Annotated in this window: 51 protein-coding genes and 2 pseudogenes (2 of these 53 cut by a window edge); 45 read left to right on the top strand and 8 right to left on the bottom strand. The window is 68.6% G+C overall.

The genetic code is table 11. From position 1 onward, the window contains the following. Together efeO and efeB are read left to right on the top strand one after the other, a co-directional pair. On the top strand, window positions 1-91 hold the 3' end of the coding sequence (gene efeO / locus QSK25_RS31715; RefSeq protein ID WP_285643676.1) for an iron uptake system protein EfeO. 1,028 nt of this gene lie to the left of the window's left edge; 91 of the gene's 1,119 nt are visible here — the last part of the coding sequence; the start codon falls outside the window, past its left edge; it ends in the stop codon at window positions 89-91. Further along, a complete protein-coding gene (gene efeB / locus QSK25_RS31710) occupies window positions 88-1,335 on the top strand; it encodes an iron uptake transporter deferrochelatase/peroxidase subunit (protein WP_285643675.1) in 1,248 nt (415 codons plus the stop codon). The genes efeO and efeB overlap by 4 nt, the downstream gene beginning before the upstream one ends. Here efeB and QSK25_RS31705 read toward each other — a convergent pair. The 3 genes from QSK25_RS31705 to QSK25_RS31695 are packed head-to-tail and all read right to left on the bottom strand — an operon-like array spanning window position 1,332 to window position 3,205. Continuing rightward, window positions 1,332-1,703, bottom strand: a complete 372-nt coding sequence (locus QSK25_RS31705) for a tetratricopeptide repeat protein (protein ID WP_191305703.1) — start codon at window positions 1,701-1,703, stop codon at window positions 1,332-1,334. The two genes, efeB and QSK25_RS31705, sit on opposite strands and share 4 nt — an antisense overlap. A gap of 10 nt (window positions 1,704-1,713) precedes the next feature. Then, entirely contained in the window at window positions 1,714-2,037 is a 324-nt protein-coding gene (locus QSK25_RS31700; RefSeq protein WP_285643673.1) for a hypothetical protein, read from the bottom strand. Between the two features lie 25 nt (window positions 2,038-2,062). Beyond that, the gene (locus QSK25_RS31695) at window positions 2,063-3,205 is read right to left on the bottom strand and encodes a MalY/PatB family protein (protein WP_285643672.1); all 1,143 of its coding nucleotides are present in this window, start codon (window positions 3,203-3,205) and stop codon (window positions 2,063-2,065) included. Between the two features lie 50 nt (window positions 3,206-3,255). Here QSK25_RS31695 and QSK25_RS31690 point away from each other — a divergent pair, with 50 nt between their 5' ends. The 3 genes from QSK25_RS31690 to QSK25_RS31680 all read left to right on the top strand — a co-directional run bounded on the left by QSK25_RS31690 (window position 3,256) and on the right by QSK25_RS31680 (window position 6,076). Then, on the top strand, window positions 3,256-3,705 hold the full coding sequence (locus QSK25_RS31690; RefSeq protein WP_285643671.1) for an Lrp/AsnC family transcriptional regulator: 450 nt from the start codon (window positions 3,256-3,258) through the stop codon (window positions 3,703-3,705). A 62-nt stretch (window positions 3,706-3,767) separates the two neighbouring features. Then, a complete protein-coding gene (locus QSK25_RS31685; protein ID WP_285643670.1) occupies window positions 3,768-5,285 on the top strand; it encodes an AfsR/SARP family transcriptional regulator in 1,518 nt (505 codons plus the stop codon). Window positions 5,286-5,335: 50 nt separating this feature from the next. After that, a complete protein-coding gene (locus QSK25_RS31680) occupies window positions 5,336-6,076 on the top strand; it encodes an SDR family NAD(P)-dependent oxidoreductase (protein ID WP_285643668.1) in 741 nt (246 codons plus the stop codon). Here QSK25_RS31680 and QSK25_RS31675 read toward each other — a convergent pair. Then, window positions 6,061-6,729, bottom strand: coding sequence for an alpha/beta fold hydrolase (locus QSK25_RS31675; protein ID WP_285643666.1), 669 nt, complete (start codon window positions 6,727-6,729; stop codon window positions 6,061-6,063). The two genes, QSK25_RS31680 and QSK25_RS31675, sit on opposite strands and share 16 nt — an antisense overlap. Before the next feature lie 49 nt (window positions 6,730-6,778). Here QSK25_RS31675 and QSK25_RS31670 point away from each other — a divergent pair, with 49 nt between their 5' ends. From QSK25_RS31670 to QSK25_RS31620, 11 genes are all read left to right on the top strand, one after another. Continuing rightward, window positions 6,779-8,002 (top strand): cytochrome P450, encoded by a 1,224-nt coding sequence (locus tag QSK25_RS31670; RefSeq protein WP_285643665.1) that lies wholly within the window; start codon window positions 6,779-6,781, stop codon window positions 8,000-8,002. Beyond that, entirely contained in the window at window positions 7,999-8,862 is an 864-nt protein-coding gene (locus tag QSK25_RS31665) for a hypothetical protein (RefSeq protein ID WP_285643663.1), read from the top strand. The genes QSK25_RS31670 and QSK25_RS31665 overlap by 4 nt, the downstream gene beginning before the upstream one ends. Before the next feature lie 40 nt (window positions 8,863-8,902). Next, window positions 8,903-9,574 carry a hypothetical protein gene (locus tag QSK25_RS31660; RefSeq protein WP_285643661.1) on the top strand — a complete coding sequence of 224 codons (672 nt, stop codon included), beginning with the start codon at window positions 8,903-8,905 and terminating at the stop codon, window positions 9,572-9,574. Further along, window positions 9,571-9,876 (top strand): hypothetical protein, encoded by a 306-nt coding sequence (locus QSK25_RS31655; protein WP_285643659.1) that lies wholly within the window; start codon window positions 9,571-9,573, stop codon window positions 9,874-9,876. Before QSK25_RS31660 ends, QSK25_RS31655 begins: the two co-directional genes overlap by 4 nt. A gap of 170 nt (window positions 9,877-10,046) precedes the next feature. Then, entirely contained in the window at window positions 10,047-11,333 is a 1,287-nt protein-coding gene (eno, locus tag QSK25_RS31650; RefSeq protein ID WP_285643658.1) for a phosphopyruvate hydratase, read from the top strand. Between the two features lie 13 nt (window positions 11,334-11,346). Then, window positions 11,347-11,841, top strand: coding sequence for an FtsB family cell division protein (locus tag QSK25_RS31645; protein WP_285643657.1), 495 nt, complete (start codon window positions 11,347-11,349; stop codon window positions 11,839-11,841). Then, a complete protein-coding gene (locus QSK25_RS31640; RefSeq protein WP_285643656.1) occupies window positions 11,817-12,320 on the top strand; it encodes a DUF501 domain-containing protein in 504 nt (167 codons plus the stop codon). The genes QSK25_RS31645 and QSK25_RS31640 overlap by 25 nt, the downstream gene beginning before the upstream one ends. A gap of 206 nt (window positions 12,321-12,526) precedes the next feature. Continuing rightward, the gene (locus tag QSK25_RS31635) at window positions 12,527-13,768 is read left to right on the top strand and encodes a lytic transglycosylase domain-containing protein (RefSeq protein WP_285643655.1); all 1,242 of its coding nucleotides are present in this window, start codon (window positions 12,527-12,529) and stop codon (window positions 13,766-13,768) included. A 102-nt stretch (window positions 13,769-13,870) separates the two neighbouring features. Beyond that, the gene (locus QSK25_RS31630) at window positions 13,871-14,701 is read left to right on the top strand and encodes a helix-turn-helix domain-containing protein (protein WP_285643652.1); all 831 of its coding nucleotides are present in this window, start codon (window positions 13,871-13,873) and stop codon (window positions 14,699-14,701) included. Window positions 14,702-14,714: 13 nt separating this feature from the next. Further along, complete coding sequence (locus QSK25_RS31625) at window positions 14,715-14,894, top strand: DUF397 domain-containing protein (RefSeq protein ID WP_285643651.1); 180 nt, start codon at window positions 14,715-14,717, stop codon at window positions 14,892-14,894. A gap of 40 nt (window positions 14,895-14,934) precedes the next feature. Further along, on the top strand, window positions 14,935-15,498 hold the full coding sequence (locus QSK25_RS31620) for a GNAT family N-acetyltransferase (RefSeq protein ID WP_352236597.1): 564 nt from the start codon (window positions 14,935-14,937) through the stop codon (window positions 15,496-15,498). Here QSK25_RS31620 and QSK25_RS31615 read toward each other — a convergent pair. Then, on the bottom strand, window positions 15,495-16,793 hold the full coding sequence (locus tag QSK25_RS31615) for a 3-deoxy-7-phosphoheptulonate synthase class II (protein WP_285643650.1): 1,299 nt from the start codon (window positions 16,791-16,793) through the stop codon (window positions 15,495-15,497). The two genes, QSK25_RS31620 and QSK25_RS31615, sit on opposite strands and share 4 nt — an antisense overlap. A 454-nt stretch (window positions 16,794-17,247) precedes the next feature. Between QSK25_RS31615 and QSK25_RS31610 the strand changes: the two genes are divergently transcribed. From QSK25_RS31610 to QSK25_RS31505, 21 genes and pseudogenes are all read left to right on the top strand, one after another. Next, window positions 17,248-18,540 (top strand): phenylacetate--CoA ligase family protein, encoded by a 1,293-nt coding sequence (locus QSK25_RS31610; RefSeq protein ID WP_285643649.1) that lies wholly within the window; start codon window positions 17,248-17,250, stop codon window positions 18,538-18,540. A 96-nt stretch (window positions 18,541-18,636) separates the two neighbouring features. Beyond that, window positions 18,637-18,951, top strand: a complete 315-nt coding sequence (locus QSK25_RS31605) for a chorismate mutase family protein (protein ID WP_285643647.1) — start codon at window positions 18,637-18,639, stop codon at window positions 18,949-18,951. Between the two features lie 22 nt (window positions 18,952-18,973). Further along, a complete protein-coding gene (gene pabB / locus QSK25_RS31600) occupies window positions 18,974-21,031 on the top strand; it encodes an aminodeoxychorismate synthase component I (RefSeq protein ID WP_285643645.1) in 2,058 nt (685 codons plus the stop codon). Beyond that, window positions 21,028-21,843 carry a prephenate dehydrogenase/arogenate dehydrogenase family protein gene (locus tag QSK25_RS31595; protein WP_285643643.1) on the top strand — a complete coding sequence of 272 codons (816 nt, stop codon included), beginning with the start codon at window positions 21,028-21,030 and terminating at the stop codon, window positions 21,841-21,843. The genes pabB and QSK25_RS31595 overlap by 4 nt, the downstream gene beginning before the upstream one ends. Next, the gene (locus QSK25_RS31590) at window positions 21,840-23,090 is read left to right on the top strand and encodes an aminotransferase class I/II-fold pyridoxal phosphate-dependent enzyme (RefSeq protein ID WP_285643641.1); all 1,251 of its coding nucleotides are present in this window, start codon (window positions 21,840-21,842) and stop codon (window positions 23,088-23,090) included. The genes QSK25_RS31595 and QSK25_RS31590 overlap by 4 nt, the downstream gene beginning before the upstream one ends. Next, a complete protein-coding gene (locus QSK25_RS31585) occupies window positions 23,087-24,553 on the top strand; it encodes an NAD(P)/FAD-dependent oxidoreductase (protein WP_285643640.1) in 1,467 nt (488 codons plus the stop codon). Before QSK25_RS31590 ends, QSK25_RS31585 begins: the two co-directional genes overlap by 4 nt. Continuing rightward, window positions 24,553-25,407, top strand: coding sequence for a N5-glutamine methyltransferase family protein (locus tag QSK25_RS31580; RefSeq protein ID WP_285643638.1), 855 nt, complete (start codon window positions 24,553-24,555; stop codon window positions 25,405-25,407). Before QSK25_RS31585 ends, QSK25_RS31580 begins: the two co-directional genes overlap by 1 nt. After that, window positions 25,408-28,512, top strand: coding sequence for an amidohydrolase family protein (locus tag QSK25_RS31575; protein ID WP_285643636.1), 3,105 nt, complete (start codon window positions 25,408-25,410; stop codon window positions 28,510-28,512). Next, window positions 28,512-29,699 (top strand): MFS transporter, encoded by a 1,188-nt coding sequence (locus QSK25_RS31570; RefSeq protein WP_285643635.1) that lies wholly within the window; start codon window positions 28,512-28,514, stop codon window positions 29,697-29,699. The genes QSK25_RS31575 and QSK25_RS31570 overlap by 1 nt, the downstream gene beginning before the upstream one ends. Window positions 29,700-29,708: 9 nt before the next feature. Further along, a complete protein-coding gene (locus QSK25_RS31565) occupies window positions 29,709-30,278 on the top strand; it encodes a GNAT family N-acetyltransferase (protein WP_285643634.1) in 570 nt (189 codons plus the stop codon). 281 nt (window positions 30,279-30,559) lie between these two features. Continuing rightward, the gene (locus QSK25_RS31560) at window positions 30,560-33,988 is read left to right on the top strand and encodes a LamG-like jellyroll fold domain-containing protein (RefSeq protein WP_285643633.1); all 3,429 of its coding nucleotides are present in this window, start codon (window positions 30,560-30,562) and stop codon (window positions 33,986-33,988) included. A 57-nt stretch (window positions 33,989-34,045) separates the two neighbouring features. Further along, window positions 34,046-40,747, top strand: coding sequence for a polymorphic toxin-type HINT domain-containing protein (locus tag QSK25_RS31555; protein ID WP_285643632.1), 6,702 nt, complete (start codon window positions 34,046-34,048; stop codon window positions 40,745-40,747). Window positions 40,748-41,594: 847 nt separating this feature from the next. After that, window positions 41,595-42,125: pseudogene (locus QSK25_RS45490) on the top strand (Hint domain-containing protein); the annotation flags it as partial. Window positions 42,126-42,205: 80 nt separating this feature from the next. Next, a pseudogene (locus QSK25_RS31540) lies at window positions 42,206-42,729 on the top strand (GNAT family N-acetyltransferase). Further along, window positions 42,716-43,270, top strand: coding sequence for a GNAT family N-acetyltransferase (locus QSK25_RS31535; RefSeq protein WP_285643627.1), 555 nt, complete (start codon window positions 42,716-42,718; stop codon window positions 43,268-43,270). Before QSK25_RS31540 ends, QSK25_RS31535 begins: the two are co-directional and overlap by 14 nt. 8 nt (window positions 43,271-43,278) lie before the next feature. After that, complete coding sequence (locus tag QSK25_RS31530) at window positions 43,279-44,220, top strand: Ppx/GppA phosphatase family protein (protein ID WP_285643714.1); 942 nt, start codon at window positions 43,279-43,281, stop codon at window positions 44,218-44,220. 178 nt (window positions 44,221-44,398) lie between these two features. Beyond that, window positions 44,399-46,021, top strand: coding sequence for a peptide ABC transporter substrate-binding protein (locus QSK25_RS31525; protein ID WP_285643625.1), 1,623 nt, complete (start codon window positions 44,399-44,401; stop codon window positions 46,019-46,021). 125 nt (window positions 46,022-46,146) lie between these two features. After that, the gene (locus tag QSK25_RS31520; protein ID WP_285643623.1) at window positions 46,147-47,076 is read left to right on the top strand and encodes an ABC transporter permease; all 930 of its coding nucleotides are present in this window, start codon (window positions 46,147-46,149) and stop codon (window positions 47,074-47,076) included. Further along, on the top strand, window positions 47,069-48,043 hold the full coding sequence (locus tag QSK25_RS31515; protein ID WP_285643621.1) for an ABC transporter permease: 975 nt from the start codon (window positions 47,069-47,071) through the stop codon (window positions 48,041-48,043). Before QSK25_RS31520 ends, QSK25_RS31515 begins: the two co-directional genes overlap by 8 nt. 9 nt (window positions 48,044-48,052) lie before the next feature. Then, the gene (locus QSK25_RS31510; protein WP_285643619.1) at window positions 48,053-49,039 is read left to right on the top strand and encodes an ABC transporter ATP-binding protein; all 987 of its coding nucleotides are present in this window, start codon (window positions 48,053-48,055) and stop codon (window positions 49,037-49,039) included. Beyond that, on the top strand, window positions 49,032-50,027 hold the full coding sequence (locus tag QSK25_RS31505) for an ABC transporter ATP-binding protein (protein WP_285643617.1): 996 nt from the start codon (window positions 49,032-49,034) through the stop codon (window positions 50,025-50,027). Before QSK25_RS31510 ends, QSK25_RS31505 begins: the two co-directional genes overlap by 8 nt. 8 nt (window positions 50,028-50,035) lie before the next feature. On the opposite strand, the gene QSK25_RS31500 is transcribed toward QSK25_RS31505, so the two are convergent. The 3 genes from QSK25_RS31500 to QSK25_RS31490 are packed head-to-tail and all read right to left on the bottom strand — an operon-like array spanning window position 50,036 to window position 52,494. After that, the gene (locus tag QSK25_RS31500; protein ID WP_285643713.1) at window positions 50,036-50,590 is read right to left on the bottom strand and encodes a chloramphenicol phosphotransferase CPT family protein; all 555 of its coding nucleotides are present in this window, start codon (window positions 50,588-50,590) and stop codon (window positions 50,036-50,038) included. Window positions 50,591-50,599: 9 nt separating this feature from the next. Further along, window positions 50,600-51,037, bottom strand: coding sequence for a GNAT family N-acetyltransferase (locus QSK25_RS31495; protein ID WP_285643615.1), 438 nt, complete (start codon window positions 51,035-51,037; stop codon window positions 50,600-50,602). Beyond that, entirely contained in the window at window positions 51,034-52,494 is a 1,461-nt protein-coding gene (locus QSK25_RS31490) for a S10 family peptidase (protein WP_285643614.1), read from the bottom strand. The genes QSK25_RS31495 and QSK25_RS31490 overlap by 4 nt, the downstream gene beginning before the upstream one ends. Window positions 52,495-52,557: 63 nt before the next feature. Here QSK25_RS31490 and QSK25_RS31485 point away from each other — a divergent pair, with 63 nt between their 5' ends. The 8 genes from QSK25_RS31485 to QSK25_RS31450 all read left to right on the top strand — a co-directional run. Further along, window positions 52,558-53,337: a hypothetical protein gene (locus QSK25_RS31485; protein WP_285643613.1), complete on the top strand. Its 780-nt coding sequence runs from the start codon at window positions 52,558-52,560 to the stop codon at window positions 53,335-53,337. Then, window positions 53,334-53,849, top strand: a complete 516-nt coding sequence (locus QSK25_RS31480; protein WP_285643612.1) for an SMI1/KNR4 family protein — start codon at window positions 53,334-53,336, stop codon at window positions 53,847-53,849. Before QSK25_RS31485 ends, QSK25_RS31480 begins: the two co-directional genes overlap by 4 nt. Before the next feature lie 5 nt (window positions 53,850-53,854). After that, a complete protein-coding gene (locus QSK25_RS31475; RefSeq protein ID WP_285643611.1) occupies window positions 53,855-54,454 on the top strand; it encodes a DUF4129 domain-containing protein in 600 nt (199 codons plus the stop codon). Further along, a complete protein-coding gene (locus tag QSK25_RS31470) occupies window positions 54,451-54,801 on the top strand; it encodes a hypothetical protein (protein ID WP_285643610.1) in 351 nt (116 codons plus the stop codon). The genes QSK25_RS31475 and QSK25_RS31470 overlap by 4 nt, the downstream gene beginning before the upstream one ends. Continuing rightward, complete coding sequence (locus QSK25_RS31465) at window positions 54,798-55,739, top strand: AAA family ATPase (RefSeq protein ID WP_285643609.1); 942 nt, start codon at window positions 54,798-54,800, stop codon at window positions 55,737-55,739. The genes QSK25_RS31470 and QSK25_RS31465 overlap by 4 nt, the downstream gene beginning before the upstream one ends. After that, a complete protein-coding gene (locus QSK25_RS31460) occupies window positions 55,736-56,965 on the top strand; it encodes a DUF58 domain-containing protein (RefSeq protein ID WP_285643608.1) in 1,230 nt (409 codons plus the stop codon). Before QSK25_RS31465 ends, QSK25_RS31460 begins: the two co-directional genes overlap by 4 nt. Continuing rightward, window positions 56,959-57,420 (top strand): hypothetical protein, encoded by a 462-nt coding sequence (locus QSK25_RS31455; protein ID WP_285643607.1) that lies wholly within the window; start codon window positions 56,959-56,961, stop codon window positions 57,418-57,420. Before QSK25_RS31460 ends, QSK25_RS31455 begins: the two co-directional genes overlap by 7 nt. A 142-nt stretch (window positions 57,421-57,562) precedes the next feature. Further along, window positions 57,563-57,671, top strand: partial view of an NAD(P)/FAD-dependent oxidoreductase gene (locus tag QSK25_RS31450; protein WP_285643606.1) — the 5' portion only. Its footprint extends 1,217 nt past the window's final position; the window shows 109 of its 1,326 coding nt (coding positions 1-109); its start codon is at window positions 57,563-57,565; its stop codon lies beyond the right edge, outside the window.

The raw sequence follows: 57,671 nt of genomic DNA, 5'->3' as shown, positions 1-57,671 counted from the left end.
GACGCAGGACGAGGTCAAGGCGCTGGCCGAGGCCGTCGACGCGCTGGGCGAGCCGGTCAGCAAGGTCGCGGAAGTGGTGTCCGCCAAGTGACCGCGGGGGTTCCCCGGCGCAGGCTGCTCGGGTTCGCGGGTGCCGGGGTGGCGCTCGCGGGCGCGGGCGCCGCCGCCGGAGTGCTCGCGTCGCGCGAGACAGCGGCCGTCGAGAACGTCGCGGCGGCCAAGGTGCCGTTCCGCGGTGAGATCCAGGCCGGCATCACCACGCCGGCGCAGGACCACATGCACTTCGTCGCGCTCGACGTGAAGACGAAGAGCCGTGCCGAACTGGTCGCCCTGCTCAAGGAGTGGACCGTCGCCGCGGAACGCATGACGGCCGGTCAGGAGGCCGCGGAGAACGGTGCGGTCGGCGGCAACGCCGAGGCGCCGCCCAAGGACACCGGTGAGGCGCTCGACCTGCCCGCGTCCGCGCTGACGATCACCATCGGCTTCGGGCCGTCGCTGTTCGACGATCGGTTCGGGCTCGCGTCGAAGCGGCCGGAACGCCTGATCGACCTGCCCCGGTTCCCCAAGGACGACCTGGACCCGGCCCGCAGCAACGGCGACCTCTGCATCCAGGCCTGCGCGAACGACCCGCAGGTCGCGGTGCACGCGATCCGCAACCTGGTGCGGATCGGGTTCGGCAAGGTCGCGGTGCGCTGGTCGCAGCTCGGCTTCGGCCGCACCTCCTCGACCACGCGCGACCAGGCCACGCCGCGCAACATGTTCGGGTTCAAGGACGGCACCCGCAACATCAAGGCCGAGGACACCGACCACCTGCGCGACCACGTCTGGGTGGCGGAGGAGGACGGGCCGGAGTGGCTCGTCGGCGGCACGTACCTGGTGACGCGCCGAATCCGGATGCACATCGAGATCTGGGACCGCACGTCGCTGGTCGAGCAGGAGCAGATCGTCGGCCGCACCAAGGGCGAGGGCGCGCCGCTCGGGCAGAGCAAGGAGTTCGACGAACCCGACCTGCACGTCAAGGGCGCGGGCGGCGTCCCGTTGATCAACGACATCGCGCACATCCGGCTCGCCTCGCCGGAGTCGTTGAACGGCGCCAGGATCCTGCGCCGCGGCTACAACTTCACCGACGGCTCGGACGGCCTCGGGCACCTCGACGCGGGCCTGTTCTTCGTGGCGTTCAACCGGGACAGCCGCACCCAGTTCGTCCCGATGCAGCAGGCGCTGTCCACAAAGGACGACATGATGGAGTACGTGGAGCACACCGGTTCCGGGCACTTCGCCGTCCCGCCCGGCGTCCGGGAGGGCGGGTTCTGGGGAGACACGCTGTTCCGCTAGTTCCCCAGGGCCAGCCGGGCTTTGACCTCTCCGAGCGCTTCCTGGTACTCCGGTGACGGGTGCATCGCGACCGCCATCCGGAGCTGGGCGAGCGCCTCGGGGAGGCGCCCCTGCCGTTGCAGCGTCTTGCCGAGCGCGAACCGCGCGTAGTGGTCGCTCGGATCGAGGTCGAGCACCTTGCGGAACGCCTCTTCAGCTCTGTTGAGCTGCGCCGATCCGAGGTAGGCCCGGCCGGCCAGCAGCTGCACGGACGGCGCCTCACCGGCCTCGTCCAGCACCTGCCTCAGTTCGCGCAGCGCGTCGAGAGGCCTGCGCTGCGCCATCAACGCCTCGGCCTTCCGAAACGCTTCGAAGGTGCCGTCCGTCATTCGATCAACGTTACCCACCGCCTGCCCGTTCTTCGACTGCCGTCCGGGCGACAGGACCTGAACGGGCGACCGCCCCGAGCCGGCACGCTCCGAAACCGAGCACGAGCGCGGCGGCCTGCCGGAGTCCAATTCGGACGTGGAACACCCTGGCCGCCACCACCGCCGTCAGCATCGGTGTGCACGAGATGACCAACGCCGTGGTTGCCGCCGGAACGCCCATCCGCAGCCCTGGGTACACCCGGAGAACCTGGACCGCCTGCACCAGCGGCCCGGCCACGAACGTGGGTGCGAGCTGCCGTCCGCGCGGCCAGTTCGCGCTGGTCAGCAGGGCCACCGCCAGCCGAACCAGGCCTGCGGCGTCAGAGCGAGGCCCTGTCCCAGGCTTTCGTCATCCGCAGCACGGCCTCGGTGATGATCTCCGGCGAGGTCGCGAGGTTCATCCGGACGAACCCGGCACCGCCCGTGCCGAACGTGTGCCCCGGCACCAGCGCGACCCTGCCCTCCTTGAGGAACACCTTGCCGGGGTTGTCGCCGAGCCCCAGACCGCGGCAGTCGAGCCAGGCCAGGTAGGTGCCCTGCGCCGGCGTGCAGCGGACGGCCGGCAGGTGTTCCGCGAGCAGCGCGGCGAGCAGGCGGCGGTTCTCGTCGAGCCCGGCCAGCAGCGCGTCCAGCCACTCGCCGCCCTCCCGCAACGCCGCCGTGTGGCCGATGATCCCGACGTGGCTGGGCCCGTCGGCGACCTCCTCCGGCAGCCGGGCGAGGTCGTCGGCGGACTCCGGGCCCGCGATCGCGAGCGCTGCCTTGAGCCCGGCGAGGTTCCAGGCCTTCGACGACGACATCAGCGACAGCCCGTCCCCGGCGACGCTCAGGTACGGCACGAACGTCGTGCCCGCGGCCACGATCGGCGCGTGGATCTCGTCGGCGACGACCCGCACGCCGTGCGCCCGCGCGAGTTCCGCCGCGGCCGTCAGTTCGGCGGCCGTGTGGACGGTGCCCGTCGGGTTGTGCGGCGAGCACAGCAGGTAGACCGCACCCCGCCCGGCCCGTTCGAACGCCGTGCGCAGCGTCGCGAGGTCGATCCGGTGATCAGTGCCGAGCGGCGCCTCGACGACGGCACGTCCGGTCGAGCGGACGAACAGGTAGAACGGCTCGTACACGGGGGAGTTGACGACGACGGGCGCGTCCCGGTGGGAGACGAGCCGGAGCATCTCGACGACGCCCGTCATCACGTCGGGAACGATCTTCATCCGCTCGACCTCGGGCTGCCAGCCCCAGCGTTGCCGAGCCAACGCCGCGAGCGCCTCGGCGTAGCCGGTACCGTTCGGGTAGCCGGTGTCCCCGCGCCGCACGGCGTCGACGATCGCCCTCTCGACGGGTTCGGCGAGCAGGACGTCCATCTCCGCCACCCACACGGGCAGCACGTCCTCGTCGTAGTACCGCCACTTCATGCTCGTGCGGCTCCGCAGTTCGTCCAGGCTCAGCTGTCGCAGCGGGTTGCTCATGAGGGCAAAAGTAGGGGAACTGCGCGGCAAGGTGTTTGCGTTCTTTGCTCATGGACGCCGTGGACCGCAAGATTCTTGCTGAACTGCAGCGCGACGGGCGGATCACCGTCACCGACCTCGCCCAGCGCGTGCAGCTCAGCGTCTCCCGCTGCCAGCGCCGCCTGCGCGAACTGGAACGCGAGGGCGTGATCCACGGCTACCGCGCGGTGGTGGACGCGGCCGCGCTCGGCTTCGGCTTCGAGGCGCTGGTGTTCGCGAAGGTCCGCCTCGACACGATGGACGAGTTCGACCGCGCGCTGGTCGGCGTGCCGAACGTCGTGGAGGCGCAACGGTTGTTCGGCAGCCCCGACTACCTGCTGCGGGTCGTCACCGCGGATCTCACGTCGTACCAGCGGTTGTACGAGGAGACGCTGGCGAAGCTGCCGGGTGTGCGCGGGCTGACGTCGACGATCGTGATGAAGCAGGTGATCGAGCCACGTCCGCTGCCCACCAGTCCTTGAGACGGGGAAGCACGGAATGTGCACGGGCGTTGACCGGTTGTATGAGCCTGCGCTTCTCACTGATGGGTCCGGTACGAGCCTGGCGCGACGACGAGGAGATCGACCTGGGCCCGCGGCAACAGCGGGCGGTCCTGGCGGCGTTGCTGCTGAACAACGGCACGCGGTTGAGCAACGACCAGCTGATCGGCATGGTCTGGGACGACCCGAAGCCGAGCGCGGTGATGGCGCTGCGGACGTACATGTACAAGATCCGCAAGCTGCTGCCGGAGCTGGACCTGAAGTCCAAGGACGGCGGTTACACCCTCAAAGCCGAGCTCTTCGACGACTGCCGCGGCGAACCCTTCGAGGGCCTGAGCAGCACGTACTTCGAGGCCCAGCGGGTCAGGATCGGCAACGAGCGCCTCCAGTGCCGGGAGGCGTTGCTCGAACGCGAGATGGACGTCCTCGACCTGCAGAAGCACGTCGCCGCGTTCCCGTTGCGGGAACGGCCGCGCGCGCTGCTCATGCAGGCCCTCTACCGCGACGGCAGGCAGGCTGACGCGCTGGAGCAGTTCCACCAGGTGCGGGCGTTGCTGAACGAGGAGCTCGGGCTCGAACCGGGACCCGAGCTGCGCGCCGTCCACGCGCGGATCCTGCGGGGCGATCTCAACCTGGCCCGCCGGCCGGAACAGCTGCCGCCCGGCCTGCCCGACTTCACCGGCCGCGCCGCCGAGATCGCCCAGGCGCTGCGGGCGTTGCCCAGCACTGTCGGCATCACCGGCATGCACGGCAGCGGCAAGACGACGCTCGCGGTCCACGTCGCCCACCTCGCCAAGGCGGACTACCCCGACGGGCAGCTCTTCGTGCGCGGTGACGACGTCGCGGGCGAGTTGCTGCGCGCGGTCGGCGTCGAGAACCCGCAGGGCGACGAAGCCGCGCTGTGGCGCGAGAAGGCGCGCGGCAAGCGGTTCCTGGTGGTGGTCGACGACGTGCGTGATCCCGCGCGGATCGCGGAGCTGCGCACGCCCGGTTCCGCGTGGATCCTCACCAGCGTGCGGCGGTGGAACGAGCTGGCGGGCGTCTTCTGGCTCAGGATCGCCGGGCTGACCGACGCCGAGGCGAACCAGCTGTTCCGCCGCGTGCTGGACCCGGCGAGGGCCGACGCCGAGGCCGACGTGACGGCCGCGGTCCTGCAACGCCTCTCGAACCTGCCGAACCCGATCCGTGTGCTGGCAGGCAAACTCGCCGCCCGTCCGAAGTGGACGGTCGCGATGCTGCTCGCCCAGATGGAACGCGAGACGCGGCTCGGCGCGGCCATCTCGTCGGACTGCCAGGCCGTGCTCGCGCCGCTGGTCAAGGCGGACCGGCAGCTCACCGACGAGGAACGCCACCTGCTGCAGTGCTTCGCGCGGCGGGAGGAGGACGTCATCGACGTGGGCGAGGCCGCGGAGATGTCCGGTGGCGATCCGGGCGCGATCGAGTTCCTGCTGGAGGCGCTCGCCGACGTCCACCTGATCGAACCGCTGGTGCTCGGCCGGTATCGCCTGCCGTTCTTCGTGCGCATGTACTTCGGATGGCGCGTACCGGCGTTGACCAGCTGATTCATCCGGAATTTATGGCCAGGCGATCTGGCCGGGCCAGGTTCGAGGACATGTCGACCAAGGAACTCGCAGGCAAGAAGGCACTCGTCACCGGCGCCACCTCGGGCATCGGCCGCGCGATCGCGGTCAAGCTCGCCGAGGCCGGTGCCACCGTCTACCTCAGCGGCCGCCGCGCCGAACTCGGCAAGGAGACCGTCGCGCTCATCGAGCAGGCGGGCGGCACCGGCCACTTCATCGTCTCGGACGTCGCCAGCGTCGACGACGTCCGCAAGCTCGCCGAGGAGGTCGGCGAGGTCGACGTCCTCGTCAACAACGCGGGCATCTTCCCGCTCTCGCCGACCGCCGAGCAGTCGCTCGACACCTACCAGCAGGTGTTCGACGTGAACGTGCGCGGCACCTACTTCCTCACCGCCGCGCTCGCCCCGGCGATGGTCGCGCGCGGCAAGGGCTCGATCGTCAACGTCTCGTCCATCGCGGCCGTCGTCGGCACCCCGGTCGGGTCCGTCTACAACGCCTCCAAGGCCGCGATGGACGCGCTGACCCGCTCGTGGGCCACCGAGTTCGGCGCCGCCGGCGTCCGGGTGAACTCCGTGGCGCCCGGCCCGGTCGCCACCGACAAGGCCCTGGCGGAGGCCGGTGAGGTGTTCGACGCGATCGCGAAGGACCTGCCGTTGCAGCGCGTCGGCCAGCCCGAGGAGATCGCGGAGGCCGTGCTGTTCCTGGCCACCGACCGGGCCAGCTTCATCACCGGCTCGGTGATCACCGCGGACGGCGGCTACGTGGCGAGCTGAGCGAGCAGGGCGGTGACGGACGAGGGCGACTCGACGTGCACGTTGTGGCCCGCGCCGGGGAACACCACCGGTTCGGGCACCAGCTCCCGCAGGTGCTCCTGGGGGCTCATCGGGTCGTTCTCGCCCGCCGCCAGCACGACGTGGGCCTGCGAGGCCATGACCAGCCCGGCCATGTCCGGCCGGCCCACGCCGAACGCCCTCATGTCCAACGCCGGCGCCCATCCACCGTCCACTTCGGACACACCGTGGCGCAGCGGGACGCCGGCCATCTTCGACGCCCGTTCGGTCGCCTCCTCGCGTGTCGGGAAGACCTTGCCGGGCTTGGCCGCGAGCGCCGCGGCCTTGTCCAGCTCGTCGTCGCTCCACCGAACCTTGATCCCGACGCCGACGGCCGTGGTCACCTCGACCCCGAACCAGCCGCTGGCGAGCGCGAGCCCGACGACCCCGCCGAGCGAGTGCCCGACGACCGTGACGGGCTCCTGCGGGACCTCCTCGGCGACGGCCGCGGCCAGGGCTCCGAACGTGTACCGCGCCAGCTTGCCGCTGCGCCCGTGACCGGGGAGATCAGGCACGATCCAGCTGCCGGGCCACGCGCTCACGACGTCCTGCCACACCTCGCCGGTGGCGCCCAGCCCGTGCAGCAGCACCAGCACCGGCCCGTTTCCCCCACGTTCGACATGAAGCACGTCAGAATCCCGTTCTATGCGGACCGATGCCGAGTTGATCCTCGACCCAGACACGTATACCTCGGGCGTGCCGCACGACGCACTAACCCGGCTGCGTGAGAGGGACGTGGTCCGCGTCGGCGACTTCTGGGCCGTCTTCCGCCACGCCGACGTCCGGACCGTCCTGCGCACCCCGTCCGTCTTCTCGTCGCACCGCGGCGCCACCCAGATCCGCGACCCGCAGCCGGCGGACCTGGCCTACGTCCAGCGCATGATGCTCAACCAGGACCCGCCTGACCACACCCGCCTGCGCCGGATGCTCACCCGGGCGTTCACCCCGCGGGCCGTGGCCCTGCTGGAGTCCCGAATCCGCGCGAACGCTTCGGAGATCGTTTCCTCGCTGTCCGGCGACTTCGCCGCGGACGTGGCCGACCTGCCGCTGCTGACCCTGGCCGACGTCTTCGGCGTCCCCCGCCAGGACCGCGCGCTGCTCTACGACTGGAGCAACCGCGTGATCGGCTTCCAGGACCCCGAGTACGCCCTGTCGTCCAGCCCCACCGAGGGCATGACCGACATGGCGTTGCGGGCGTTGGAACTGCGCCCTTCCGACGGCCGTGACCCGCGTGCGCGCGACGGCATGCCCGACCTCTACGCCTACGCCCACGCCTTGGGCGAGTACAAGCGGTCGAACCCCGCTGACGACGTCCTCAGCAACCTCATGCGGGAGGACGTCTCGCTGGAGGAGTTCGAGAACCTCTTCTGGCTCTTCTCCGTGGCGGGCAACGAAACCCTCCGCAACGGCATCCCCGGTGGCCTCATCGCCCTGCTGTCGAACCCGTCCGAGTACGCCCGGCTGCGTGCGGATCCCTCTCTGCTTCCCCTTGCCGTGGAGGAGATGCTGCGCTGGTGGACGCCGGTGATGCACTTCCGCCGCACCTGCGTGCAGGACACTTCCCTTTCGGGGCAGGAGATCCGGGCCGGTGACAAGGTGGTCGTGTGGTTCACCGCCGCCAACCGCGACGAGAGGGTGTTCACCGACCCGGACCGCTTCGACGTGGGCCGGCGCGAGGCAGACCACCTGAGCTTCGGCCACGGCCCGCACTTCTGCCTCGGTGCCCAGCTGGCGCGGACGCAGATGCGGGCGGTGTTCGAGGCCGTGCTCGACCTGCCCGGTGTGCTGGAACTCGACGGCGAGATCAGCCGCCTGCGGTCGAACTTCCAGAACGGCGTGAAGCACCTGCCCGTCAGACTGGTGGCGTGATGCAGATACCGCTCGAAGAGTGGCGGCCCAGTTCCACCGAGCCGCTCCTCACGATGCAGCGCAGCCCGCAGGAGCTGACTGAGCAGTTCGGACTCGACTTCGCCGACGAGGTCGACGACCTCGGTGACGTGCAGGTGGCGGTGGTGCGCGGATCCTTCGGGACAGCGGTCCTGCTCAAGTACGCCTACCCACCGTTCCTGGGAACGATCGTGCGCGTCGACGCGGCCGCCGACTTCGAAGCCGCGCACCGGGCCATGCTGGCCGAGTTCGGTCTCACCAGCGCGGACCTCGGCTGGGCGAGGCGCTCCTACGGCCTGCTGTTGGACGTGCAGGACAACGCGCGCCTGGCGGAACTGCTCGCCACCTCGTTCGAGTTCGACGTGACCCGCACCGAGACCACCGGCACCGAGTCGGTCGAGGGTTCCGACCTCGTCGTGCTGGCCGGGGACTTCACCGGCGGCCGCTTCTACCGGGTCGCGGCCCAGGAGGAGGGCCCGATCCTCCACGCGACCTCGGAGGGCCAGGCGGGCTTGATCGCCGACAGCCTGCGCGAGGCCCTCCAACTGGTGATCGGCCTGCCGTACTGGCTCGACTGCCTGACCTTCTCGGCCGGCGGAGACCTCGACGCGATGGCGGCCGCGGCACGGCACCTGGCGCGGGAGAACCCGGACCTGCGGTCCCGGCAGGCCGAGGCCGCGGAACTCCTCTCCCTGGACGTCCCCGAACCGGACGACCTCCTGGCGCGCCTGCACGCCGCCGCGTCCCGCCCGATCGTCCTCCGGGACGAGACAGGGGAGTACGAGGGCCTCTTCGGCTCGTTCAGTCCGGAAAGGAACGAACGGTGGCGAGCGATCGACTAGTCTCAGCGCGCTAGCCACAGCGTCCTGGGGGGACCGTCGGATGAAGCGCCCGGACGCCCGCCGCGTCACCGCGGAGTGGGCAGCCCACTTCCCTGAACTGACCATCGTGCAACCGCGACTGCTGCTGCGCCGGTTCGGCCCGATCGTCCAGGGCATCACCTTGGAGGACTACGGGGCCCACTACTTCGCGACCGCCCACGTGCACGCGCTGACCACGGAATCTCCGACGGTGTACCTGTCCCTGGGCCGCCGGGCCACCCTCGGGCAAGGTCACGGGACGGCTGTCGACACGGCCGCGAAGCCCGAACTGCTGGCGCGACTGGCGGCGGCGTTGCGGGAACAGTCCGCTCCGCTGCTCGACCCCGATGCAGGCCTGGTCGAGTTCCTCGACGTGTACCGGAAGTTCGTCATCAAGTGGCGGGGCCGCGATCCAAGGGCGTACCACGAACTCCGCGACCTGGTGCTCCTGCCGACCGCGGCAGGCCTCGCGGACCTGGCGGCGGAGGCGTTCGAGCTCGCCGTCGACATCTCACAGGGATGGTCGAAGTTCGACGCCCCGATGGGCTGGGACACCACCGCGGACTGGCTCGACGAACTCCGCGCCCGGATGTCCGACGTGGACGCGTTGCGGGCCACCGTCAACGCCGAGGTGACCGAACACGGGCTCGGCTCGGTGCCGGACTCGGCTGCCGTGGTTCGGCAGGACTCGTGAACGGCCGTGAGTGGAGGTGGCGGCGCAGCGGCCTTCGCCAGTTCCAGGTCGTGCGGTGCGTCGTCACGGGCCACCGAGGGCGCTTCGGCGTGGACGTGTCCCTCGTGGAGCCGAACGCGAAAGTCCCGGCGTTCATCGACTTCGTGCACCTCACCGACGGCCCGGAGCACCTGGCGCCGGCCGACTTCCCGCCGGTGGGGCGCCTCCTGGACGCCGTCACGCTCGACTTCATGCCGGACGGCGAGCTGCGACTTTCGGCACGCCCGTCAGCGGTGGCGGGTGAACGGGCCGAAGACCCCTGATGTCCGCGGGCACGCAGGCGGAACGGTTCCCACCCGCCACGTCTTCTGGCACGATTCAGACGACAGGCCCGGTCGCTCCGCCGTGATCCGACGGTGTCGAGCCCCTGCCGGTCACCTGGCCCAAGTAGGCTCGTCACGACGACGAGACGCAGCAGAAACAGGGAGCGCAAGTGGCGGTCATCGAGCAGGTCGGAGCACGCGAGATCCTGGACTCTCGCGGCAACCCCACCGTCGAGGTCGAGGTGGCTCTGGACGACGGCACGCTGGAGCGTGCCGCGGTTCCGTCCGGTGCTTCGACCGGTGAGCACGAGGCGGTGGAGCTGCGGGACGGCGACGCCAAGCGGTACCTGGGCAAGGGCGTCGAGCGCGCGGTCACGGCGGTGCTCGACGAGATCGGGCCCGAGCTGGTCGGCATCGAGGCCGTCGAGCAGCGCGTGGTCGACCAGAAGCTCGTCGACCTCGACGGCACGCCGGACAAGGGCCGCCTCGGCGCCAACGCGATCCTCGGCGTGAGCCTCGCGGTCGCGAAGGCGGCGGCGACGTCCAGCGGCCTGGAGCTGTTCCGCTACATCGGTGGCCCGAACGCGCACGTGCTGCCCGTGCCGATGCTGAACATCCTCAACGGTGGCTCGCACGCCGACACCGACGTGGACATCCAGGAGTTCATGATCGCGCCGATCGGCGCGGAGACGTTCCGCGAGGGCCTGCGCTGGGGCACCGAGGTCTACCACGCGCTGAAGTCCGTGCTGAAGAGCAAGGGTCTCGCGACGGGCCTGGGTGACGAGGGCGGTTTCGCGCCGAACCTCGGCAGCAACCGCGACGCGCTCGACCTCATCCTCGAGGCCATCGAGAAGGCGGGCTACCGGGCGGGCCGCGACGTCGCGCTCGCGCTCGACGTGGCCGCCACCGAGTTCTACTCGGACGGCGCCTACTCGTTCGAGAACAACAAGCGCTCGGCCGAGCAGATGATCGGCTACTACTCCGAGCTCGTCCGCGACTACCCGATGGTCTCCATCGAGGACCCGCTGTCCGAGGACGACTGGGACGGCTGGGTGCAGATGACCGCCGAGCTGGGCGAGAAGGTCCAGATCGTCGGTGACGACCTGTTCGTGACGAACCCGGAGCGCCTGGAGGAGGGCATCTCCCGCCGCGCCGCCAACGCGCTGCTGGTGAAGGTCAACCAGATCGGCACGCTGTCCGAGACGCTCGACGCGGTGTCGCTGGCCACGAGCTACGGCTACAAGTCGATGATGTCCCACCGCTCCGGCGAGACCGAGGACACCACCATCGCGGACCTCGCCGTCGCGACCGGTGCCGGCCAGATCAAGACCGGTGCCCCGGCCCGCGGTGAGCGCACCGCGAAGTACAACCAGCTCCTGCGCATCGAGGAGAGCCTCGGCGACGCGGCGCGCTACGCGGGTGAGCTCGCGTTCCCGCGCTACACGCCGGAGAGCTGAGAGGCTGTAGGACATGGCCGAGCGCGCGCGTCGTCCCCGTCGCCCCCGCGAAGAGCGGGAGGCGCGGCCCGCACGTGCGCGCAAGCCACCTCGCCCGAAGGCGCCGTCCAGGCGCGGTGACGGCACGGGTGGCGCGTTCGGCATGACCGGCACGCGCCGGGCCGCGATGTTCGCGATGGTGCTCTGCGCACTGGCGTTGAGCATCGCGGTCCCGCTCCGGACCTACCTCTCGCAGCGCGACGAGCTGCGCGACGTGGGTGCCGAGCAGCAGAAGCTGCGGGAGACCGTCTCCGCGCTGGAGAAGCGCAAGGCGGAACTGCAGGACCCGGCGTACGTGGAGATCGAGGCGCGCAAGCGGCTGCACTGGGTGCGGCCCGGCGAGACGCCCTACATCGTGCAACTGCCGGGTGACGAGAGTCGCAACACCGAATCGGAGAGGCCGTCCGGCAAGCCGGCGGCACAAGGGTCTTGGTACGAGGAACTGTGGGAATCGGTGACACGCAAGTAAGTGCTGCTGACCTGGAAACGGTCGCTCAGCAGCTCGGCCGCACGCCGCGCGGGACGCGTGCGATCGCCTCCCGGTGCCCCAGCGGGCACCCGAACGTCGTGCAGACGGCGCCCCGGCTGCCCGACGGGACACCGTTCCCGACCCTCTACTACCTCACCTGCCCCAAGCTGAACTCGCTGGTCAGCACGCTCGAGGGCGGCGGGTTGATGAAGGAGCAGCAGGAGCGCCTGGCCACCGACGCCGACCTGGCCGCCGCCTACCAGCGCGCGCACGAGGCGTACCTGGCCGAACGCGACGCCATCGAGTCGCTCGGCACGCAGGTGACCGCGGGTGGCATGCCGGTGCGCGTCAAGTGCCTGCACGTGCACGTCGCCCACTCCCTCGCCAAGGGCCCCGGCGTGAACCCCATGGGGGACGAGGCGCTGGCTGTCTTGGAGGCGCAGGGGCTGTGGCCCGCCGGTGAATGCGCGGCCGGTTAACGGTCAACGGAACCGAACACACGCTTCACTCCGTCTTGGGTACACCTAGGCTTCGTAGTGAGGCAGGGTGGGACTGGTCACCGACGGGGGCATTCGCCGTAACTGCAGGACGGCGAGCCGCGATGACGCACGAGAGGTGAGTATTCGTGGCAATGGCCAAACTGCGTGGTCCATCGGCGTTGAGCCCTAGGCAAAAGGGCTTCGCCGTGGCAGCGCTGGCTGCGATGCTCGCCCCCGCGATGATCGTCGGGACCAAGCTGGTCGACTGGGTCAACCTCGCCAAGCACAACGACATCAACGTCACCCTCGGTCCCGCCGACGTCTACGGAGCGTTGCACCGCGACCCGGCCGAACTGGGCGCGTCCGGCCGCCTGCCGCTGTCCGAGGAACTGAGCGCCGCACTGCTCGCCGACCTCGAGGACGGCGACATCGACGACGACCTCGACCTCGACCCCGGCAACGACGACCTCCCGGGCGTCCACGACATCCCCGGCGTCATGGTCGAGGCGTACCTGCGCGCCGAGGACAGGCTGGGCGAGCTCGTCCCCGGCTGCAACCTCGACTGGGCGCTGCTCGCGGGCATCGGCAAGATCGAGTCGAACCACGCCAACAACGGCCGTGTCAACGCTGTCGGCGACGCGACCCCCAAGATCCTCGGCCCGGTCCTCAACGGCGCTCCCGGCATGGCCGCGATCCGCGACACCGACGGTGGCCGCCTCGACGGCGACACGGCCTGGGACCGCGCGGTCGGCCCGATGCAGTTCATCCCGGAGACGTGGGCGAGCTTCGGCGGCGACCTGAACGACGACGGCAACGTCAACCCCAACAACATCTACGACGCCGCCCTCGGCTCCGGCCGCTACCTGTGCTCGGGCGGCGGCGACATGACCAAGCAGTCCGACCGGGCCGCCGCGGTGTTCCGCTACAACCGCGACCCCGAGTACGTGAAGAAGGTCCTCAACTGGGCCAAGGTCTACAGCGAGAACGTCGACACGCTGCCGCTCCTGCCGGACACCGGCAACGGCCAGCAGAACCCGCAGCCGGGCAACGGGAACACCGGCAACCCGCCGAACAACGGCAACAACGGGAACACGGGCAACCCCACGACGACCACGACCACCACGACGACGACCACGACGCCGCCGACCTGCCTGACCCCCACCACGGGCACCACGTCATCCACGACGTCGAGCACCACCACGTCGACCACCACGTCCACGACGCCGCCGCCGTTCAGCTCGTGCACCACCACGACCACGACGACGACGACCACCACGACGGGGTCGACGACCACCACGACCACGACGACCACCACGACGACGGTCCCGCCGCAGTCGACGCCGGACGGCTCGTCCTCCACGAGCAACGCCGGGAGCAGCAGCGCCAACAGCGGCAGCAGCTCGGTGCAGACGACGTCGCAGAGCTTGGCAACGAGTACGCCCAGCTAGCACGGGGTGTCGGGTTGGAGCGTCTCCAATCCGTACTTCGTTCGGGGCGATTCGGGCAGAAACGTTGGAGTGGAGGGGAGTTCGTCTCCTAGCTTCGTCCGCATGCCGAAACGCAACTCAACCGTGGTGGGCCGGGAGTTCGGCGAGGGCGTCCGCGACGCCATCGAACAGTGCGGCATGACCCAGCGCATGCTCGCCGTGGTGCTGAACTGGCAGGAAGCCAAGATCTCGGACATGGTGAACGGCAAGGGCGGCGTCACCGAGATCGAACTGGTCCGCGTCCTCTCCTACTGCCGCACGCCCAACGACGAGGTGGACCGCCTGGTCGCCCTGCACCGCGAGTCGCGGGAACGCGGCTGGCTGCAGTTCCCCGAGGACGGTGTGCCGGACCAGGTGCACTCGCTCATCAGCCAGGAACGCCTCGCCAGCATGATCACCGTGTGGTCCATGAACCTCGTTCCCGGCCACCTCCAGATCGCGGGCTACATGCGCGCGGCCGCGGAGAAGTCGGCCAAGATCAAGCCCGCCGACGTCGACGCCCTCATCCGCGCGAAGCTCGACCGGCAGTCGATCCTGAGGCCCGGCCGGCAGTTCGTCTTCTACGTGCACGAGCAGGCGCTCCGCCTGCCCGTCGGCGGTGCCGACGTGATGCGCTCGCAGCTCACCCACATCCTCATGATGCTGGTGCGGCAGTACATCACCCTCCGGGTCGTGCCGACGGCGATCGGCGCGCACGCGGGCATGTCGGGCTCCTTCACCCAGCTCAACTTCGACAGGTTCGAGCCGGTGGTGTTCATCGAGAGCCAGAACTCAGGCCTGTTCCTCGACGACAAGGCCTCGCTGGACTGCTACTCCGCAGTGCTGAAGCGGTTGGATCAGGACGCCTTGGATGCGGAACAATCGAGGAGGCTGATCACCGCAATGCTTGCCTGAGGAGGCGTGCCGGATGTCCGAGTGGCGCAAGAGCAGCTACAGCCCGGAGGCCAGCGACTGCGTCGAGGTCGGGCACGGCGTCGGCATCCGCGACAGCAAGGCACCCGCCACCCACCTCCCGCTCTCCTGCGAGGCGTGGGAGGCGTTCCTCCACCTCGCGAAGGGCTCCAGCGCGAGCACGACGGCAAGCTGATCTCCCACGACCGGCGGGTGTTCCTCGGCGCGGTGGCACTGTGGAGGACGTGGTGAAGCCCGACTTCCCGATCCGGACGGAACGGCTGCTGCTGCGGCCGTTCACCGCGGACGACCTCGACGACTTCCTCGCCTACCGCGCACTCCCCGAGGTGCGCCGCTACCTCTACAACGACGCCTCCACCCGCGACGAGTGCGGGAAGGTGCTGGCCCAGCGGGTCGGCGAGACCGAGCTGACCGCGGCAGGGCAGCGGCTGATCCTGGCCGTCGAGCTGGACGGCCGCGTCATCGGCGACGCCATGCTGAAGTGGCTCAGCGAGAAGGACCGGCAGGGCGAGATCGGGTACAGCCTGCACCCCGCCTTCCAGGGCCGCGGGTACGCCACCGAGGTGGCCCGCACGATGCTCACCCTCGGGTTCGACGAGCTGGGGCTGCACCGGATCGTCGCCGAGTGCGACCCGCGCAACGAGCCGTCGTGGCGGTTGATGGAACGCCTCGGCATGCGCAGGGAAGCCCACTTCCGGGAGTGGGCGATCCTCAGGGGTGAGTGGAGCGACCTCGTCGTGTACGCCCTGCTCGCCGAGGAACGTCGATCCCGCCCCTAGCCCCGCAGCATCTCCGCCACCAGGAACGCGAGTTCCACCGACTGCCGGGTGTTGAGCCTCGGGTCGCAGGCCGTCAGGTACCGCTCGCCGAGGTCGGTCTCCGTGATGTCCTGCTCGCCGCCGAGGCATTCGGTGACGTCCTCGCCGGTCAGCTCCACGTGGATGCCGCCGGGGTGGGTGCCGAGGGCGCGGTGCACCTCGAAGAACCCCGCCACCTCGTCGATGATCCGGTCGAAGCGGCGGGTCTTGTGACCGGTCGGGGACGACTCGGTGTTGCCGTGCATCGGGTCGCACTGCCAGACGACCTCGTGGCCCGACGCCGTCACCTTCTCCACGATCGGCGGCAGCACGCGCCTGATCTGGTCGTGGCCCATCCTGGTGATCAGCGTGAGGCGGCCCGGTTCGTGGTGCGGGTCGAGGCGTTCCACGTACTCGACCGCCATCTCCGGGGTGGTGGACGGGCCGATCTTGAGGCCGATCGGGTTGGCCAGCAGGGCGGCGAGGGCGATGTGGGCGCCGTCGAGCTGGCGGGTGCGCTCGCCCACCCAGAGGAAGTGGCCCGACAGCCCGTACAGCCTGCCGTCAGCCATTCGGAGCAGGGAACGTTCGTAGTCGAGCACAAGTGCTTCGTGGCTCGCGTAGACGTCGCGGGTGTAGTCGTTCACCGCGCCGCACGCGTGCATGAACCGCAGGGCGCGGTCCACCTCGGTGACCAGACCCTCGTACCGCTCGCCGGTGGGGGCGCCGCCCGCCGGCACCGGCGAGTTCGCCAGGGCCCGCACCATGTTCATGGTGGCGGTTGAGTTCGCGTGCGCCCGCAGCATGCGCGCGGGGTCGTGCGACCGGTCTTCCGGGGACCACGAGTTGACCATGTCGCCCCGGTAGGAGGGCAGGCCTGAAGAGTCCACATCGGACGTTCGCGGCTTGGCGTACTGACCCGCCAGCCTGCCCACCCGGACGACCGGGGTGCCCGCGCCGTACGTGAGCACGACGGCCATCCGCACGAGCGTGGTGAAGTTGGCGCGGATGTGCGCTTCGGTGTTGCCGGCGAACGTCTCCGCGCAGTCGCCGCCCTGCAGCAGGAAGGCCTCGCCGCGGGCCACGGACGCCAGTCTGGTCCTGAGACCGTCCACTTCGGACGCCAGCACGACGGGTGGCGCGGTGCTCAGCGCGGCCACCGCGTCGCGGGCCGGTGATCGCCAGGACGGCTGCTGGGCGGCAGGTCTGGACAGTGCCTCCTCGACCTCGTGGCGCACGTCGAACGGCAGAGTGGAGACGGCCCGCACGTCACGCACGCGAGTGTGTGTGCGGGCGCTTTCCGCGACGCTGTTCATCAGTCTCCCCGAGTTCTGACAGGCGAACAGAAAGTTGAAGTAAACAGCGGGGTAATAGACCCCTGAGTCCCCCGGAACGAGCCTAGCGCGGAATCGCGGACAATGAGTGCGGTTCTCGGTGCGCACACAATCTGTGGTGCGCGAGAGGCCGATCGGGTGATTTTCGACGTTGGTCCACGAGTGTCCACAAAGGCGTGTCGGACCGGTGTTGACGGTGTGCACTCGTGGTCCAACCGGCAATTACGATCGGCCGCTGGACGAGCTGCCGGGCGTCAGCTACGTTCGAAGGCGAGTCATGGGTGCCGCACATCGCACTGGGGTAATTCAGGTGGGCGGTACGACCAGCGGGGGTAACTGGAATCCGATGAATGCGAAAAACGATTTGTTCTCGCACGTCGTAGGCGGGGCGAGCGCGGTGCGACTGGCCGCGGACCTGGACGTGATCAGCAGGGGAGAGCTGGAGGAACTGAGGGACGGCAACCTCGCCGCGTTGGCGCGAGCCGTCCACGAGACGCCCGCGGTGAGCAGGCGGTGGCCGGGGCTCAGCCCTGGGGCGACCGTCGCGGACATCGCTCGGCTGCCCCTTCTCACCCCCGCTGAGCTGGCAGAACGGTGCCCGCCACACTCGGAGGACTTCCTGCTGCGCGGTGGTCTGCCCGGCATGGTGCTGCGGTCCAGCGGCACGTCGGGGCGCAACAAGGTCGTGTTCCACTCGTGGGAGTCGAACGAGATCGTCGACCTGCTGGGCGCCCGCGGGGTGCGCGCGGTGCTGGGGAAGGCACCGAAACGCATCGCGAACTGCCTGTTCCCGGCGGAACTGAACGGCGCGTTCATCTTCGTGCACGACCTGAGCAGGTACGTTCCCGTGCTCACGTTCCCGCTGGGCAGCACGATGCCCTTCGCCGAGATCGCCGCGGCGATCGGCGACCACGGGATCGACACGCTGGTCGCGGGGCCGGCGTTCGCCGCCGAACTGATCACCACGAGCCCTCCTGACCAGCTGCGATCGCTGGAGAACCTGCTCTACCTCGGTGAGGCGATGGGCAAGGCCCGCCTGGACGCGGTGCACGCCGTGCTGCCGGGGCTGAACGTCCGCTCGCTCGCCTACTCGACGACCGAGACCGGGCCGATCGGCTACCAGTGCACGCGGCTGAGCGGCACGACGCACCACGTGCACGAGGACGCGGTGCTGGTCGAGGTCGTCGACGACGAGACCGGCGCTCCCGTTCCCGCTGGTCAGGCCGGTGAACTGGTGGTGACACCGCTGTCGGACACGGGGATGGCGCTGCTGCGCTACCGGATCGGGGACCGCGGGTACTTCTCCGCCGACCAGTGCGAGTGCGGTAGTCCGGCGCGGTTGCTGACGTTGCTCGGGCGGACCGCGCAGTCGCTGAACGTGGACAACTGGACGATCTCGTCCGACCACCTCATGGGTGCGCTGGAGCCGCTCGGCATCGCCGCGGCCGAGGACGTGCAGCTCCAGTTCCTGTGGGAGTCATCGAGGTTCGAGATGAGGCTGCTGCTGTCGCCGGGCACGCCGCAGGGGCTGTCAGCGGAACTGGTGCGGCAACACCTGCTGCCCGCCTACCAGTTGCGCAAGGTGATGATGAGCCCGAGATGTGCCGGTTTCTCGGTCGAACGGGTGGAACTCGCGGAATTCGAACGGTCCGCGCGAGGCAAGGTGCCCGTTTTGTTCCAGCGAATGTGAGCTGACCGCACTTCTTTGCGTCGAGGCCTGTCCCTTTAATGCGACGGGCCGTGTCGGCGTGGGCGAAAAAGATCCGCAAGAACGTGGAGGTGCATTGTGTCAACGGTCAACTCGGCCGCCGGTACCGATCGTCTCGAGGAGCTGCGGCGTGAACTCGACGCCATTGATGTTCGCCTGCTGAACGACCTGCGCGACCGCATCGGCGTGTGCGTGCGCATTGCCGAGCACAAACTCGAGCACGACGTGCCGATGATGCAGCCCCACCGGATCGGAATCGTCCAGCGGCGGGCCGCCGAGTTCGGCGCCGAGCACGACGTCGACCAGGACTTCCTGCGCCGGCTCTACGACCTCATCATCGCGGAGACCTGCCGGGTCGAGGACGTGGTGATGGGCAACACAACGGCCGAATAGCAGTCGAGGAGCGGCGCCCGCGATGCGAACGATCCTGATCGACAACTACGACTCGTTCACCTACAACCTCCACCAGCTGCTGGGAGAGGTCAACGGCGAACCCCCCGTCGTCGTGCGCAACGACGTCGAGTGGTCCGACCTGCGGCTCTCCGAGTTCGACAGCATCGTGGTCTCGCCGGGACCCGGTCGCCCCGACCGGGAGCGCGACTTCGGGGTGAGCGCCCGCGCGATCCGCGAGGGCGGCCTGCCGGTGCTCGGGGTCTGCCTGGGGCACCAGGGGATCGCGCACCTGTTCGGCGGCGAGGTCGGCCACGCGCCGGAACCCGTCCACGGGCGGATCTCGCCGGTGCTGCACCACGGCGTCGACATCCTGCGTGGTCTGCCGAGCCCGTTCGACGTGGTGCGCTACCACTCGCTCACGGTCACCGCCCTGCCCGACGAGCTGGAACCGATCGCGTGGACCCCGGACGGGATCCTGATGGCCGTCCGGCACCGCACGCGACCCGTCTGGGGCGTGCAGTTCCACCCGGAGTCGATCAGCAGCGAGTACGGCAGGGAACTGCTCGCGAACTTCCGCGACCTGGTGATGGGCGGACGCGGTGCGGCACCGGAGCCGTACGTGCCCGCGCCGCGCCGGCGCCCGGAGCCGTCCAGCGGGCTGCCCGTGCACGTGCGGCAGGTGCCGGCGATGCCGGACGCGGAGGCGGTGTACCGCGAGTTCTTCGCCGACGGTCCGCACGGCTTCTGGCTCGACAGCAGCGCGGTGATCGACGGGGTGTCCAGGTTCTCCTTCCTGGGCAACGGTTCCGGTCCGCTCGCCGAGCACGTCACCTACCGGGTGGACGACGGCGTGGTCGAGGTGCGGCGCACCGACGGGTCGGTTTCCCTGGTGCGCCAGCCGTTCTTCGACTACCTCGACGAACAGCTCCGCCTGCGCAGGACCAGCACGCCCGGCCTGCCGTTCGACTTCAACCTCGGTTACGTCGGCTACCTCGGGTACGAGCTGAAGGCGGAGACCGTTGGTGCCGCGGCACATTCCGCCGCCACCCCGGACGCGGCGCTGCTGTTCTGCGACCGCGCGGTGGTGCTCGACCACCAGACCGGCACGACCTACCTGCTGGCACTGGGCGAGGACAACTTCGACTGGCTGGAGGAGACGGCGCGGCGCGTCGGACGGCTGCCCGCGGCCGAACCCGCCGACGCGCCGGTGCTGGTGGAGTCGGGCCGGGTGCCGTTCGACCGCAGGCACGACGAGCAGGCCTACCTGAGCCGCGTCGACGAGTGCCTGGAGGAGATCCGCAACGGCGAGTCGTACGAGATCTGCCTGACCAACGAGGTCACCGTGCACGCGGGGGTCGACCCGCTGCGGACCTACCTGCACCTGCGCCGGATCAGCCCGGTGCCCTACGGGGCGTTGCTGGACTTCCCCGGCGTCGCGGTGCTCTGCGCCTCACCGGAGCGGTTCCTGAGCATCGGCGCCGACCGCGTGGCGGAGTCCAAGCCGATCAAGGGCACCCGGCCGCGCGGCGAGACACCCGCGCAGGACGAGGCGCTGCGGCTGGACCTGCTCAGCCGGGAGAAGGACCGCGCGGAGAACCTGATGATCGTCGACCTCGTCCGCAACGACCTGAACGTGGTCTGCGAGGTCGGGTCCGTGCACGCCCCGAAGCTGTTCGAGGTGGAGACGTACGCGCCGGTGCACCAGCTGGTGTCGACCATCCGCGGCACGCTGCTGCCGGACCGGTCCGCGGTCGACTGCGTGCGCGCCGCGTTCCCCGGCGGGTCGATGACCGGTGCGCCCAAGGTGCGCACGATGGAGATCATCGACCGCCTCGAGGAAGGCCCGCGCGGCGTCTACTCCGGGTCGCTCGGCTGGTTCTCGTTGTCCGGCGCGACCGACCTGAACATCGTGATCCGCACCCTGGTCGTCACCGGCGAGCACGTGACGTTCGGTGTCGGCGGCGCGATCGTCGCGCTGTCGGACCGCGCGGAGGAGTTCGAGGAGACGGTCGTCAAGTCCCGCGCGATGCTGACCGCCGTCGCCGCGACCGCGGCCCAGCTGGTGGGTGAGGAGCGGTGAGGTACGCCGTCGTCGGTGGCCGCGGCGCGGTGGGATCCCTCTTCGCCGAGCGGCTGGCGGAGTCCGGTGACGTCGAGGTGCTCGACCTGGCCACCGGATTCGACGCCACCGCACCGGATCGGGAACTGGACGCGGACGTCGTGGTGATCGCGTTGCCGGAGCAGGTGGCGCTCGACGCGGTGAAGGCGTTGCGGGTCCGTCCCGGCACGCTCCTCGTCGACACGCTCTCGGTGAAGTCCGGTGTGGTGGAAGCGATCCGCGCGACCGGGCTCGAAGCGGTGAGCGTCAACCCGATGTTCGCGCCGTCGCTGCCGGTGCGGGGCCGTCCGATCGCCGCGGTGGTGGTGCGCGACGGTCCACTCGCGCAGGACTTCCTGCGGCTGCTGGGTTCCTGGGGTGCTCGGGTCGTCGAGGTCACCGCGCCGGAGCACGACCGGCTGGCGGCCGCCTCCCAGGCGTTGACGCACGCGGCGGTGCTCGGGTTCGGCCTGGGACTCGTCGAACTGGGCCTCGGCGCCGCGGACCTGACCGCCCTCGCGCCGCCGCCGCACCGCACCCTGCTGGCGCTGCTGGCGCGGATCGCGGGAGGCACGCCGGAGGTCTACTGGGACGTCCAGTCGGCGAACCCCCTTGCGGCGCAGGCACGTTCCGCACTGGCGGTGGGCATGCGCAGGGTCGCCGACGCGGTCGAGAGCGGGGACGAGGCGGTCTTCGCGGACCTGGTGGGCGAACTGCGCGGCTTCCTGGGCGACGAGCTCCCGCGCCACCGCGAACTCTGCGAGCGGATCTTCGAGGGGATGGAGGAGACATGACGCAGGTGCAGCGACCGGCCAACTGGGTGCAGTCGCGCGTCGGCAAGACGTCCGACTCGCTCGACCGGGCGTTCGACGAGGGCCTCACCGGGCACGTGATCGTCGGCCGCGAGGGCAAGACGGTGCGGCTCCAAGAAGGCGGCGAGGCCGTGGAGTTCGTCTCCTGCTCGTACCTCGGGCTGGAGGAGCACCCCGATCTCGTCGCGGCCGCGACCGAGGCACTGCAACGCTTCGGCGCCCACTTCTCGTCGTCGCGCAACCGGATGCGGCCGCACTACCTCGGTGAGCTCGAGGAACTGCTGGGCGCCGTCTACCAGGGCAACCGGCCGGTCGCGTTCACCTCGGTCGGCACCGTCCACCTGGGACTGCTGCCGCTGCTGGGCACCGGTGTGCTGCCGAGCTACCCGGTGTCCGACGCGGGAGCGTTGTTCCTGGTGGAGAAGACCGCGCACGCGTCCATGCAGATCCTGCGTGGGCTGCTGGAGCAGATCGGGCCGGTCCGCCGGTTCGACCTGCAGGACCCGGAGTCGCTCGCCACCGCTCTGCGCGGTCGTGAGGGCCGCACGCCCATCGTGCTGGTCGACGGCGTCGGGTCGATGGGCGGCTTGATCGACGTCGTCGGACTGCTGGAGGCGTTGGAACCGCACGGCGGTCACCTCTACATCGACGACGCCCACGGCATCTCGATCGCCGGTGAACGCGGTGCGGGCTACGCGTTCGAGGTCCTCGGGGACCGGCTCCCGCCCCACGTGGTCATCGCCGGGTCGTTGTCCAAGGCGTTCGGCGGATCCGGCGGGTTCGCGCTGGTGCCCACCGAGGCGGACGTGCTGAAGCTGCGGAAGTTCGCGAACCCGTTGGTGTTCGGGCACTCCATCATGCTGCCGATGCTCGCGGCCAACGTCGCCGCGGCGAGGCTGCACCTGTCCGGTGAGGTCGCCGGGCTGCAGCAGCGGTTGTGGCACAACACGGACGAGTTCGACGCGCTGACCGGCGGGCGGCTCGTCAACGCGGGCCTGCGCTCACCCGTGCGCGGAGCCCTGTACCCGACCGAGGAAGAGGCGTTCGACGTCGCCCGGCGGCTGAAGGAGGCGGGCCTGCTGATCCTGCCCGCGTTCTTCCCCACCGTGGCCAGGGGAACCGGCCTGATCAGGTTCGCCCTGTCGTCGTTGCACGAGCAGGCACATCTCGAAAGCGCGGCGCGGGTCCTGGGACTGGCCGCACCTACCGGAGGGCGTGAAGAGCGTTGAGCACCACGGAATCCGTCAACACCACGGTGTTCGACGTCGTAGTCGTCGGCAACGGGGCCCTGGGCTCGTCCGTCGCACTGACGCTGGCCCGGCGCGGTCGCAGGGTCGCGTTGCTCGGTCAGCCGCACCGCCCGTTCGCCGCCTCGACCGCGGCGGGCGCGATGCTCGGCTGCTTCGGCGAGGTCACGACCACGCTGGTCGCGAGCGAGGAGGGCCGCTCCAAGCTCGAGCTCGACATCGCGGCCACCGCGCTGTGGCCGGAGTGGTCGGCGGAGCTCGCCGACGAGACCGACGGCAAGGACGTGCGGACCGCGAACGGCACCGTCGTCATGCTCAACACCATCGGCGTGCCCGGCATCGACGACGCGAACTTCGAGGCGATCCGCGCCGAGCTGCGCCGCTACGACGCGCCGTTCGAGGACGTCGACCCCGCGGAGATCGACTGGCTCGACCCGCACCCGAGCGCACGGCCGTTGCGCTCGTTCTACATCCCCGGCGAGCACGCGGTCGACTCGCACGCGCTGCTCCTGCAGCTGCAGAACGCGTTCCTGAAGGCGGGCGGCACGGTCATCGCCGAGTTCGCCTCCCGCGTCGAGTACGCCAACGGCAAGGTGGACGGCGTCGTGCTGGAGTCGGGAACCCGGCTCAGCGCACCCGACGTGGTGCTCGCCGCCGGCGCCAAGTCCCAGGACCTGCTCGACACGGTCCCCGACGTGGCGCCGCGGGTGCCGCGGCTGGTCTCCGGCTACGGCGTCTCCGTGCTGGTCGGCACCGAGGACGGCACCTCGCCGGACAGCGTGATCCGCACGCCGAACCGCGCGTTCGCCTGTGGCCTGCACGTCGTGCCGCGCACCGACGGCCAGGTCTACGTGGGCGCGACCAACATCATCTCGCCGGACCCCGTCGACACCCCGGTGATGCGGGACGTGGTGTTCCTGCTCGACTGCGTGAACAAGCAGGTCCGCCGCAACCTCTGGGAGAGCGGGATCGACAAGGTCCAGGTCGGCAACCGGCCGGTGGCGCTCGACGGGTTCCCGTTGCTGGGCAAGGCCGAGCTCGACGGCCTGTGGATGATGACCGGCACCTACCGCGACGGCCTGCACCTCTCGCCGTTGCTCGCGAGCGAGATGACCGCGCGCATCCTCGGGGAGGAGACGAAGCACGACCTGGACGTGTTCGGGCCGGTGCGGGCGCCGATCCAGCCCGCCACCCGCCAGGAGACGGTGGAGACCGCGGTGACGCACCTGATGGCGACCGGGTACGAGTACAACTGGCAGGTCCCCGTCGACTGGCCGGGGATCATCGAGAAGAACCTGCTGCCGTCCTACCAGCGGTGGGCCGACGAGCTCGACCCGCAGTTCACGCCGCCGCCGGAGCTGCTCGCCGCGTCGCGCATCCACCCCGGTCTGGTGAAGTCGTTGCGCGACTACTACGCCGCCAGCCGCACGGCGTCGGGGAGCTGATGACGTCCCGGCCGCTGGCCCACGCGCTGGCCGACGCGGAACAGAAGCTGACCGCAGCCGGCGTGTGGGCGCCGCGGTCGGACGCCGAGGTGCTCGCGGCACACGTGCTCGGCGTCGGGGAGCTCGATCCCGCCGCCGAACTGGACACCGCGGCCGCGGCCGAGCTGGACCGGTTGGTGGCCCGGCGCGCCGACCGGGTCCCGCTCGCCTACGTGACCGGCTGGGCGGAACTCGGCGGCGTGCGGGTGTCCGTCGGGCCGGGGGTGTTCGTGCCCCGCCCGCACACCGAACCGTTGCTGGCGTGGGGACTCGAACGCCTGCGGGGCGTCTCCGATCCCGTCGTCGTCGACCTCTGCACGGGTTCGGGCGCGCTGGCGCTGGCCATCGCGCACGCCCGGCCGGACGCGAGGGTGCACGCGGTCGAGCTTTCGTCCGTGGCACTGGACTTCGCGCTGCGCAACGCGAAGCAGCAGTCCGACGCGGGGGACACGGCCATCTGGCTGGTGCAGGGGGACGTCACCGATCCCGCGTTGTTCCGGGACCTGCACGGCACCGTCGACCTCGTGGTCGCCAACCCTCCGTTCGTGCCCAACGACATGGAGATGCCACCGGAGTGGACCGAGCACCACCCGCCGATCGCGATGTACGCGGGCGCTGACGGGATGGTCGTCATCAGGCACGTCGTCCTGCTCGCCTCCCGGCTGCTCCGGCCCGGCGGCCACGTCGCGATCGAACACGGCGACCCGCAGGTGCACGCCGTCGCGGAGCTGTTGCGCGACACCTTCACCGACATCACCAACCACCCGGACCACCACGGTGATCCGCGGTTCACCACCGCACACAGGAGAGTCTGAGTGTCCACATCTGACACATCCGGCGTTTCCCGCCGGGACGTGCTGCGCAGGAGCGGCCAGGTCGCCGCCGGAGCGAGCGCGATCTGGCTTGCCGGAGGCACCACGACGGCCACCGCCGCACCACGTGAGGAGACCGGCGGGCAGCTGGTCGAGCTGCGCGAGTCGACGAGCCCGCGGGTGCACGTGTCGCCGGACGGGCGGACCGTCGCGTTCGACGCGCTCAACTCGCTGTGGCTGGTGCCGATCGCCGGCGGGAGGGCGCGCAGGCTCACCGGCGACGTCCAGGACTCGACGCAGCCGAACTGGGCGCCGGACGGCAGGTCCCTGGTGTTCCAGTCGTTCCGCGAGGGCACCTACGACCTGTGGGTGATCAACGCGGACGGCACCGGACTCCGCAGGCTCACCGACGGTCCCGGCTACGACCAGGAACCCGCGTTCTCCCCGGACGGCCGGCTGATCGCGTTCGCCTCCGACCGCGGCTCCGCCAGCCACGTCTGGCTGCTGGAGGTCGCGACCGGGGTGCTGCGCAAGCTGACCGAGGGCGACAAGAAGCACGCCCAGCCGTCGTGGTCACCGGACGGCGGCAAGGTCGTCTACGTCGTCAACGACACGACGATCGAATCCACCGACATCACCTCCGGCACCCGTACCGAGGTGCGCAGGTCCGACGCGGACACGGTGTTCGGGCCGACCTACGCGCCCGACGGCAAGCTCGGGTACGTCGAAGCCCGCGGCTCGAAGACCACCGTGGTGGTCGACGGCACCGTGGTCGTGGACGGCGAGGACGTGGCACCGTTCGGACCGAACTGGTTGTCCGCCAACGAGATCGTGTATCCGGCCGACGGGGTGATCCGCCGCCGCGTGCTCGGCGGGGCGGTGCGCGACGTTCCGTTCGTCGTCGCCGTGCCGGTGTTGCGGAAGCGGAATTACGAGCGCAAGCTGCGGGACTTCGCGCCCTCGTCACCGCAGCCCGTCAAGGGCATCGCGGGACCGGTGCTCTCGCCGGACGGCCGGACCATCGCCTTCCGGGCGCTCAACTCGTTGTGGCTGCTGCCGATCGAGGGCGGCAAGGCCCGCAGGATCACCGACGACGGCTACTTCGACACCGACCCCGACTGGTTCCCGGACGGCCGGTCCCTGGTGTACGTCAGCGACCGCGCCGGCACGGCGAACCTGTGGAGCCACGACCTCGCCACCGGTGAGTCGCGGCGCCTGACCTCCCTGCCCGACGCCCAGCTGACCCCGCGCGTCTCCCCGGACGGCCGCAGGATCGCCTACCAGGACGAGGCGGGCGCGACCTGGGTGTGGGAGGCGGGCGCCGTCACGAAGGTGCTGCCCGCCATGTACCAGCCCGGCAGGCCGACGTGGTCACCGGACGGCGGCACGATCGCACTCGCCGCGGTGAGGCCGTACTCGCGCCGCGGCACCGCCGGCCACAACCAGGTCCTCACCGCGCACCTGGCGTCCGGGGCCGTGACCTACCAGCCGATCGCGCCGGAGCGGTCGATCGCCACCCGCGGCGACGACGGTCCTGTGTGGACGAACGGCTGGCTGGTCGTGGTGGTGGAGAGCCTGCTGTGGAAGGTCCCGGTCGACGCCGCGGGCCGGATCACCGGCAAACCCGTGCAGCTCAACGATGAGGTCACCGACTCGGTGTCGGTCAGCGGTGACCGGGTGCTGTACCTCTCGAACGGCAGGCTCCGGCTCGTCGGCCTGAACGGCGGTCCGGCGCGGACGATCCCGCTCGACCTGACCTGGAAGGCCAAGCCTTCGCCCGAACGCGTGGTCGTGCGCGCGGGCGGTCTGTGGGACGGCAAGAGCACCGAGTTGCGCGAGAACGTCGACATCGTGCTCGAAGGAGGCCGCGTCACCGCCGTCCTCCCGCGCGGACGGGCAAGGGGACGGGTGCTCGACGCGTCGGCGTTGACGGTCATGCCCGGCATGATCGACGTGCACAACCACTGGCACCTGCGCGGCAGGCAGTGGGGCGACCGGCAGGGACGGGCGTGGCTCGCCTACGGCATCACGACGAGCCGTTCTCCCGGCGACCCCGCCTACCAGATGGTCGAGACGCGCGAGGCGCTCGCGGCAGGAACCCGCGTGGGGCCGCGGTTCTTCGGCACCGGCGAAGCGCTCGACGGCACCAGGGCCTACTACAACTTCATGCGCACCACCATGAACCGCGAGCAGCTGGAGCGCGAACTCGACCGCGCCCGCGGCCTCGAGTACGACCTGCTCAAGTCGTACATGCGCCTGCCGGTCGCGCTGGAACGCCGGATGGTCGAGCGCGCGCACCAGCAGGGCGTTCCGGTGACGTCGCACTACCTCTACCCGGCGGCGATCACCGGCCTCGACGGGATGGAGCACACCGGTGGTGGCAACCGGCTCGGGTACTCGCGGACGTTGAGCTACGGCGCGGGCCTCACCTCGCAGGACTCGGTCGACCTGTTCGTGGCGAGCGGCATGTGGATGTCCTCCACGACGTTGTTCGCGAGCGAGCTCTTCCTCGACGACAGGTCGCTGATCGAGGACGAGCGGACGAAGGTGCTGTTCCCGGACTGGGAGTACCGGCGGCTGCTGCAGAAGGCGAGGGACGCCGCCGAACCGTGGGCGGAGCTGTACCGGGCGTGGACCATCGGCGACGTGGACGCGTTGCTGCGCGTGCACCGCGGCGGCGGGCTGGTGGTGTGCGGCACCGACGCCGCGCTCGACGACATCGGCGTGAGCTACCACCAGAACCTGCGGGTCATGGTGAAGCACGGCTTCACCCCGCACGAGGCCCTCACCACGGCCACCCGGGACGCCGCTCGGGTGCTCGGTCTCGGCGACCAGCTCGGCACCGTGGCTCCGGGCCACCTCGCCGACCTGGTGTTCGTCGACGGGAACCCGTTGCGGGACATCACCAGGGCCGCCGCGGTGCGGCAGGTGATGGTCGGCGGGACCCTGCACACCGTGCCGGACATCCTCGCCCCGTTCCGCACCCCGCAGGCCGCGGCGCTGGACGTCACGGAGGTCCGGCCCGACGCGCCTTCCGCCGTGCAGAACCCCGCGCACTACTGGCACCACTCGGAGTCGGCCGTGCACGGCTGCTGCCGGCAACGCTGATGCGCACCTACCTCGCCCTGCTGGCGCTGCCGGGCGCGACCGCGTTCGTGACGGCGGGGTTCGTCGGCAGGCTCCCGATGGCCATGCGCACACTGGGTTGCCTGCTGATGGTCTCCGCCCTCACCGGGTCGTACTCGCTCGCCGGTGCCGTCTCCGCGGTGTTCGGCATCGCGATGGCGGTCAGCGGCCCGTTCCTCGCGCGGCTGGTCGACCGGCACGGCCAGCCGAGGACGCTGGTCTGGTCGGCCGTCGCGCACGGGCTCGGTGTCGGCGTGCTCGTCGCGGCCGTGGTCTGGGGCGCTCCCGCGTGGACGTACTTCCCGGCCGCGGTCCTCGCCGGACTCACGTCGATCCCGATGGGGTCACTGGTCAGGGCCCGCTGGGCCGTGGTGGCGGGGGACCGGATCCAGGCGGCCTACGCACTGGAAGCCGTGGTGGACGAGGTCATCTACATCCTCGGCCCGTTGCTCGTCGTCTGGTTGTCGGTGCACCTGGCACCGGCCGCCGGACTCGTCGGCGCGGTGGTGCTGGCCGTCGCGGGCGGCCTCGCGCTGGCCGCACAACCGCGCACCGCACCGCCTCTCGCCCCGGTGCGCGCCGAGCCGCGCACCGGCGTGATCCGCATCCACGGCATGAAGGTGCTCACCGCCGTCTACTTCGCCGCCGGTGGCCTGATCGGAGCGATCGACGTGGCGGCCGTGAAGTTCGCGGGCGAACACCAGAACCCCGGCGCCGCGGGGTTGCTGCTCGCGATGATGACGCTGGCCAGCATGGTCGCCGGGCTCACGTTCGGACTCGTGCGCTGGCACCTCGACCTGCCGCGCAGACTCCTGCTCACCACCGTCGTGCTGGCCTGCGGCAGCGTGCCCGTCCTGTTCGCCGGCACGATCGCGACGATGTGCGCGGCCGTGCTGCTGCTGGGCCTGGGCATCTCACCGCTGCTCGTCGCCGGCAGCGCGCTGGTCGAGTCGCTGGTACCCCGCCGAGGCCTCACCGAGGGGTTCGCCGTCGTGGGCAGCGGAGTCACGCTCGGCATGGCCGCGGGCTCGGCCGCGGGAGGCGCGCTGGCGGACCTCCAGGGCAGCACCGCGGCGTTCGGCCTGGCCACGGCCTGCGGTGTGCTCGCGGTGGCCGTCTGCGCCACCGGTCTTCGTCTTCTCACCCCCGAACCAGTCCCCGTTGCATAGGATCACAGCGTGTTGCGACCCGATTACCCGTTGACCACGGACCGCCTCGTCCTGCGTCCCTTCACCGAGTCAGACCTGGACGACCTGTACGCCTACCAATCGCTGCCGGACGTCGCCCGCTACCTCTACTGGGACGCGCGCGACCGCGACCAGGTGGCGGAAGCGCTGAAGAAGAAGGTCACCCAGGACCACCTCGCCGCCGAGGGCGACTACTTCGTGCTGGCCGTGCACTGGCCGGAGGCCGGCAAGGTGATCGGCGAGGTGAACCTCAACTACCTCAGCGAGGAGAACCGGCAGGGCGAGACGGGCTTCATCTTCCACCCGGCCTACCAGGGCAAGGGCCTGGCCCGCGAAGCCACCGAGGTGATGCTGCGACTCGGGTTCGCCGACCTCGGCCTGCACCGCATCATCGGGCGGTGCGACCCGCGCAACGACCCGTCGTGGCGGCTGATGGAGCGGCTGGGGTTCCGCCGCGAGGCGCACTTCGTGCAGAACGAGATCTTCAAGGGCGAGTGGGGCGACGAGTTCGTCTACGCGATGCTCGCGGAGGAATGGCGCGCCTCGCGTTCGGAAGCCTGACCTCCGGTTGGGTGCGGACCGGCTGCTGCGGCCGTTCCGCACCGACGACCTGGTGGCGACGTTGATCGACCCTTCGAGGGTCTCAGCATGTCAGAGCACGTGTGCGGGGCGTTGAACCATCATGGTCGAGATGTGACGCAACGTTTCCGGGATGACACGAAGATGATCCCGTTTGGCGGATGTCGCATCGGTGTGAAGTCGTTCATGATTCCTCAGCACCAGTCCGGGGGGACTGACTGGACGTCCGTCGGCCGAGCCGGCGGCGGGGGGAACTGAACAAGATGCGAATCGCCAGAGGGCGGAGCTTTGCTCTGCCCACGTTCACTGCTGCCGTCGTGTTCGCGGGGATGCTCGTCGGCTCTGTCGCCACGGCGAGCGCCGCGGCGCCGGACGAGGTCCCGGGCGCCGTCGAAGCGGAGCAGTTGGCCGAGCAAAGCAGCAAGTCGATCATCATCGGATCGCAGACGACCGAGCAATCGCAGGTGAAGGCCAACCCGGACGGCTCGCGGACGTTGGTCACTCACACGCATCCGGTGCGCGTCAAGCAGAACGACGCCTGGACCGCGGTCAACCTGGATCTGGCGCCACGACCGGACGGGTCGCTGGCGCCCAAGGCCGCGCCGGTGAGCATGGTGTTCACCGCAGGTGGCGTCGGTTCGGCGGGCAAGCCGGTCGCCCGGCTGATCAAGGGCGATGCCGAGGTCGGCTTCAGCTGGGACACCGATCTTCCGCCGGTGCGGATCTCCGGCCAGACCGCGACCTACCCGGAAGTGCTGCCCGGCGTCGATCTCGAACTCCAGACATCGCTGACCGGCTTCGCGCAGAACCTCGTGGTGAAGACTGCTGAAGCGGCCAGGAACCCGCAGCTGCGGAAGATCACCTTCAAGTCCCACACCAAGAACACCACGATCACCGGACCCGGTCAGGGAGCGGCCAAGCTCGCCGCCGGGGCCGACGGTCTCGTGGTGACCGGCCCGGACGGCAACCAGATCTTCAGCGGTGACGCCTCCCGCATGTGGGACTCGTCCGCATCGCCCCGCCACGCCACCATGGGCGTCGAGGTCGGCGAGAACACCATCTCGATCACTCCTGACCAGAACTTCCTCGTCGACCCGAACACCACGTACCCGGTGCGGCTGGACCCCGACTACTCCTGCACGTCGTGCAGCAAGACCCACCACGCGGTGGTGCAGTCGCCGTGGAAGGACGCCCAGAACTACGACGTCACCTCCGGCCAGCTCTTCGACCTGAAGTCGGGCTACCTCAACGGTGCGGCGCTCCAGACGCCGAACGGCGCGGCCGGCGTCTCGCGCACGTACTTCGAGATCAACACCTGGCCGATCGTCGGCAAGAAGATCAGCTCGGCCACGCTGCACGCCAGGGTGAGCTCCACCTACTCGTGTTCGCCCACGCCGACCGAGCTCTGGAACACCTGGGGCATCAACACCGGTACTACGTGGAACAACCAGCCGGGCTGGATCTCGAACCTGTCGGAGAACAACACCCGCAACAACGCCGTCCACTGCCCGACCGACGGCGGCGCGGACTTCAACGCGTTCTCAGCAGTGGTGCGGGCGGCCGCCGAGCCGTGGGGCGCCACCACCTTCATGTTCAAGGCAAAGTACGAGGACTCGCTCGACGCCTCGTGGCGACGTTTCGACCTCAACCCATACCTCGAGGTCAAGTACAACTCGTACCCGAACCCGCCGTCCGACCTAGGCCTGCAGGGCTGGGGACCGAACGGGGCCGACGCTTTTCCGTGTCGTGTCGGTGACAGTCGTCCCTGGATCGGCAGGAGCAGCACCAGGGTTCGGCTGCGCGCCAGGTTGACCGACCCCGACGGCGGCATGATGGACGCCGGCTTCCGCCTCACCGTCGGTCCGAACAACAACTACACCTGGAACGGCCAGGACATCCACACCTTCAACGTGCCGTCAGGCTCGTTCGCCGAGGTGGAGGTGCCGGACGGCTGGATCGCCAACGACGGCGTCCACGGCTTCCACCTCTGGTCCGGCGACTACGAACTGAGCAGCTGGTCGCCGTCCTGCGAGTTCATGATCGACACGATCTCACCGAACACCCCTGCGGTGTCCTCTTCGGACTATCCACAGACAGGTGCCGGCGGAAGCGTGGGGCGCACCGGCAACTTCACGTTCTCGCCCAACGGCAACACGGGTCCGTCCGGCTCGATGGACGTTGCTCGCTACGGGTGGTCGCTCAACGACACGACGTTCGGCAACGAGGTAGTCGTGACGCAGGCGAACGGCACGGTGACAGTGCCGATCACACCAAAACGGGGCGGGCGGAACTCGTTGTACGTGCAGGCCTACGACAAGGCCGGCAACCCCGCTGCCAACCCGAAGGAATACTGGTTCAACGTCGCGGACGCCGCGAATCCCGTGGCGGCTTGGAACTTCGACGAGACCAGCGGTATGACCGCGGCTGACATCACTGGCGCTGGCCGTTCGCTGACGTTGAACGGTGCGACCTTCGGCTCGGGCTACGCGAACAACGGCCAGGTGAACACGACAAGCTCCTTCTCCAGCACCTCATCCCCGGTCGTGGACACGTCGCGAGCATTCTCCGTGGCGGCGTGGGTGAAACTGAACAACAACAACGGCTTCTTCACGGTCGCAAGCCAGGACGGCAACGCGGCGAGCGGGTTCTACCTCCAGTACGCGCAGGACGCGAACCGGTGGTCTTTCAGCTCGACCACGTCTGATGCTGCTCTGCCCGCATCCACCCGTGCGATCTCCGCGGCACCGCCTGAGCTGGGCGTGTGGACGCACCTGCTGGGAACTTACGACCCGGACACGCACAAGCTCGCGCTGTACGTCAACGGAAAGCTCGAAGGAAGTGCGACCGCGACGCTGTGGAACGCGGCCGGTGCGTTCGTGGTCGGAGCGGCCAAGTCGAGTGGGACACGTGCCGACCGGTTGCCGGGCGTCATCGACCACGTGCAGGTCTGGAACTGTCAGGTGAGTGCCGAAGAGGCGGCGAGGCACAGCAACCTCGCCGTGCTGCGCGCCCACTACAACCTCGACGAGCGCATCGGCACCACGACGAAGGACGAGGTGACGGGCCAGAACGCCACTTTCTCCGGTGGTGTCGACTGGTCGGGTACCTCGGTCGATCCCGATGACCCCGATCAGATCCTGACCAGCAAGGACAAGTGGTTGAACTTCAACTCGTCCTGGACGGGGCAAGCGACTGGACCGAAACCGGCGATCTTGCGAACTGACCGCTCGTACACGGTGTCCGCGTGGGTTCGGCACGGCGGGATCGACTCGTCGGCGCGAGGTGTGGTGAGCATGGGCGACGCGACGCATTCGCCGTTCATCCTCGGTTTCCGTCCAGAAACCGGTAAGTGGGGCTTTCTGCTGACGAGGACGTCGTCCGGTGGCGGCAGGTACGCGTTGTCCGATCTTCCCGCACAGGCGAACAAGTGGGTGCATCTCGCCGCCACGTTCGACGCTACAACGGGCACGATCGCGCTCTACGTCGATGGTGTGAAGCAAAGCGCCTTCGATGGTCCCAACACCGGGCTTCAGACGTTCAACGGGTCGGGCGGCGTCTTGATGGGCCACGCCATGTGGGCCGGGAACAAGTCGGACTTCTGGAAGGGCGACGTTGACGACGTGCGCCTGTACTCCGGTGTGCTCACCGGTGCCGACATCGAGGACATCCGCACGTCCACAAAGCATCGCTGATCAGGGGAACAGTCAGTGAAACTGAGCTGGAGAAGACGGTGCACGGCGTTCGGAGTCGTGCTTACCTTGTTGGTCGCGTCCGGCCAGGACGCGTTCGCCGCCGGGCCGAACGTTCTCGAGTGGAAGCCGCCTGCGCCGCGGCAGGAGAGGTCGGTTCCGACGACCTCGGTGGCATCGCGCGCCAAGCCGGACGATCCCGCGGCGAAGGCCGTGGTGACCAAGGTCGATCCGCCGACGTGGCCCGGCGAGTCGCAGGCTGACGTAGATCTCGGTGGTTCTGGAGCCCTTGCCCTGCGAGGTGCGCAGGGAATCATCTCCCTGCAGCGCAGGGACAACAGCGTTGCCGCGAAGGCAATTTCCGCGAAGGTGCGGGTGAGCGTCAAGGGGCAGGACACCGCCAAGAAGCTCGGCCTCAACGGAGTGGTGTTCACCCTCGGCGACGCGGGTGGAGCAGCGAGTACACCACTGCGGGTAGGCGTCGGTTACGGCGGGTTCGCGGCGGCATTCGGTGGTGACTACGCCTCGCGGCTGCGCCTGGTGTCGTTGCCTTCCTGTGCACTGTCCACTCCAGACAAATCTGAGTGTCGTCGGACCACTCCGCTGGACAGCGGAGCCAACGACCTCAAAGCCAAGACGGTGTCGGCGGACTTCGCGCCGGCCGCGGGAACGCAGAAGGCCGATGCCGTGCTGGCGGTGGCCGCCGCCCCGTCGAGTGGTAACGGCAGCTACACCGCGACCTCCCTTGCTCCGGCGGGATCGTGGAACGCGGGTGGGTCGTCGGGTGACTTCACCTACGGCTACCCGATGCGCGTTCCGCCCGCGATCGGCGGCAAGGCTCCGTCCGTATCACTCGGCTATTCCTCGCAGAGCCTGGACGGGCGGATGTCCGCGACGAACAACCAGGCGTCGATCGTCGGTGACGGCTGGGACATCTCACCCGGTGGGTTCGTCGAACGGCAGTACAAGCCTTGTGGTCTCGACCTCGGTGGCAACAACGGGCAGACGAAGACCGGCGACCAGTGCTGGGCCACGGACAACGCCACGATCAGCCTGGCCGGCGTCTCCGGCAAGCTGATCAAGGCCGGCGAGGATCCGACCACCGGTGTCATCTCCTGGCGCGCGGAGAACGACGATGGCGCACGCATCGAGCGTTTCAAGGGTGCGACCAACGGTGACAACGACGGTGAGTACTGGAAGGTCACCACGACGGACGGCACCCAGTACTTCCTGGGTGTGAACCGGCTGCCGGGCTGGACGACCGGCAAGCCGGAGACGAAGTCGGCGTGGACTCAGCCGGTGTACGGCAACCACGAACTGGAGCCGTGCAAGCAGGCGAGCTTCGACGCGTCCTGGTGCCAGCAGGCGTATCGGTGGAACATCGACTACTCGGTCGACCCGCACGGCAACGTCACGACGTACTACTACGACCAGGAGATCAACCACTACGGCCGCAACGCCGACCCGGCGACGGGCACCCCGTACGTCCGCGGCGGCTACCTGACCCGCATCGAGTACGGCCTCCGCAGTGACAACTTCTTCGGTGCTGTGGGCGGCCGAGTCCAGTTCGACATGGCTGAGCGGTGCCTGCCCAACGGCGCGATCACCTGTGATCCCGGCCAGCTCAACGCTTCGACGGCTTCGTCGTGGCCTGACGTGCCTGCCGACCAGATCTGCAACGCGGGTGAGCAGTGCACCCTCCGCCTGACGCCCACGTTCTTCACCCGAAAGCGGCTCGTCAAGGTCATCGCTCAGGTGGGCAACGGCAGCGGCGGGCACACCGACGTCGACTCGTGGTCGCTGATGCAGGACTTCCCCGGCACCGGTGACGGCACGTCGCCTGCGATGAACCTGAAGTCGATCGTCCACACCGGACACTTTGGCGGGAACATCGCGTTGCCGGCGACGACGTTCGACCGCGAGGCCAAGGACAACCGGGTCGACAGCGGACGTGACAACCTGTCGCCGTTGACCCGCTATCGGATCGTCGGCATCAACGGCGAGGGTGGCGCGCACACCGAGATCAAGTACAGCGACCGGGAATGCGTGCCCGGCTCGAAGATGCCCGCTTCGCCGGAGAACAACAAGCTGCGCTGTTATCCGACGTGGTGGACACCGGACGGTGCCCGCGATCCGATCCTGGACTACTTCCACAAGTACGTTGTCACCGACGTGACCGATGACGATCGCACGGGTGCGTCGTCGTTGTTGAAAACGCACTACGACTACGTCGGTGACCCGGCGTGGCACTTCGACGAGAACGACTTCGCCGAAGCCAACAGGCGAACGTGGTCCCAGTGGCGTGGCTACGGGACCGTGCGCACGGTCAAGGGTGACTCCGCAGGCAAGCAGAGCGTCGCGGAGACCGTGTACATGCGCGGCATGGACGGCGCCTCCGTGTCGACCAGTGAGGGCGAGCCGATCACGGACGTCGACCGGCTGCAGGGCTTCGTGCGGGAGACCCGCCAGTACAACGACGGCGTGCTCGTGTCGGCCTCGGTCAACGACCCGTGGGTGAGCGAGCCGACCGCGACGGGTGCGGACGGCAAGCAGGCCAAGCTGAGCAACGTTCTCGCGGTCCGAGGCAGGACGCTGCTTGAGGGCGGCCAGTGGCGGCGAACGAAGGTCGTGAAGACGTTCGACTCGGTCGGCATCGTCACGAAGACCGAGGACCACGGTGACCTCGGGATCACTGGCGACGAGTCATGTGCGCACACCACGTTCGCCCGCAACGAAGCCGCATGGATGTTGAGCTACGCCTCCAAGGTGGAGACCGTCAAGGGACTCTGTGATGTGAAGGCGTCTGCATCGACGATCCTGTCAGCCGTGCGGTCGTCGTACGACGAGCAAGCGTGGGGTGTGGCGCCCACGAAGGGGGACATCACCAGGGCCGAGGCACTGGACAAGTGGGACAGCGCGGGGGAGAAGTGGGTCACCGCGTCCACCTCGACGTTCGACGCGTACGGCCGTCCTTTGAAGGTCGTGGACGCCACCGGTCAGACGACGACCACCTCGTACACGCCTGCCAACGGCCCGTTGAAGCAGGTGACCAGCACCAACGCGTTGGGACACGTGTCGAACGGGTACTTCGAACCTGCTTGGGGGCTTTCGACCGCTTCGGTGGACGCCAACGGGAGACGTGCGGACGTCACGTACGACGCGTTGGGGCGGATGGTGGCGGCGTGGACGCCAGGGCACCCGAAGGCTTCTTCGAAGGCTGACGCGGTGTTCGAGTACGCCTACAACACGAACGCGCCCAGCGTTGTGACCTCGAAAGGCCTGAAGGACGACGGAAACACTTACCAGGTCTCCTACGCCCTCTACGACGGCCTGTTCCGCGAGCGGCAGACGCAGTCGCCGTCCCCGTCCGGCGGTCGGCTGATCTCCGACACGTTCTACGACTCGCGTGGCTTGGCGTACAAGACGAACGGCGCCTACTGGAACGACCAGGCACCCGGCTCGGCACTGGCTGGTACGCAGGACAACGTCGTGCCGAACCAGACCGTTGTCCAGTACGACGGGATGGAACGCCCGACGGCGTCGATCTACTTCAAGTACGCGACGGAACAGTGGCGTACCACCACCTCGTACGGTGGTGACCGCGTCCACACCGTGCCGCCGCAAGGCTCGACCGCGACGACGGTGATCAGCGACGTACATGGCCGCACCACGGAGAAGCGGCAGTACTCGGCTGGACTCGGAACGGGGTTCGACGCGACGAAGTACACCTACACGCCGGCAGGCCAGGTCGAGTCGGTGACCGACCCCGCGGGCAACGTCTGGCGGTCCACCTACGACCTGCGCGGTCGCAAGATCGCGTCAGTCGACCCGGACACCGGAGCGAGCTCGACCGAGTACGACGTCGCAGGCAGGGTGGTCTCGACCGAGGACGCCCGTCACCGGAAGATCTCGTACAAGTACGACGCGCTGAGCCGCAAGATCGCAACCTACGAGGGAACGAGCATGCAGCCAAGCGCGGAGTGGCAGTACGACACGTCTGTGGACAGCACGGGCGCCCTCAACGGTCGCGGCATGCTGACGTTGTCCCGCAGGTGGGTCAATGGTCGGGCTTACACGCAGAGGGTGACCGGTTACGACGAGGCCGGCCGCCCGACCGGTCAGAAGGTCATCGTGCCGGCGGCCGCGGAAGGCGCACTCGGCGCGACGTACGAACTGGGCTTCTCCTACACCCTCACGGGCAAGATCCGCGACATCGACTACCTGGACGTCAACTCCGGCGGTCGGACGATCGTGCCCGGTGAGACGGTGTCGACCTTGTACAACGGGTTCGGCTTGCCCGAGTCCACCCAGGGCGTCAGCCGCTACGTGAGTGCAACCGACTACACCGAGCTGGGCGAGGTGCAGAGCGAGACCTACGACAGCGCGGACAGCAGCCACAACGTGCAGGTGACCAACTCGTACGAGGTGGGCACCAGGAGGCTTCAGCAAACAGTCGCACGAAGGGAAACCCAGACCGGGCAGGAGATCGCGAACCGCAACTACGGCTACGACGCGTCCGGCAACATCAAGCGCGTCGCCGACACGCCCGAAGGCGGCGCGTCGGACATCCAGTGCTTCGACTACGACCACCTGCGTCGTATGACCGCGGCGTGGACGCCCGGCAGTGGCGACTGCTCCAAGCCCAAGTCGATGACCACGTTGGGCGGCCCGGCGCCGTACTGGTTGTCGTGGACGTTCGACAAAACCGGTAACCGCATCACTCAGACCGCGCACGCCAGCACCACCAACACGGTCAACACCTTCAAGTACCCAGACGCGGGCCAGGCGCAACCGCACACGGTGACGCAGGTTGACACGACCGGCCCGAATGGCACCTCGCGAGACACGTTCACTTACGACGCTTCCGGCAACACGACTTCACGCAACGTCTCCGGAGACACGCAAACGCTGGAGTACGACGCCGAAGGCCGCGTCTCGAAGGTGAAGGGCGCGGACGGCTCGGAGTCCACGTTCGTCTACGACGCGGACGGCTCAAGGCTGATCGCCCGCGAGCCCTCTGCCACGACGTTGTTCGTGTTCGGCCAGGAGATCCGCCTGGAGAAGAACACGACGACGCCGTCGTGGACCCGTTACTACAGCCACAACGGGCATGTTGTGGCACAGCGGAACTCGATTTCGGGCTTGAAGTGGTTGCTCTCTGACCACCAGGGCACGGAGATCGCCGCGGTGAGTGCGGGCGCGGGTTTGGCGGTGGCGTCTCGTCGGCAGACGCCGTTCGGTGAGACGAGGGGGATTCCGGCGACGCCGTGGAACACGCAGGGGTTTGTTGGCGGTACTCGTGAGGAGTCGGGTCTGACGCGTGTGGGTGCGCGTATGTACGACCCTGCTGCCGGCCGGTTCCTGTCGGCGGATCCGATCATCGACAACAACGATCCGCAGCAGCTCAACGGGTACGCGTACAGCAACAACAGTCCGGTGACGTTCAGCGATCCGACGGGTCTGCTGGCCGGTGGTCAGTGTGGTCCGGACGGCATTTTGTGCGGTGGCGGCCGGGAGAACTACCAGAGCGACGAGGACTACAACCAGGTTCGGACTGAGCTCAAGAGGGAGCGTGCTGCTCAGCAGCAGCAGTCTTCGGCGGTGCGTCAGGCGACTGAGGAGCTGATGCAGCGGGAGAAGATCAGTCAGGCTGAGTACGAGCAGGCCTTGAAGAACGCCCACATGACGAAGTGGGATGTGATCAAGGAGGCTGCGTGGGAGATGTTGAAGGACATCTCCGGGTGGAACGACATCGTCGACTGCTTCACCAAGGGTGATATCTGGGCCTGTGGTGGGTTGGTGATGAACCTGGTGCCGTGGGGCAAGGTCGGCAAGGTTCTGGAGGCCGGGTACAAGGCGATCAAGGCCGTGTCGTCGATGGAGAAAGTCATCTCCAAGGCGAAGGGCCTACTGCGCCGGGTCGAGAAGATCGCCTCCAAGGCTGCTGAAATCGCGGTGGCTCAACTCCGGAAGCTCGGTGGCAAGGGAGCTTCCGCCTGCAACAGCTTCAAACCCGACACGAAAGTCTTGCTCGCCGACGGATTGCAGAAGCCGATTGGGGACGTAGGAGTCGGTGATCGAGTCAGGGCCGCTGACGAGAAGAACGGTGAGCTGTCAGGCCGCGAGGTAGTGGCTACGATCGTTGGTCAGGGCACGAAGAACTTGGTCGAGGTATTTACGGATAAAGGTGGTGCTATCACGGCTACTGCTGAACACCCCTTCTGGGATCCTGATAATAAAAAGTGGGTGAAAGCAGAAGATCTCAGCGCGGGATCGACCTTGTTGACGTCGGCCGGCGAGAATATCCAGGTGTCCTCAGTTCATGAATTCCCCTCCGCCGGAGGAGTTCACAACCTCACGGTTGAGGGTGTCCACACGTACTTCGTCATGATTGGCGCCAAAGCGGTCCTGGTGCACAATGCGAACGAGGACACCGTTTGCAATCTAACTCTCGGGCCTGCCTTGAGAGGGCAGAAAGCGGAGGGAGTTGCTGCTGAGCGAGGCGACATCGTGCTTGCGCACGAGCAGAGGATGATCAACGAGTTCGGAGACCGGAACGGCTGCGCTGCCTGTGGCGCGGATGAGTCCGGGTATGCCGACGGTCACTGGACTGGTGACCACAATCCTGCGAACAAGATCTCACCCGAGGGTCCGTGGACGCTCTATCCGCACTGCAAAGCTTGCTCCAAGCAACAAGGTGGCGTAGTGCGTACTCTTCTCAAAGAGTATTATTACTTCCCTGTTTTGTCGGCGAGATCATAGGTGAAATCATGATGCTCTTTGCTTCGTGTGAGGCAAGGTTCGCGCACGGCCTTGTTGTAGCGGCCTCGCCTGAAAGTGCGGATACGCACGAAGAATGGGACCCGTCTACGGATATCGTGCACGGCGGTCCGGACTCTCTGTACATCGCCGTTCGGCAAGCTGCGAGTGGAACCGCCTCTGTTCGGTGTGTTCAAGGGCCATATCGACCGGAGGGGAAGATTTTGGTCTACGAGGGTGATATAACTCTGCCGAAGGCCGTAATCGAGATCTCTGATCCGAATGAGTTTGCTCGCCTTCTTGTTCCTGTTCCGAATGTCGAGAATCGCGTCGAAGTGTATGGAGACGGTACTGACGAGGCTGATGAAGTGGTGATCGTTTTGACGGGCGAGAATTCCTGGTAATCGCCTGTTGGTTACTCTCGTCGAAATTGATGGAGTGGGCGAGCTCTCGTCCGACCACTAGTCGGTGGGGACTCGCCCGCGCTCCCGTCGAGCAGGGGATCGGCGAATCGGCTGGGTACGCTGCTGAAGTCGGCTCGGTCGAGATGACGGCTCCTTGTTCGCGGTCAAAACAGTGCCTGCGGGCCTACCGTCCTCGATGAGGTGAAGGACCCATGTCTCGGCAGTCCGTTCGATGTCTCGAAGAACGCCCATATGGCGAAGTGGGATGTGATCAAGGAGGCGGCGTGGGAGATGTTGAAGGACATCTCCGGGTAGAACGACATCGTCGACTGCTTCACCAAGGGTGATATCTGGGCCTGTGGTGGGTTGGTGATGAACCTGGTGCCGTGGGCAAGGCCGGCAAGGTTCTGGAGGCGGGTTACAAGGCGATCAAGGCCGTGTCGTCGATGGAGAAGGTCATCTCCAAGGCGAAGGGTCTGTTGCGCCGGGTCGCGAGCATCACTTCCAAAGCTTCCGAAATCGCGATGGACCAGCTCCGCAAACTCGGTGGTTGCAGGAACAGCTTCATGCCAGGCACCAAGGTGCTTCTCGCCGATGGGTCGTCGAAGCCGATCGAGGAGGTGACGAACGGCGATCAGGTTCTCGCTACAGACGAGAAGACGGGCGAGTCGGCGGCGCGTGAAGTGGTCGGCACGATCGTCGGTGTCGGCGAAAAGAACCTCGCCGAGATTACTGTCGAGGGCGGCGGCACAGTCACCACAACCGACAACCACCCGTTTTGGCTGCCGGAACAGAAGAGGTGGGTATCTAGCAAGGAACTGCAGGTCGGCTCAGTCCTGCAGACCTCTGCGGGTACGTGGGTGCAGGTTGCTGCCGTCCGTACCTGGTCTGCCTCCGAGCGTGTTCACAACCTCACTGTGGATGAGGAGCACACGTATTATGTGCTGGCGGGTTCAATGCCGGTCTTTGTTCACAACTGCAATCCGTCCTACGGGGATCTCGATCAGTATGGTCGCGCTACTGGTGTCGAGGCGCTGCTCACTAAGGGGAACGGCTCGTGCTCCGGCCGTTCCGCACCGACGACCTCGACGACTTCTTCGCCTGCCGAGCGCTCCCAGAGGTGCAGCGCTACCTCTACAACGACGTCACCACCCGCGAGAGTGCGCGGAGGTGCTGGCCAAGCGGATCAACGAGACCGAGCTGACCGAAGAGGGGCAACGGCTGATCGTCGCCGTCGAACTCCCCGGCGAGAACCGAGTCATAGGCGACGCCATGTCGAAGTGGCGCAGCGAGGAGCACGCGCAGGGGACGTTCGGGTACAGCCTGCACCCCGACTTCCACGTCAAGGGCTACGCGACCGAGGTGGCGCGGAAGACGCTCGAGTTCGGGTTCGAGCACCTGCAACTCCACCGGATCATTGCCGAGTGCGACCCGCGCAACGAGCCGTCGTGGCGGTTGATGGAACGGCTCGGCATGAGGAAGGAAGCCCGCTACCGGGAGGTCGAGATCTTCAAGGGGGAGTGGGGCGACCTCTTCGTGTACGCCCTGCTGAAGGAGGAGTTCGAGCGTGTTCAGGCCTGAGTACCCGATCAGGACCGAGCGGCTCGTGCTCCGGCCGTTCGAACCGCAGGACTTCGACGACTTGCACGCGTACCGGTCCAGTCCCGAGGTTTGTCGATATATATACAGCGAGTCGGCGACGCCCAAGGCGACGGCGGCGCGGCTCGAGAAGAGCCTCGCGATGGGTGAGCTCACGGAAGAGGGCGACTGGCTGGTGCTCGCCGTCTGCCTCCAGGACGAGGTCATCGGGGACGTCGTGCTGCGGTGGCGGAGCAAGGCGAACTGGCAAGGCGAGGTCGGGTACGTGTTCAACCCGGACTTCACAGGCCGCGGGTACGCGCTGGAAGCCGCCAGGGCGATGCTCAAGATCGGGTTCGAAGGCATGGGCCTGCACCGGATCGTGGCCGAGTGTGACGCGCGCAACGAGCCGTCGTGGCGGTCGATGGAACGGCTGGGCATGCGCCGGGAGGCGCTGCTGAGGCACGCCGAGGTCTTCAAGGGCGAGTGGGGCGATCTCCTCGTGTGCGCCATGCTTGCCGAGGAGCATCGGACGACGAAGTAGGGGTGACCATGTCGCGGGTCGCGGCCATCGACTGCGGGACCAACTCGATCAGGTTGCTGATCGCGGACGTCACCAAGAGGGAGGACGGGACCGCGTGGTTGCGGGACGTCCACCGCGAGATGAAGATCGTCCGGCTCGGCCAGGGCGTCGACGCGACCGGCCGACTCCATCCCGACGCGATCGAACGCACCCGGCAGGCGTTGCTCGACTACGCGCGCACGATGCAACGCAAGGGAGTCGAGGTGGCACGCATGGTGGCCACCAGCGCCACGCGGGACGCGAGCAACCGGGACGAGTTCTTCGACATGACCGAGCAGATCCTCGGGGCGCCGGCGGAGGTCATCTCCGGCGACGAGGAGGCGCGGCTGTCCTACCTCGGGGCGGTGGCCGATCTTGACCCGGACGAGGGACCCTTCCTCGTCACCGATCTGGGTGGTGGTTCCACCGAGTTCGTCCTCGGGACGGGCTCCAGCGTCGAGGCCGCGCGGTCGATGGACATCGGGTGCGTGCGCCTCACCGAGCGGTTCATCCACTCCGATCCGCCCGGAAAGGACGAAATCGCGCAGGCGGAAGCGTTTGCGCGGGCTGCGGTCAAAGAGGCCTTCGAAGTCGTTCCGGTGGAGAAGATGAAGACCTGGATCGGGGTCGCCGGGACCGTTACGACATTGTCAGCCCTGGTCCAGGGGTTGGAGGTGTACAACAGCGACGATATTCACCTCAGCCGCATCACACTTGACAATGTTCGTGAAATCACCGACCGTATCCTCTCCATGACGCATGATGATCGTGCCTCGTTGGGACCCATGCATCCCGGCCGAGTGGACGTGATCTGCGGTGGAGCGGTGGTGCTGCGCGCGATTGCGGACGAGCTGGAGAATCGCGCGGGTATTCGCACGCTCGTGTGCAGCGAGCACGACATCCTCGACGGCATCGCGTTTTCGCTGGTCTAGCGCCGAATTAAGGTGCGCTTGAGGTGATCGTGACTATTTTGTGACCGATTTCGGTGCGCGATGTACTGGACGCCCCGGTTAACGTCCTCTCACGTTTTGGGAGGTGGACGAGACCTCCCGGGGAGGCGCGCGCACGCAATATCTGCGGAGCGGCGCCGGGGAAAGGCGGGAGAGACTGATGTCGCGATCACGGGTTGCGTGGGTGGCTTTGCCCGCCGCGCTGGCCATGACGCTCAGCGCGTGCGGCGGCGGTGGCGGTTCCAACAACGCTGCCGATGGCAAGGACAACCCGGACGGCACGGTGTCCATCTACGGCACCGAGCCCAAGAGCACCCTGTTCCCGGCCAACACGACCGAGGCAGGCGGTGGCAAGGTCACCGACTCGCTGTTCTCGCGGCTGGTCGGCTACAAGGCCGAAGACGGCGCGCCGTACAACTTGATGGCCGAGAAGATCGACTCGGCGGACGCCAAGGTCTACAACATCAAGATCAAGCAGGGCTGGAAGTTCCACGACGGCACCGAGGTCAAGGCGAAGAACTTCGTCGACGCCTGGAACTGGGCCGCGTACGCCCCGAACGCCCAGCAGGCCGCTTCGTTCTTCTCCGTGATCCAGGGCTTCGACGCGGTCCACCCGGCCGACGAGAACGCCAAGCCGACGGCCGAGAAGATGTCCGGCCTCGAGCTGGTCGGTGACTACGAGTTCAAGGTCACCCTCAACGGCCCGACCTCGGTCTTCACCACGATGATCGGCTACACGCCGTTCTCGCCGATGGCCGACTCGTTCTTCGCCGACCCGAAGGCCGCCGAGGCGAAGCCCATCGGCAACGGCCCAGTCAAGTTCGTCTCCCGCACGCCGAACGCGCTGATCAAGATGGAGCGCTTCGACGACTACAAGGGCGAGGACAAGGTCCACTTCAAGACCCTTGACTACAAGATCTACTCCTCCCAGGAGACCGCGTACCAGGACCTGGTCGCGGGCAAGCTGGACTTCATGGAGGCCCTGCCCCCGTCGGCCAAGGTCGGCGAGAAGTACAAGGCGGACCTCGGCGACGCCGTCGTGACCGCGAACCTGCTCGGCCAGAGCGCGATCGCGTTCCCGCAGTACATCCCGGCGTTCCAGAACGTCAAGCTGCGTCAGGCCGTCTCGATGGCCATCAACCGGGAGCAGATCACGAAGACCGTGCTGGCCGGCTCGTACGTGCCGTCCACCAGCTTCGTCTCGCCCGGCATCAAGGGCTACCGCCCCGACACCTGCGGTGAGTACTGCAAGTACAACCCGGAGAAGGCCAAGCAGCTCTTCCAGGAGTCGGGCTTCACCGGCAAGCTGACCATCCAGTCCAACCAGGACGGTGGCCGCAAGGAGCCGCTCGAGGCCGCTTGCAACAGCATCAAGCAGGCGCTCGGCGTCGAGTGCGAGTTCGTCGGTGCCACCAACTTCGGTGCGTTCCGCCAGATCGTCGACGGCAAGCAGCTGACCGGCATGAGCCGTTCGGACTGGTCGGCCGACTACCCGTCGATCGAGAACTTCCTCAACCCGCTGTACCGCACCGGTGGTTCCTCGAACGACTCGAACTACTCCAAGCCCGAGGTCGACGCCCTTCTGAAGAAGGCCGACGAGACGGCGAACGAGGACGAGGCGATCAAGCTCTACCAGCAGGCGGAGGACCTCATCGCCAAGGACCTGCCCTCCATGCCGACCTGGAACGAGAAGGGCATCGGCGGCCGGTCCAAGAACCTGCTCGACGCCAAGATGTCGTTCAAGCGTCAGGGCGTTCTGGAGTCCTTCCGCGTCAAGGCCTGATTGCCTAACACCTGAGTTCTGAAGCAACACACCGTCCGGCCCCGCGTCCCTCAAGCGTTACGGGCGCGGGGCCGGAGCGGTGTTCAGGACTTCGGGCGCCCCCCACCACGCAAGGAGCCGACCTCATGGGTCGCTATGTGCTGCGCCGTCTGCTGCAGCTGATACCGGTCTTCCTGGGGACCACTTTCCTGATCTACGCCCTGGTCTGGGCGATCCCGCAGGACCCCTTCGCGGGCAAGTGCGGCCAGCGGCCGTGCGATCCGGCCTACATCGCCGAGATGAGCCAAAAGCTCAACCTCAACGACCCGCTCGTCGTCCAGTACTTCAAGTACCTGGGCAACCTGGTCGTCGGTGACTTCGGCACCACCTTCAACGGCGTGTCCGTCGGTGAGCAGATCGCCACCTCGTGGCCGATCACCCTCAAGATGGGCATCATCGCGCTGATCATCGAGGCCGTCATCGGCATCATCGCCGGTGTCCTCACGGGTCTGCGCAAGTCGGGCTTCCTGGACAACCTCGTCCTGGTCTCGACGCTGTTCCTGATCTCGCTCCCGGTCTTCGTCACCGGTTTCGTGCTGCGGCTCTACCTCGGCCCGCAGGGCTTCGACATCATGGACACCTCGGTCAGCTCCGATCCGACGTTCGGGGAGCTGATCCTGCCCGGCTTCGTGCTCGGCAGCCTCTCGATGGCCTACGTGGCCCGGTTGACCCGCACCAGCATCGTCGAGAACCGCCGCGCCGACTACGTGCGCACGGCCATCGCCAAGGGCCAGCCGCAGTCCCGCGTCGTCGGCATCCACCTGCTGCGCAACTCGCTGATCCCGGTGATCACGTTCCTCGGCACCGACCTCGGCAGCCTCATGGGCGGCGCGATCGTCACCGAGGGCGTCTTCAACATCAACGGCATCGGCGGCCTGATCTTCCGCGGCATCCAGGAGAAGGAAGGCGTCATGGTCACCGGCATCGTGACGTTGCTGGTGCTCGTGTACCTGCTGATGAGCCTTCTCGTCGACCTCCTGTACGCCGTTCTCGACCCGAGGATTCGCTATGAGTGACCCAGGATCCGTGTCCGGCGGAACCGGACTCGAGGCCTCCGCGGCGGCCGGTGTCGACCAGCTCAGCCACGTCGACGACTCGTCGCAGAAGCAGCGCAAGCCTCGTTCGCTCTGGAGCGACGCGTGGGGCGAGCTGCGCCGCAAGCCCACGTTCGTCATCTCGCTGGTGATCATCGCGGTCATCGTGCTGATGGCGATCTGGCCGACGCTGTTCACCTCCGTCGACCCGCGCCACGCGGACCTCGACAAGTCGCTGCAGCCGCCGTCGGGTGACGCGTGGTTCGGCTACGACCTGCAGGGCTACGACGTCTACGCCCGCGCGATGCACGGCGCCCGCGCGTCGCTGCTCGTCGGGTTGTTCGCGACGATCCTGACCGTCCTCATCGGATCGGCCATCGGCATCTTCGCGGGCTACGCCAAGACCTGGATCGACTCGCTGCTGTCGCGGTTCGGCGACATCTTCGCCGGCATCCCGTTCGTGCTCGGTGCGATCGTCATCCTGACGACGCTGAACGCGCCGACCGAGAACCCCGGCGCGTTCCAGATCATCACGCAGGTGGTGCTCTCGATCGCCGTGCTGTCGTGGCCGGTGGCCATGCGCATCATGCGTTCGGCGACTCTCGTGGCGAAGCAGCAGGACTACGTCAAGGCCGCGCGCGGCCTCGGTGCCTCCCCGCTGCGGATCGTGTTCCGGCACCTGCTGCCGAACACCGTGGCGCCCGTGCTGGTGTACGCGACGATCGCGCTGGGTGCCTTCATCGGCGCCGAGGCGACGCTCGCGTTCCTCGGCATCGGCCTGCGCCCGCCGGTCGTGTCGTGGGGCGTGATGATCTCCGAGTCGCGCGACTACTTCCAGGCGGCACCGCACATGCTGCTGTTCCCCGCGGGCTTCGTCACGATCACCGTGCTGGCCTTCGTCATGCTCGGTGACGCCGTGCGCGACGCCCTCGACCCCAAGTCCCGATAGGGGAATCCTGTGACTCAGCCATTGCTGGAGGTCGAGGATCTCCACGTGGAATTCCGCACCCGCGACGGTGTCGCGAAGGTGCTCAACGGCGTTTCGTACCACGTAGCCGCGGGCGAAACCCTTGCCGTGCTGGGTGAATCCGGCTCCGGCAAGTCCGTGACCGCGCAGACGATCATGGGCATCCTGGACACTCCGCCGGGGTTCATCACCAACGGTTCCATCAGGTTCCGCGGTGAGGACCTGCTCAAGAAGTCGGCGGAAGAGCGGCGCCAGGTCCGTGGCGAGGGCATCGCCATGATCTTCCAGGACGCCCTCTCAGCGCTGAACCCGGTGTTCACCATCGGGTTCCAGATCGAGGAGCAGCTGAAGGTCCGCCGCGGGATGTCCAAAGCGGACGCCCGCAAGCGGGCGATCGAGCTGCTCGACCAGGTCAAGATCCCGAACGCCAAGGGGCGGGTCACCGACTACCCGCACCAGTTCTCCGGCGGCATGCGGCAGCGCGCGATGATCGCGATGTCGCTGGCTCTCGACCCGGAGCTGCTGATCGCGGACGAGCCCACGACCGCGCTGGACGTCACCGTGCAGGCCCAGATCATGGACCTGCTCGCGGAGATCCAGAAGGAACGCGACATGGGCATGATCCTGATCACCCACGACCTCGGCGTCGTCGCCGACGTCGCGGACCGGATCTCGGTCATGTACGCGGGCCGCATCGTCGAGCACGCCGACGTCTACGAGCTGTTCCGCGCGCCGGGGCACCCGTACACCGAGTCGCTGCTCGAGTCCCTGCCCCGCGTCGACCTGCGCGGCCAGGAGCTCAAGACGATCAAGGGTCTGCCGCCGTCGCTGACCAACATCCCGCCCGGCTGCCCGTTCAACCCGCGCTGCCCGCGCGTGTTCGACCGGTGCACCACCGAGGTCCCCGCCGTGCACAACCTCGGCATGGGCCGCACCAGCCGGTGCCACATCGCGGAAGAGGTGGTCGCTCGTGGCTGAGCCGATCCTCGAGGTCGAGAACCTCGTCAAGCACTTCCCGGTCCGCGTCGGCGTGCTGTTCAAGCGCACCGTGGGCCACGTCAAGGCCGTCGACGGCGTCTCGTTCTCGCTGAACAAGGGCGAGACCCTCGGCGTCGTGGGCGAGTCGGGCTGCGGCAAGTCCACGCTGGCCCAGGTGCTCATGCGCCTGGAACCGCCGACGTCGGGCGTGGCCAAGTTCGAGGGCCGCGACATCTTCGGCATGAAGGGCTCGGAGCTGCGCAAGCTGCGCCGGGACATCCAGATCGTGCTGCAGGACCCGTACACGTCGCTGAACCCGCGCATGACGGTCGGCGACATCGTCGGTGAGCCGTACGAGATCCACACCGAGGTCGCGCCCAAGGGCGACCGGCAGCGCAAGGTCCAGGAGCTGCTGGAGACCGTGGGTCTCAACCCGGAGCACATCAACCGGTACCCGCACCAGTTCTCCGGCGGTCAGCGCCAGCGCATCGGCATCGCCCGCGCGCTCGCGTTGAAGCCCAAGGTGATCGTGTGCGACGAGCCGGTGTCCGCGCTGGACGTGTCGATCCAGGCGCAGGTCATGAACCTGCTGGGCGACCTCCAGTCGGAGATGGGCCTCTCGTACGTCTTCATCGCGCACGACCTGTCGGTGGTCCGCCACCTGTCGGACCGCGTCGCGGTGATGTACCTCGGCAAGATCGTGGAGATCGGCACCGAGGACGAGATCTACGAGCGCCCGATGCACCCGTACACGCAGGCACTGCTGTCCGCCGTACCGGTGCCGGACCCGACCCAGCGCGGGCGTCGTGACGTCATCCGCCTGACGGGTGACGTGCCGTCGCCGATCGACCCGCCCTCGGGCTGCCGGTTCCGCACGCGGTGCTGGAAGGCGCAGGACATCTGCGCGACCGAGGTGCCCGAGCTCGTGGTGCGCAACGACGGTCATCCCGCCGCGTGCCACTTCGCGGAGGAGCGCGCGGTCGTCTGACCGCTGTCCTACGTGGCTGAGGGGTCGTGCCTGCGGGCGCGGCCCCTCAGTTCGTCGAAGGCCCTCTTCTCCGGCGGCCCGGCCACGAACTCCTTGATCGCGCGGGCGCACTCCCGCGCGCTGAGCACGCTGGTGTCGACCTCGAAGTCGTAGAGCTGGTGCCGGTGCACCTCCTGGAGCTGCCGGGCCGCCGCTCCCGGCACCCGGTCGCCCCTGGCACGTTCGCGCCGCTCCAGGACGTCCAGAGGGCAGTGCACGGCCACCAGGACGACGTCCAGGCCCGTGAAGACGTCGAGGCAGTCCCGCAGCCGCCACGGCTCGCTCAGCACGTGGTCCATCACGACGTCGTTGCCCGCCGCCGCCATGCCGGCGACGGCGCGGTGGAAGCCCGCCCTGGTGCGGCGCAGCAGCTCCCGCTGGGCGGGTTCGTCGAGTTCCAGAGTGCGCTTGACGGACCGCATGACGCCGAACGCGTCGACGGCCATGTGGAAGAACGGGGTGTCCAGCTCGTCGAGCAGCTCGGCGGCGATGCTCGACTTGCCGGAGCTGGACGTCCCGTTCAGGGAAGATGATCATTCTCGGGCCAGGTTCGTGATCGACACGCCCGGTGCCACCTCGCGGGTGCCGACTTCGACGAAGCCGTGCTTGCGGTAGAGCGCCAGTGCGGGTTCGTTGGTGCTGCCCGTGCTGACGATCGTGCGCTTCGCCGGTTCCAGGGCGTCGAGCAGCATCGAGGCGATGCCGCGGCGGAAAGCTCTGGGGTGCACGAACATGCGGCAGATGTCCAGTTCGGACTCGTCGCGCACGAACGCGATCGCGCCGGCCAGGCCCTCGTCGTCGTAGTAGCCGAGGAACTCGTGGTGCGTGCCCGCCAGGTCCTCCCGCGACTCCAGCAGACCGGGGATGCGGTCGAAGCCGATGATCTCGGCCTCGACCGCGTACCCGAGCCGCTGCACCGTGAAGAGCTCGTCGAGCACCGCGTCGTCGGTCAGGTCCAGTGGCCTGATCACGTGTTGGAGGAGTTCCGCACGAACGCCGCCAGGTCCTCGGACTGCTGGATCCGGCTGGGCTCGTGCACGTACATCATGTGGCCCGCCGGGTAGTAGGCCGACTCGATGTTCGCCGTGAGCTCCTTCGGGATCTGCAGGTGCGCGATGAGGTGCTCGGCCGCGAAGTACGGCGTGGCGCCGTCGTACCAGCCGAACGCCACGTGCACCTTGAGGTGCGGGTTGGCCCGCATCGCCGCGGAGAGCTTGCCCGCCGTCGTGACGTGGCGGCCCTCGAACTCCTTGTACGACCACTTCTCGATCGCCTCGGACGCGAACGTCGTGTACGGCAGGTCGTTGGAGTAACCCAGTTCGGACTGCAGGTAGTGGTTGATCACGGCCGTGTACGGGCCGAGGATCGCGTCGATGGACGGGTCCGCGGAGATGCCCTCACGGCCGTAGTCGGTGTCCCAGCCGGTGAAGCGGGAGTCGATGCGGCCGACCGTCTTGCGGTCGCGGCGCAGCAGCTCGGTGAAGAACCGGATGTGCTCGATGCGCAGGTCGACGGCGTCGACGTACTCCTCGGACAGACCGGTGAGCCGCGCGAGCTTCTCGATCGTGGCCGCGCGCTCGGCGTCGCTGAGGCGGTTGCCGCGCGCGAGGGCGTAGGGGTAGTCGCGGACGGCGAACTCCTCGGCCTCCGCGAGCACCTCCTTGAGCGGGCGGTCGCCGTGCAGGCCGTGGTAGTTCGCGATGGCCGCGTACGTCGGCAGGAAGAGCGCGTAGCCGAGGTCGTGGCCCTCGTTGAACTCCAGCGTCGCGAAGTCCAGCACGCTCGAGATCAGCATGAGGCCGTTGAGGTACATGCCGTGCTTCTTCTGCAGCAGCTCGGCCAGGCCGGCGGCGCGCAGCGTGCCGTACGACTCGCCGCAGAGGAACTTCGGCGACATCCACCGGCCGTTGCGCGAGGTCCAGAGGCGGATGAGCTCGGCGATGGAGTCGACGTCGGGCTGGTAGCCGTGGAAGCTGCCGGGCTTCTCGCCCTCGGCGGCCCGGGAGAAGCCGGTCGACACCGGGTCGATGAACACGAGGTCGCTCTCGGCGAGCAGGCTCTCCTCGTTGTCCGCGATCCCGTACGGCGGGGCGGTGAGGTTGCCGACGTCGCCGCTGAGCACGCGGCGCGGCCCGAGGACCCCCATGTGCAGCCACAGGCTCGCGGAGCCGGGACCACCGTTGAACGCGAACGTCACCGGCCGCTTCAGCGGGTCGGCGCCGTCGAGCGTGTAGGCGGTCAGGAACACCTCGGCCTTGGGCTTGTGGCCCTCGAACACGCCGTCCTTCAGCACCTCCTCCTTGAGCACGATCCGCCCGGTGGTGGCGGTGTAGTTCAGCTCGCGGCCCCCGACGGTGATGCTGTGCTGGGTGGTGACCAGGTCATCGGTGGGAGACTTGGGCTTCTCTTCGGTCTTCTCCTCGGACATGGGGCCAACATTACGGAACTCGACGACCGAACAACGGGCACGGCGTGACGGGACGAAGGGCTGATGGGCAGCAGGGCCAACTACGTGGTGGTGGACGAAACCGGCTGGGAGCTGTACTACTCGCACGGCGGCGCCGTACCACTGCTCGACGTCTTCGCGGAGGGGCCGGAGGCGGTGCTGGAGGTCGTTCGCGCGGACGAGCCCGTCGAGCAGTTCCTGAACGACGTCTGGTGCGAGGGCGCCGCCCTCATCGACACCGTCGACCGCGTCCTGATGCTCTTCACCTGGCACCACGAGGGCGTCGACGACCGGGCGCGCCGCCTGGCCGCGATCCGCACCGCGTGGCCGGGGTGGCAGCTCCGCTGGGCGTACGGCGGGATCGGGGACGTGGTGGCGCATCTCGGACTGGACCGGTCCTCCGTGCGTGCCGCCGACCACGACGACGTCGAACTGGTGCCGGGGTCGGCCTTCTACCCGCAGGACGACAACTGCCTGGTGACGGTCCGGCACGCCGACGGGTCGGTGCTCGGGTACCGGCTGCAGGAGGCGCACTGCGCACCGGTGTGGGCCGGGGCCGGGCTGCCGGCGTCGCTGGCGGCGTTCCCCTCGGTGCGGCACTGGGAGCGCCTGCCCGAGGACGCCGACGGACCCGAGCTCGGGCTGCACCTCGACCTCGGGAGCCGGACGCTCGGCTTCTGGACCGCCGGCAACTTCACCGGGACCGTGGCCGAGATCGCCGAGCGCTGGCCGGGCTGGACCGTCGAGTTCTGGGAGGACCGGCACGAGGAGCAGGCGCTGCGTTGTGGTGAGTTCCGGACGTTCCCCTTCGAGGAGACGCGATGACCGAGGCGTTCTGGGCAGAGGGCACCTACGGCGTGCAGCCGCCGCTCACCGACGAGGCCGTCCGCGAGGCCGAGGCGCTGCTGGGCGTGCGGCTGCCGGACGCGCTGCTGGACCTGCTGCGCGTGCAGAACGGCGGCACGGTGGTCGGCGAGCGGTCCGCGTTCCCCACGACCGAGCGGACGTCGTGGGCGCCGGGCCACGTCCCGTTCGACAGCCTGATGGGCATCGGGACCACCGACCGTGCGCTGTCGTTGCTCGACACGCCCTACCTGGTGCAGGAGTGGGGGCTGCCGGAACCGGTCGTGCTGCTGACCGGGGACGGCCACACGTGGATCGCCCTGGACTACCGGGCGGGCGGTGAGCCGTCGGTGGTCTGGCTCGACGCCGACGACGAGTCGGAGGTGCCGCTCGCCCCCGACTTCCGGACGTTCCTCGACGGCCTGGTGCCCGCGGAGCGCTTCGAGCAGCCGACCAAAGGATCATCCGAAGTGTCCCGTCGCGTGTCAGGCTGACCCGCATGAAGTGGTGGCGGGCAGGGGTGGCGGTGGCGGCGTTGCTGATCGTCGTCGTCGCGGCCGGCGGCACGTCCCCGATCACGTTGGTCGACCGCCTCGACGACCGCCCGCCCGCGGACCAGAACGCGCCGCAGGCGGACGTCCCGCTGCCCACCGAGCTGCCGGGCGTGTTCGCCGTGCCCCTCACCGTGTACCTGCTGCTGCTCGCCGGGCTCGTGGTGTTCGGGTTGATCGGGATCGTCCTCGCGTTCCAGGTGCCGCTGTGGCGTCGCCGCCGCGGTGAGCGCGGGATCGAGATCGAGGGGCACGAGGTGGGGGAGACGGCGGTGGTGCGGCGTGTCGAGAAGGCGTTGCAGGAGTTCACCGCGCACCCCGGACGGCCGCCGCGCGACGCCGTGATCGCCGCGTGGGTCGCGCTGGAGGCCGCTGAGGAACGCTTGCCGCACCAGACGCCGACCGAGTTCACCGAACGGCTCGGGGTGGACGCCGCGGTCCTGAAGGACCTGTACCAGCGCGCGCGGTTCGGGCACGAGGACGTGACGGCCGCGCAGGCCGAGCAGGCGCGCGAGGAACTCGACCGGATCGTCCGGGAGCTCGCGTGAAGACCGCGCTGGCGTTGGTGGCCGGGGTCGTCATCGGCGTCGTGATCTGGTTGCTCGGCGTGCCCGTGCCGTGGGCGGTCGCGCTCGCCGTGCCGCCGACCGCGTTCTGCGTGCTGGTGAGCAGGTTGCCGCGCGCCACCGACGTGCTGTGGACCGCGGACCCGCCGCCGCCCGCGTCGATCAGCACCGCGCACGCCAGCACGCTGGCGAGCCGGCTGGAGGAAGCGGCGCAGGACTCCAGGCGGTACGAAGACCGGTTTCGCGCGCGGCTCTCCAGGCTCGGCATCGAGTCCGGGGAGATGCCCGATCCCAAGACACTCGCGGAGAAGCTCAGGAGGGTCGAGTGACGATTGCGTTGGAGGCCGGGGAGGTCCTCGACGAGATCGGCAAGGTCGTCGTCGGGCGCACCCGGACGGTGCGGCTCGCGCTCGCGGCCGTGCTGGCGGGCGGGCACGTGCTGCTGGAGGACGTGCCGGGGCTCGGCAAGACGTTGATCGCGCGGTCGCTGGCGCAGGCGTTGTCGCTGGACTTCCGGCGCCTGCAGTGCACGCCCGACCTGCTGCCCGCGGACGTCACCGGGTCGTTCCTCTACGACCCCGGCAGCCGCGAGTTCGAGTTCCGGCACGGACCCGTGTTCACCGGGTTGCTGCTCGCCGACGAGATCAACCGGACGCCGCCGAAGACGCAGTCCGCGTTGCTGGAGGCCATGCAGGAGCGGCAGGTGACGGTCGAGGGGCGCACGTTCCCGCTGCCCAGGCCGTTCCACGTGCTGGCGACCTCGAACCCCGTGGAGTACGAGGGCACCTACCCGTTGCCCGAGGCGCAGCTCGACCGGTTCCTGGTGCGGCTCGACATCGGCTACCCGCCCGCCGAGGAGGAGGTCGAGGTCCTGCGGCGACGGCTCGCGCGGCAGCGTGAGGAGGCCGAGGTGCCGCCGGTGCTGGCTCCCGGCCGGCTCGCCGAGCTGCAGGCGCTGCTCGAACAGACCACGGTGGACGACGATCTCCTGCGGTACTGCGTCGACCTGGCGGTGTCGACCCGCGGGCACCAGTCCGTCGAGGTCGGTGCGTCGCCGCGAGGAGCGCAGGGACTCGTGCTCGTCGCCCGTGCGCTGGCCACTTTGGACGGACGCGCGTACGTGACGCCCGAGGACGTCAAGGAGTGCGCGGTAGCCGTGCTGGCGCACCGGCTCGTGATGAAGCCCGAGACGTGGACGTCCGGCGTGAACGGCGTGCAGGTGGTGACCGACCTGCTCGGCAGGGTGCCGGGCCCGCCCAGCTCATGAGCAGTGCGGACAAGATCAGGGAGGCGTTCTCCCAGGCGCACGGCGCGCACTGGCACCCGACCGACGCCTACTCGCGGGCCGTGTGGCTCGGCGTCGGGCTCGTCGTGGCCGGGATGTTCCTGCACCAGCCCGAACTCGTGCTGTTCGGCGTGCCGCTGGTCCTGTCCGTGCTGCTGACGTCGAAGCCGCGGGGCAAGCCCGCGGTGAGCGTGCGCCCTGTGCCCCGCGGGGCGGGGGCCGGGGTCGTGCACACCGTCGCGCACGTCGACGGCGCGGACGCGGAGATCGCGGTCGTGAAGCTGCCCGGCGGTGCCAGGGCGATCCCGGCGCACTCGCCCGACCTGCCGGTCCAGATCCGCCGCGACGCCTGGGGACCGGGCGTCGACCTGCGGCTGGACCACCTGTTCGCAGGTCCGGACGGCCTGCACGTCTACGGGCCGGTCGTGGGCGTCGAGCACGTCCGCACGATCCTGCCGCCGGTCGAGCACCACCCGTCCGGTCCGTTGCCCCCTCGGCCGGCCGGGCTGGTCGGCATCCACCGGTCGCCGCGGGCGGGGGACTCGACGGAGCTGCGCGACATCAGGGCGTTCCAGCCGGGGGACAGGCTCCGGCGGATCGACTGGCGCGTGACCACCCGCACGGGCGTCGTGCACGTCCGGGAGCGGCACGCCGAGGCGGACGCGGAGATCGTGCTCGCGCTGGACACGCGCGCGGACGTCGGGGCCGAGGTCGCCGAGTGGTCGTCGCCGCGGTACGGGGCCACCGCGCGGCCGGGCGGCAGTCTCGACCGGGCCGTGCGGCGGGCGGCGTCGATGGCCGCGGGCTACCTGCGGCAGGGCGACCGGGTGGCGTTGGTGGACCTGTCCCGGCCGCAGCTCAACGTGCGGTCCGGGGTCGGGCGGCGGCACCTGCTGCGCATCCGCACGCAACTCGTCGTGTGCGTGCAGGCAGCGGGGTGGTCGTCGCACGTGGCGTTGCGTCGGCTTCCGCACGGGAGCGTCGTCGTGCTGCTGTCGCCGTTCCTCGACGACGAGATCGCGGAACTGGCCGTGCAGACGCGACGGCACGGGCACGTGGTGCTGGCGATCAACACGCTGCCGCTGGAGCTGGTGCCGGATCCCGAGTCCGCCTGGGGTGAGGTGGCGGCCGAGCTGATCGCCGCGGAGCACCGGGTGCGGCTGCGGAGGATGGCCGAGCACGGGGTGGCGGTGACGCGCTCGTGCTGATGCGGCTGATGATCGTGCTCGCCGCCGTGCCGGTGGCGGTGGTGCTGCACCTGGAGGCGACGTCGCTCGTGCCGTTGCTGATCGTCGTGGGGCTGACGGTGCTGACCGTGCTGATGCCGGGGAGCGCCGGTCCGGCGTTGCTGATCGGGTACGCGGCGTTGGCGATGGCGTTCGCGGACGGGCACCCGGTGCGGCTCGGCGTGCTGATCATGATTCCGGCGTTGCACCTGATTCACGTGACTTCCGCGCTCGCCGCGGTCGTTCCGGTGAAAACGAGAATCGAACTCGCTGCGCTGAAAGCACCAGCGCGCCGGTTCGCCATTGTCCAAGTGATCACATTTGTCGTGGCGGCGTTCGCGGCCGTGATCCCATCGGGTGCCGGGATCGGGCTCGTGGAGGTGCTCGGACTGGGCGCTCTGACGGTCGTCATCGGGGTCGTCGCGCTGAGGATCTGAATCGAGACTCTCAGGCACAACACCTCGCGTCGGGGTCGAGGCGCAGGTCAGCCCCGATCGTGTCCCGCATCACCGGGCGACGGTAGTCACAACGGCCCCTCCGGACGCGCGAAAAATGGGGTCCTGGTGCGACCATGTGTGTATGGCTGCTGTGAAGTCGAACCCCACGCGAATCGTCATTGTCGGCGGTGGGTACGTCGGGATGTACACGGCTCTCGGACTGCAGAAGAAACTGCGCTCCGGCGAGGCGT

The sequence above is a fragment of the Lentzea sp. NBRC 102530 genome, from assembly GCF_030269365.1.
Lineage (GTDB): Bacteria > Actinomycetota > Actinomycetes > Mycobacteriales > Pseudonocardiaceae > Lentzea.
Note: the sequence above shows the minus strand (reverse complement) of the source record. Positions and strands in the feature narration are given on the sequence as shown.

Excerpts from the sequence above, each read along its gene's own strand:
- QSK25_RS31705 (WP_191305703.1), bottom strand. The coding sequence starts at position 1,703 with ATGACGGACGGCACCTTCGAAGCGTTTCGGAAGGCCGAGGCGTTGATG.
- QSK25_RS31695 (WP_285643672.1), bottom strand. The coding sequence starts at position 3,205 with ATGAGCAACCCGCTGCGACAGCTGAGCCTGGACGAACTGCGGAGCCGC.
- QSK25_RS31690 (WP_285643671.1), top strand. The coding sequence starts at position 3,256 with ATGGACGCCGTGGACCGCAAGATTCTTGCTGAACTGCAGCGCGACGGG.
- QSK25_RS31685 (WP_285643670.1), top strand. The coding sequence starts at position 3,768 with ATGGGTCCGGTACGAGCCTGGCGCGACGACGAGGAGATCGACCTGGGC.
- QSK25_RS31680 (WP_285643668.1), top strand. The coding sequence starts at position 5,336 with ATGTCGACCAAGGAACTCGCAGGCAAGAAGGCACTCGTCACCGGCGCC.
- QSK25_RS31670 (WP_285643665.1), top strand. The coding sequence starts at position 6,779 with ATGCGGACCGATGCCGAGTTGATCCTCGACCCAGACACGTATACCTCG.
- QSK25_RS31660 (WP_285643661.1), top strand. The coding sequence starts at position 8,903 with ATGAAGCGCCCGGACGCCCGCCGCGTCACCGCGGAGTGGGCAGCCCAC.
- QSK25_RS31645 (WP_285643657.1), top strand. The coding sequence starts at position 11,347 with ATGGCCGAGCGCGCGCGTCGTCCCCGTCGCCCCCGCGAAGAGCGGGAG.
- QSK25_RS31630 (WP_285643652.1), top strand. The coding sequence starts at position 13,871 with ATGCCGAAACGCAACTCAACCGTGGTGGGCCGGGAGTTCGGCGAGGGC.
- QSK25_RS31625 (WP_285643651.1), top strand. The coding sequence starts at position 14,715 with ATGTCCGAGTGGCGCAAGAGCAGCTACAGCCCGGAGGCCAGCGACTGC.
- pabB (WP_285643645.1), top strand. The coding sequence starts at position 18,974 with ATGCGAACGATCCTGATCGACAACTACGACTCGTTCACCTACAACCTC.
- QSK25_RS31590 (WP_285643641.1), top strand. The coding sequence starts at position 21,840 with ATGACGCAGGTGCAGCGACCGGCCAACTGGGTGCAGTCGCGCGTCGGC.
- QSK25_RS31580 (WP_285643638.1), top strand. The coding sequence starts at position 24,553 with ATGACGTCCCGGCCGCTGGCCCACGCGCTGGCCGACGCGGAACAGAAG.
- QSK25_RS31570 (WP_285643635.1), top strand. The coding sequence starts at position 28,512 with ATGCGCACCTACCTCGCCCTGCTGGCGCTGCCGGGCGCGACCGCGTTC.
- QSK25_RS31560 (WP_285643633.1), top strand. The coding sequence starts at position 30,560 with ATGCGAATCGCCAGAGGGCGGAGCTTTGCTCTGCCCACGTTCACTGCT.
- QSK25_RS31530 (WP_285643714.1), top strand. The coding sequence starts at position 43,279 with ATGTCGCGGGTCGCGGCCATCGACTGCGGGACCAACTCGATCAGGTTG.
- QSK25_RS31525 (WP_285643625.1), top strand. The coding sequence starts at position 44,399 with ATGTCGCGATCACGGGTTGCGTGGGTGGCTTTGCCCGCCGCGCTGGCC.
- QSK25_RS31520 (WP_285643623.1), top strand. The coding sequence starts at position 46,147 with ATGGGTCGCTATGTGCTGCGCCGTCTGCTGCAGCTGATACCGGTCTTC.
- QSK25_RS31515 (WP_285643621.1), top strand. The coding sequence starts at position 47,069 with ATGAGTGACCCAGGATCCGTGTCCGGCGGAACCGGACTCGAGGCCTCC.
- QSK25_RS31490 (WP_285643614.1), bottom strand. The coding sequence starts at position 52,494 with ATGTCCGAGGAGAAGACCGAAGAGAAGCCCAAGTCTCCCACCGATGAC.
- QSK25_RS31485 (WP_285643613.1), top strand. The coding sequence starts at position 52,558 with ATGGGCAGCAGGGCCAACTACGTGGTGGTGGACGAAACCGGCTGGGAG.
- QSK25_RS31480 (WP_285643612.1), top strand. The coding sequence starts at position 53,334 with ATGACCGAGGCGTTCTGGGCAGAGGGCACCTACGGCGTGCAGCCGCCG.
- QSK25_RS31475 (WP_285643611.1), top strand. The coding sequence starts at position 53,855 with ATGAAGTGGTGGCGGGCAGGGGTGGCGGTGGCGGCGTTGCTGATCGTC.
- QSK25_RS31460 (WP_285643608.1), top strand. The coding sequence starts at position 55,736 with ATGAGCAGTGCGGACAAGATCAGGGAGGCGTTCTCCCAGGCGCACGGC.